This is a genomic window from Streptomyces sp. NBC_01460, from assembly GCF_036227405.1.
In the GTDB taxonomy this organism is placed as follows: domain Bacteria; phylum Actinomycetota; class Actinomycetes; order Streptomycetales; family Streptomycetaceae; genus Streptomyces.
This window is the reverse complement of the sequence record NZ_CP109473.1, coordinates 6,913,550-6,971,220: the sequence shown is the minus strand read 5'-3', so window position 1 is coordinate 6,971,220 and position 57,671 is coordinate 6,913,550. Positions and strand designations below refer to the sequence as shown.

Sequence of the window (57,671 nt, the reverse complement as noted above, 5' to 3'; positions counted from 1 at the left end):
GGCGTGGAGCCGGGTCAGCCACGGGCGTTCGGCGAAGGCGCGCACGACGCGCTCGCGCGCACCCGGGTCGCGCAGGGCGACCCCGAACTTCGAGGTCGCGGTCGCGGTGCTCATCGCCCCGATGGAACCGCCTCCGACCTGGGGGTTGACGCGCAGTCCGACGACCGACGCGCTGTGCGCCGGACGGAGCGCGTCGAAGCGGCGCAGCTCGTCGAGGTTGTCGGCGTTGACCGCGACGCCCCGGGCGAGTGCCTCGCTGATCTCCTGCCGTGTCTTGGCGGGCGAGTCGAGGACGATGCGCGAGGGCTCGACCCCGGCGTCGAGCGCGATGCGCAGCTCCCCCGGGCTCGCCACCTCGCAGCCCATGCCGAGCCCGGCGAGCAGCCGGAGGACGGGGACCAGGGAGGCGGCCTTGACGGCGAAGGTGTGGAGCACGTCGGGGGCGGCGGCGAAGGCGGCGTCGAGGCTCCCGACCGAGGCGCGGATCCCCTCGGTGTCGAGGAAGCCGGCAACCGGCTGTTCCTCCGAGAGGAGTCCGGTGGCGACGGCCCGGCGCAGCACGGCGGAGACACGCTGTGCCGGTGAGAGGTCGGCAGGCTCCGGGGAAGGGTCGGCAGGTTCCGGGGGGAGGTCGCTGGGAGGTGTCACGAGGGCCTTTCCGGTGAGGGCTGCGCCACGGGTGTGCGCGCGGCGTGGCGGTACGGGGAAAGGCTGACCCCCGCACCCCTTGCCCGTCTTCGTCGCCCGGGACAAAGCGGCACCTGCATCTTGGCCGGTCGGACGAGCACTGCCCCGAACCCCCTCAAATCACTCCCGTGAGTCGCACCGCCAGGGTCAGGACCAGCCGGGTGTCGGGGTCGTCGAGGTCGAGGCCGAAGCGCTCACGGACCCTCCGCAGCCGGTACCGGAGGGTGTTCGGGTGCAGCGTCAGGCGCCTGGCGGCCCCCGGGACGTCCCCGGCGGTCTCCAGATAGGCCGCGAGGGAACGCACCAGGTCACCGCCCGTGGCGAGGTCCGCGCGGATCAGCTCGTGCACGGGACCCGCGCCCGCCTCCCACACCGGGCGCACCGCGTCGAGCAGGTGCAGGGCGTCGATCGTCTGCCCGACGTCACCGGGGCCGGCGTGGCGTACGGGGCGGGGGTCGCGCCCTCGGGCCTCCCGCTCGCGCAGTGCGCGGACGACCAGCAGGGCCGTCCCGTACGACAGCGAGGCATCCAGCCCCGACCGTACGGTCTGTCCCACGCCGATCCAGACGGGTGCCGTGTCCGGGATGCCGGCCGCCAGCGCGTCGAGCTCCCGGGCCAGGGCGAGGGCCTCGCGCCGGCCGTCGGTGTCGTCGCCCACGGGCAGCAGCACGGCGACCTGGTCCTGTTCACGCAGAGCACGCGCCGTGGACCGCGACACGGTGGCCTGGACGGCGAGCGCCTCCAGGGTGCGGTCGGCCCCCGCCCCTTCGGCGTCACCGCGTACGGCGACGACGACGGCGCACGGGGTGTCGGGCGGAAGGCCGAGCGACCACAGGTGGGCGCGCCGGTCACCGTCCGCGTGCAGCAGTCCGCGCAGGGCGTACGCCTCGCGCCGCACGGTGCCGCTCTCGCGCAGCCGGTGCCGGAGCAGGTGGGGCACGGCGAGGGCGGCGGCACGGCGCAGCACCTGGGCCGCGTCGGGCGAGAGCCGCCGGCCGTCGGCCGCCGCCCACAACGAGCCCAGCATCTCGCCGCCGCTGCGGACGGCGACGACGAGGCGTTCGGGGCTGTCGCCGTCGGCGGCCCGGTGGATGACGTCCTGGGAGGTCCAGAGGGTGCGCAGCAGTCCGCTGCGGCGCAGTTCGGCGACGCGTCCGTCGGGGACCCGGCCGCCCAGGATCGTGGACCGGCGCACCCCGTCCGCGTCCGGACCTGTCGCGGAGTGGGCCAGCACGCGGAACCGGGTGTCCTCCACCGTGATCGAGCCGCGGAGTTGACGGGCGGTGGCCGAGGCGAGAGCCGGGAGCCCTCCGTCGGCAGCGGAGTCCGCCATGAGGTCGCCGCGGCCCGCCGACGCGAAGGCCGACGCGGACCGCAGCAGCGCGAGGGTGTCGCCCCAGTCCGCCCACGCGGCCCGGGCGAGCAGCGCGATGCCGCACTCCTCGGCCGCCGCGAGGGCCTCGGCCGGTACGGGCACGCCCTCCGCCTCCCGCAGCACGACGGCGGCGGCGCCGCGCCGGGCGGCCTCCCGCACGGCGGCGGGGGCGGCCGTCGGATCCGGCGGGAGCCCCGCCGCCAGCACGATCCGCCCGCCGTGCGGGTGCGCCGCCCCTTCGTCTCCGATGATCACGCCGTGGACCACGGGGTCCTGCCCCGCCGGGGCGAGCAGGAGGCGCAGGACGCCGTCCTCGTCGTGGGCGAGGACCTGGCGGAGCGTGACGTGGTCCGGGCCGCCGCCGATGGTGCCTGACGTCATGCGCCGAGGATACGAGCAGGGAGCGGGCCCGCGGAGTACGGGACCACCTGGGGCAGGCGGCCGGACGCGCGGGTCAGGGGCGGTGCCCGGCCCCCGTGCGGAGCTCACGGTGCATCGCACGCATCCGGTCGGTGAAGGCCGGGACCGGTCCCTGCACCTCCAGGCCCGGCACGACGGACCTGATATCCAGCGGGACCACCGCCGGCGGTGCGACGCCGAGTTCGCCGAGCCACTGGGTGAGCTCTGCCGAGGAATGGGCGTAGACGATCTTCCCGAGGCCCACCCAGCCGTGCGCCGCCGCGCACATCGGGCAGTGCTCACCGGAGGTGTACACCACGCACAGGGGCCGTTCCCGCGGGTCCAGGTGCTCCGCCGCCCAGCGGGCCAGCTCGAACTCCGGGTGCTGGGTCTCGTCACCGGAGGTGCGGACGAGGTTGCGGGCCTCCCGCAGGACCTCCCCCGCGGCGTTCACCAGGACCGAGCCGAAGGGCTCGTCACCGGCGTCGAGGGCTTCCGCGGCCAGGTCCACGGCCCGGGTCATGTGGCGGAGTCCGGCGTCGGTCAGCTGCACGGTCGTCATGCTCGCTCTCTCTCCTCGCGGACGTCCCGCTCGTGGGGGACGCCGGGGCGGGTGCCCGGATCCGGAGCGTTTCAGTCCGTTCTCTCGCTGTCCACGCGGCGTCCCGGACCGGGCTCTACAGCACCGCGATGCCGAGGGGCCGGGCGCCCGCCTCCACGCGCCGCACCTCGCCCGTCGCGACATCGACGACGCTGAGGCCGTTCCAGTACCCGTCCCGGGTGAAGCCGCCCGAGACGTACGCGGTGCGGCCGTCGGCCGAGACGGCGACGTCCTCGTGCGGACCGTCCAGGGGGATGACACGCTCCTCGCCACCGGGCGCGCGGACGGTCAGGGACGGGCCCTCGTCCTCGGCGGGGTCGATGGGGCCCGTCCCGACCACGTACAGGGTCCCGTCCTCGGTGACCACCGCTCCGTGCTGGTGCGTGTCGGCGGTCATGCGCTCGATCCGGACCCGCCCGCTGTCCGGGTCGACCACCGCGAGGCGTTCACCCTCGAAGGGGAGGAGGAGCGCGCCGTCCGAGGGGCGTACGGCCGTGTAGTGCGGCTTCAGCCAGGAACCGAGCCCGCCCTCCGTGCCGTACGGCGCCACCTCGATGCGGCGGCTCCTCCAGGTGCCCGCGTCCACGACCGTCACGCCGAAGGAGTCGTGGTCGGTCGTGTAGACCTGCCGGCCGTCGCGCGAGACATCGACGTCGAAGGGGCGGCGCCCGACCGGGACCGCGGTGACCACCCGCCGCTCCCGGGTGTCGACGACCTCCAGGGTGCCGTTCCCGCCGGGGACGTTCACCCCGACGTACACGTGCGTGCCGTCCGGTGAGAGCGCGATCCCCATGCCGCCGCCCCGGTACTCCCCGGTCGACACGGGGCCGGTGTCGGTCTCGTACGGAATCAGCGCGGTGCGTCGGCGGGTGGCGGTGTCCACCGCGGCCACGCCCTCCGCCGTCGCCACCCATGCGGTGCCGTCGTCGGCGAGCGCGATCCCGTACGGGGCGGTGCCGACCTTCACCGAGCTCCGCCCGGACCCTCCGTCCGGCTCCGAGGGGTCGAGGAAGGTGACGCTGTCCGCCCCGAAGTCGGTGACCAGGAGCATGCCTTCGGACGTACGGACGGGTCCGTCTCCGGTGGGCGCCGGTGCCGACGGCCGTGCGGACGCCTCGGCGGGGGCCGCCCCGTCGTCCCGTGCCTCCGCCGGGCCCGCCCCGCCGTCCGCGCAGCCGTCGAGCACCGCGCCGAGGAGCACCGCCCCCGTGAGGGCCGCCAGCCGTCTCCGGACGACCGGTGTCCGGGTGCCGGGCCCGGTGGAGGGGGCCGGGGTGAGGACGGCGCCGACGGTCCGGGGCACCTCTTCCGCCCTGTGGGTCATCGCGGACAGCTCCTTGTCGCCTCGTGCGGCCCGGGGGTTTCTCCGCCGCTCCCCTCCACCCTCCACCGCGCTCGTGCCGACGCCATCGGCCGGCCGGCCGTCCGTCGGGCGCGCGACGGCTGAGGGCAGGGTCGTCCGATCGGCTGACCCGCACCCCCGCCCCGACCACGCACGACCGCCCCGGCGGGCGGATGCCTGCCGGGGCGGTCGTGCGTACGTGCGCGGTCGTGCGTACCGGTGCGGTACGTGCGCGGTCGTGCGTACCGGTGCGCGGCCGTGGCCCGCTGCCGGAGGGGATCAGCCCAGCGTCGCGATGGCCTTGTTGAAGGTGGCCGACGGACGCATGACGGCCTCCGCCTTCGCCGGGTCGGGCTGGTAGTAGCCGCCGATGTCGGCGGGCTTGCCCTGGACGGCGACGAGCTCGTCGACGATGGTCTGCTCCTGCTCGGACAGCGTCTTGGCGAGCGGTCCGAACGCCTCGGCGAGCGCGGCGTCGGCGGTCTGCCGCGCCAGCTCCTGGGCCCAGTAGAGCGCCAGGTAGAAGTGGCTGCCGCGGTTGTCGATGCCGCCGAGCTTGCGGCTCGGGGACTTGTCCTCGTTGAGGAAGGTGCCCGTGGCCTTGTCCAGGGTGTCGGCGAGCACCTTGGCGCGCGCGTTGTCCGTGGTGGTGGCCAGGTGCTCGAAGCTCACGGCGAGCGCGAGGAACTCACCCAGGCTGTCCCAGCGCAGGTAGTCCTCCTTGACCAGCTGCTGGACGTGCTTGGGGGCGGAGCCGCCGGCGCCCGTCTCGAACAGTCCGCCGCCGTTCATGAGCGGGACGACGGAGAGCATCTTCGCGCTGGTGCCCAGCTCGAGGATGGGGAACAGGTCGGTGAGGTAGTCACGCAGCACGTTGCCGGTGACCGAGATCGTGTCCTCGCCGCGGCGGATGCGCTCCAGGGAGAACGCGGTCGCCTCCTCCGGCGTGCGGATGGAGATGTCCAGACCGTCGGTGTCGTGCTCGGCCAGGTAGGTGTTGACCTTGGCGATGAGGTTGGCGTCGTGCGCGCGGCCCTCGTCGAGCCAGAACACGGCCGGGTTGCCGGTCGCGCGGGCGCGGGTGACGGCGAGCTTGACCCAGTCCTGGATCGGGAGGTCCTTGGTCTGGCACATCCGGAAGATGTCACCGGCGCCGACGGCCTGCTCCAGCACGACGTCGCCCTTGCCGTCGACGACCCGCACCGTACCGGTGGTGGGGATCTCGAAGGTCTTGTCGTGGCTGCCGTACTCCTCGGCCTTCTGCGCCATCAGACCGACGTTGGGTACGGAGCCCATGGTCGACGGGTCGAAGGCGCCGTTGGCGCGGCAGTCGTCGAGGACGACCTGGTAGACGCCCGCGTAGCTGCTGTCCGGCAGGACGGCGAGGGTGTCCGCCTCGTTGCCGTCCGGGCCCCACATGTGACCGGACGTACGGATCATGGCCGGCATGGAGGCGTCGACGATGACGTCGCTCGGCACGTGCAGGTTGGTGATGCCCTTGTCGGAGTCGACCATCGCCAGGGCGGGGCCCTCGGCGAGCTCGGCCTCGAAGGACGCCTTGACCTCGGCGCCGACGTCCGGCAGGGAGTCGAGGCCCTTGAGGATGCCGCCGAGGCCGTCGTTCGGGGTCAGGCCGGCCGACGCGAGCACGTCACCGTACTTGGCGAAGGTGTTCGGGAAGAACGCGCGGACCACGTGGCCGAAGATGATCGGGTCGGAGACCTTCATCATCGTGGCCTTGAGGTGCACGGAGAACAGGATGTCCTCGGCCTTGGCGCGTGCGACCTGCGCGGTGAAGAACTCACGCAGCGCGGCGACGCGCATGACGGCCGCGTCCACGACCTCGCCGGCGAGGACCGGGACGGACTCGCGCAGGACGGTGGTGGTGCCGTCGTCGCCCGCGAGCTCGATGCGCAGCGATCCGGCCGCGTCGATGACGACGGACTTCTCCGTCGAGCGGAAGTCGTCGACGCCCATCGTGGCGACGTTCGTCTTCGAGTCGGCGGTCCAGGCGCCCATGCGGTGCGGGTGCGCCTTGGCGTAGTTCTTGACCGACGCGGGGGCGCGGCGGTCGGAGTTGCCCTCACGCAGGACGGGGTTGACGGCGCTGCCCTTGACCTTGTCGTACCGGGCGCGGACGTCCTTGTCCTCGTCGGTGCGCGGGTCGTCCGGGTAGTCCGGAAGCGCGTAGCCCTGCTCCTGGAGCTCGGCGATCGCGGCCTTGAGCTGCGGGATCGAGGCCGAGATGTTGGGCAGCTTGATGATGTTCGCGCCGGGAGTCCTGGCCAGCTCACCGAGCTCGGCGAGCGCGTCATCGATACGCTGGTCGGCCTTGAGACGCTCCGGGAAGCCGGCGATGATCCGCCCCGCCAGCGAGATGTCACGGCGCTCCACCGTGACACCCGCGGTCGAGGCGTACGCCTCGATGACCGGCAGGAACGAGTACGTCGCCAGGGCAGGGGCCTCGTCGGTGTGCGTATAGATGATGGTCGAGTCAGTCACCGGGTGCTCCGCTCCACGTCTGCAACATTGCTTGACATCAAGATATCTCCTGACCGCCCCCCTCTCCACAGTGGCCCGCGCCCATGGTGGCGGAACCGGTCACTCCCGTCCGCCGGAGCCCGGAGCGCCGGGGGCCTGCGCGCTTCGACCAGCCCGGACTCGTGGGCGAGGACGAGCAGCTGGGCGCGGTCGCGGGCGCCCGGCTGGTCATGGCCCGGCTGATGTGGGTCTTGGCCGTGAACGGGCTGACCACCATGTGGACGGCGATCTCCGCGTCGGTCGGACGCCCTCCGGTCCCGCGAGGCCCCGAGATGTCCTGCGGGGGCCGGGATCCGGGTGGTCAGCGTCCGCCGGCCGCGCTGAGCGCCGGCGGCCGGTGCTCGTACCAGCGGCGGTCGTCCTCCAGCTGGGCGGCGAGGGAGATGAGCCGCGCCTCGCTGCGCGAGGGACCGAGCAATTGGGCGCCGAGGGGCAGGCCGTCGTGGGTGAACCCCGCCGGGACGTTGACGCCGGGCCAGCCGAGGACGTTCCACGGCCAGGCGTACGGGCAGGCGGAGGTCATCGCGAGGTCGGTGCGCCAGGCGCTGAGCCGGTCGAAGGCACCGATCCGCGGCGGCGGGGCGGCCGTGGTCGGGGTGAGCAGCACGTCGTATCCGGGGCCGCCGCGTGCCGGGGCGTCGAAGAAGGCGCCGATCCTCGCGTGCTGGCGCACCTCCCGTGCGCGGGCGGCGCGTACGACCCGGCCGCCGAGGCGGGTCCCGGTGCGCAGGGCACTGCGGGTGCGCGGGTCCAGGAGGCCGGGTTCGGGGTGCAGCGCGGCGAGTTCGGCGATGCCCGCGGTGGCGCGCGGGACGAAGGAGAGGCCGATCAGACCGTAGCGGGGGCGCGCCTCCTCGACGTGGTGGCCGAGCCGGGACAGCGTTTCGGCGACCGCGGTGACGGCGCGCAGGACCTCCGGGTGCGGCACGTTGTGGGTGAGGGTGAGCGGAGGCCGCAGCGCGAGGCCGATGCGGAGCCTGCCGGGGTCGCGGCGTGCCGCGGCGGACGCGTCGACGGCCGGCGGCCGGTGCGGGTCACGGGGGTGCGGACCCGCGGCCGCGTCCAGGAGCAGGGCGGCGTCGGCCACCGTACGGGCGAGGGGGCCGTTGACGGTGAGGCCCTGGAAGGCGTCGCTGCGGGGGTGCACGGAGATCCGGCCGCGCTGCGGCTTGATGCCGACGAGGTGCGTCCAGGCGGCGGGGATGCGGATGGATCCCGCGCCGTCCGAACCGAGCGCCGCGGGGACGAGCCCGGCCGCGACGGCCGCCGCCGAGCCTCCGGACGAACCTCCGGGCGTGTGCGCCGTGCTCCAGGGGTTACGGGTGACGCCGAAGGCGGGCCCCTCGGTGAAGGCCCACTGACCGAGCTCGCAGGAGTTGGTCTTGCCCACGACGACGGCGCCGGCGGCCCGCAGCCTGCGGACGGCCTCGCTGTCGGCGACGGCGGGAGGCAGGACGCCGTCGCAGCCGAAGTAGGTGGGCATGCCCTCGACGTCGGTGTCGTCCTTGACCGCGACCGGGACCCCGAGCAGCGGCAGCCGCTCCCCCGCCGCCAGCCGCCGGTCGGCGTCGGCGGCCTCGGCGAGCGCGGCGTCGACGCGCAGCTGGCGGAAGGCGTTCAGGGTGTGACGGCTCGCCTCGATCCGTGCGAGCGCCGCGGCGACCAGCGCGGTGGAGGTCGTACGGCCCTCGGCCAGGTCCCGCGCGCTCTCCGCGAGCCCGGGCTGGACGGGCGGCTCCGCGGGCCTGATCGGTCCGGTCCGCTCCGTGGGGTCTGCTGAGGACATCGCCACCGCCTCCTCGCGTCCGCCGGAGCACCGGCCCCGGGGTCGCCCGGGGTCCACCCGAGCGGGTCTACTGGAGAGTAACGAGGCGGGAGGCCCCGCTCAAGCACGCCGCACGCGGGTCGGCGCCCGTCTCCTCCCCGCGTGCCCCGGGAGACGACGGGCGCCGACGACGGGACGGCCGGACCGCGGGGCACTACGGCCGTACGTGGATCTCGCCGATGCCCGAACCCGGTCCGGCACGGTGGGCGGTCGACTGCCCGGACTCCCCAGGCCCGAGCGTGACGTGCTCACCGTCCACGTCGGGGGACCAGCCGCAGACCAGGTGGCCCCAGAAGGTCTGCGTGGCCGAGCCGTTGTTCCTGCACAACGTGTATCCGGTGCAGTCGTCGATCGCGTGCTTGCCGGTGTCGCACGACAGTCCGGGCGGAACGGCGACGGGCGCGACGGCCACCGCCGCCGTGGCCGGCACGGCGAGCGCGGCGGCCGTGACGGTGACGGCCGCGCCTCGCGCCGGCGCGGCTGGGTAAGCGGCCGACCGCTTGGCATCGCTCCACAGCGCCGCCGAACTCGGTGAGCGTGGCCGCCACCCCTGGAGGGGATGGGGCCGTGTCACGTCCGTGCGGGACCGGTCCGGCCGTCATCATGAGCCTGCACGGCTGGGCAACCCCGCGGCCTGCGGCCGACCACGCCGGACGCGGCCATTGAGGGGATTGGCAGCGATGGGCAGGCGCGTCGAAGAGCTCGAACCGGATGAACTTGCATGGTGAGGAAAGCTGTCGCATCGAGGCGGCCGCACTCACACACCGCAGGAGAATTCATGTTCAAGCTCGGAAGCGCAGCAGTCCTGACCGCGGCTGCAGGCGCCCTGTTGTTCGCCGGTGCGGGTGTGGCCAGCGCCGACGCCGACGCACAGGGAGTCGCCTACGGCTCCCCGGGTGTCCTGTCCGGCAACGTCGTCCAGGTCCCCATCAACATCCCCATCAACGTATGCGGCAACTCGCTGAACATCATCGGCGCCCTGAACCCCAGCTTCGGGAACACCTGCGTCAACGGCGACTTCGACCGTGACCACCAGGACAGCAAGGGCCACGACGACGGCAAGGGCCACGACGACAGCAAGGGCGATGACTACGGCTACTCCGGGCACGGCGGTAAGTAAGGTCTCTTGAGGCCGCCCTCTTACCTGCCTGAGGTGCTTGGGGGACTCGGTAGGGGTGCTTCCACGGCCTGGAGGTGCGGCTCCTTTTCGCTGTCCCCGGAAAAGGAGCCGCTTTCCACCGCCCGGCGTCTGCCCGGCGCGGACGCCGTCACAGCTCCGCCCTCGCGGGAATGTGGCCCGGCAGCGTTCACCAGCCGACGAGGTCCATGGAACTTCGCGCGAGCCAGTCCGTGAAGGACACCGGCTGACCGTCCAGGTGCAGAGGCAGGATCTGGTCGCAGGTGGCCCTGCCGTCGAACCACAGTGAGCCGTGGAGCGGACCGGTGACGACGAGCAGGGTCGAGAAGCCACAGCCGTTGTCCTGGATGTACACAGCGCCGGACGTCTTGCGCTCCTCGAACACCTCGTATTCGGCATCCCACTGCTCACGCACTGCCTGGTAGGCATGGTGGTCCGGGAAGTCCTCCGCCGGCGGCTCGCGCGCGATCAGCTCGTCCTCGTAGGCGCGGTAGGAGTCAGGATGCGGAAAGGCGGTGGCGAGCAGGGCGTAGTTGGTGTCCGAGTCCCGATGCCAGCCCCAGCCTGCCGCGGAGCGGCACAGGCGCTTCACCGCGTCACCGGCGTCCTGCCGGAACAAGTACGCGCGGTACGGGTCCGGGAACGCGATGCCCAACTCCGCCTCCGCTTCGCAGATCTCCGCTTCGGACAGCGGCGCCGCCGGGCGGGCACCCTGCTGCACGGGGGAAGAGCCGAGCGCGTCAAAGCGCCGCCCCCGGGCAACGCGTCGTGCTTCCGCTATCCAGTCGGTCGTCATACGGATGAGGTTAGACCGAGCGATCCGTCCGGACTCCGCCGTGACGTGGGAACGCTTCGCCAGGTCCTCAAGGTGTGAAGAAGACGCAGGTTCGTGCTGCCGGTCGCATCGTGAGATCGCGCTCGGTCTGCTCGGACTTCGCGATCTCCTGGATCTCGCGACGCTCGGGCAGCGTGAACGTCTTCGGGCAGCCGCCGGAGCGCCGTCCAGCCCTGTGATCGGTCTGGCCCGGCCCACCGTGCAGGTCACCGCTCACTTCTGCCGGTCATCGCACCCCGAGGCCGACCGGACGGAGCCACGGATCGGTGGGACGGGTTCTGTCAGGCGGTCAAGCCGTTCGTAGAGGGCCCGCACGAGACGGGCGCGGTCCTGTGTGCAGCGGGCGGTGCCCTCTATCGGTGCGGTCAGGCGTGCGGTGGCTTCACGGAGGACGATTTCGGCAAGGGCGCCGCGGCCGTCACCCTTCGGCAGGGCGGAGGCTCGGCACTGGATGGCGGCGGCGACCGCCCGTGCGTGACCGGTCAGTTGGAGCACGATCTGTTCGTAGTCGCAGGGGGTGAGGTTCGGTTTCCTCCACGCGAGGACGGCGGTGATGAGGGCCTCGTACGGAGCGCGGTCCGGTGGGGGTTCGGCTGCGGTCGGACCGTGGGGGTCCTGGAGGGCGGCGTGGGTGTCGCTCACCGGTACCTCGCCGCCCTGTCGTGGTCACCGCTGTCGGGGGCTGCCGGGGTGGGAGGCGCGAGGAAGCGGGCGTAGCCGCGGTCGGCGCGTGCCAGCAAGGCCGCGGAGGGTCGGCCGAAGGCGGGAGGCCGGAGGCCGCGTCCTCCCGGTGCGGGTCCGGCGGGTGTGGGTGCGCTCATGGGCTGCCTTCTGTCGCTCGTCACGTCGGTGTGATTCGACGCCGTGGAGAAGGCGGATTGGTCCTGGACGCACATGCGGTTCATCGCGGAGCTGGATGGCGGAGCGGCGGCGTGGCCGTCACGCGCCTCGTCTGCCGTCACACGGTTCGTCCGCGCCGGTGTCGGCGGAGTCTCCGCCGGCACCGGCGCGGTCCTTCTCAGTTCTGGTTCTGGTTCTGGTTCAGCGGGAGTGCGATGTCGACGACCTGGCGGCCGACCGGGAACGAGCCGACGAGGGACGCCCTGCCCTGGAGAACGTTCACCTGGTAGAAGCGCTGCTTCCCGCCGGTGGACAGCGCTGCGAAGCCGCGGTTGGAGCCGTCGGAGGGCTTGTAGTAGATGTCGAACCCGGCCCAGGGTCCGGTGTTCACTCCCAGGTTTCCGGTGGGGGCGAGTGTGCCGGCGTTGGCCGGGGACTGGAGGGAGACCCGGTCGTTGACCGTGTCGATGTCGAACAGGGTGGTGGCGGTGGCCGCGTCGAGGTCGTTGTTGGTGTAGGCGGCCCCCGTGACGCCGAGCGCGGTCGACGGCGGCGTGGTCGGGTTGGTGAGAGTGCCGTCGACGGTGGTGGTGCGCGGTGCGGCCGGGTCGTCGATGTTGTGGCGCAGGTTCTGGCCGGTGTCGCTGATGACACGCAGGCGGTTGGCGGCGGGGTTGAAGTCGACGCCGAAGTTGTTGCCCGCGAGCGCGACGGTGAGCTGGGAGACCTTGACCGCCCGGGCCTCGCTGTTCACGGTGTAGACGCCGCCCCGGTCGCCGACGCCGTAGAGCTTGCCGTTCTGGACCCGGAAGTCGATGCCGACGAGCTTCCTGTCCGCCCTCAGGCCGGAGACCTCGCCGAACGACCAGCTCTCGGCGGGGCGGGTGACCTGGAAGCCGACCAGGCGCTGGTCGGCGGTCAGCCCCACGCTGATGAGGCCCGCCGACGCCGCCCGCCCGCGTGGGCCGAACGGGGTGGGCTCGGTTCCGGCCGATGCGAGAGCGGGAGCCCCGAGGGACAACGCGATGGCGCCGGCGGCGGCGGCCGACAGAAGACGAGTACGCACGGTTGCACTCCGAACGGTAGTCGGCCCGCCCACGGAACGGAGCGGGTCCACCCTTCACTTCGACGCCACCTTCACCCCGGATTGGACGTAAGGCGCAATACACCCCGGACAGCCCACAAAGACGCATCTGCATCCGGCCGCTCAGGGGACCGACAGACTCGACCCGGACAGGTCGCGTCGACGGAGGGCTTCTCCCGGGACATGAGCGCTCTCCCCACCTTCCGTGACCGAGAACAGCGCCAAGCCTCACCCTCCGCACACCCGGCCACCGCGCACGCGACCGTACGCGGGCGTACGCTCGCTGGAAGGGGTCGATCCCCCGCGAATCCGGCTCGCGAAGGTCCTGACCAGGGACGTTTTCCGAGGAGGCGCCGTGACAGGTCAGCGCATCGCCGCACGTGCCGCAGCCTGCGCGGCGGTCGTGGCACTCGCCGTCACCACGGGTACGGCGGCTCACGCCGACGACGACTTCGAGTCGCTCACCGCCCAGCAGATCGCCGACCGCTCCCGCGACGCCCTGCTCGGCGCCCGGTCCCTCCACCTGCGGGCACAGGGCGACCTGGGCGAGGGCCGGACCCCGATGACGATCGACCTGACCCTCGACCGGGCGGGCAACTGCGCGGGCGACATCGAGCTGGGCAAGGGCAAGGGCACCGTCGAGATCGTCAAGCGGGGGGACGACGTCTGGGTCAAGCCGGACGCGGACTTCTGGGAGAACCAGGTCCCGATCGGCGGCGAGACCTTCGAATCCATCCTCGACGGGCGGTACCTGAAGGGCGAGGTATCCGACTCGAGGCTGCGCCCCGCCGTGTCGGCCTGCGACCTGGACACGTACCGCGATCTCGTCTCGGAGAACGCGGACCCGGCCGAGGGGACGTTGACGAAGGGCGAGGTGACGACGGTCGACGGTGTGCGGACGGTCCCGGTCACCAGGAAGGACGGCAGCCGGACGACGACGGCCTACGTGGACACCGAAGGCGCGCACCATCCGGTGCGGATAACCCTGCGGGGCGACAGCGCGGACGCGGCCGTGGACCTCTCACGCTTCGACAGGCCGGTCCCCACGGCCACTCCGTCCCCGGACGAGACGGTGGACGTCAGCACGCTCCTCGGCAAGACCTCGGCACCCACCTGAGGCTCACCGCGCGGGTTCGTCCTCCATGGCCGCGGCGACCTTCTCGCAGAGCTCCGCGAACAGGGCGCCCTCACCCTCGGTCAGCACGGAGGCGGCGAGCCGTCCGATGTCCTGGCGGCCCCGGGCGACCCGGGCGAGAAACGCCTCGCCCTCGGGAGTGAGGGAGGTGCTCAGTTCTCGCCGGTCCTCCCCCGACGCCGTCTGGGTCACCAGGTTCAGGTCCTTGAGCACCCGCAGGGCCTTCGACGTGGACTGCCGGGAGACGTCCAGCGCGGCGCTCAGCTCGGAAGGCCTCATGGCGCCCCGCACGCGCAGCAGCTCCAGGACGTCGTACTGGTGCCAGTTGACGCCCTCGGGGTTGGCGCGTGACCGCCGCGCGACCAGGAGGCACTGAAGGTGGATCAGGGCGGCCTCCAGACCGCTGGGTCCCGAGGGCCAGGGGGACATCGAGCCGTCTCGTTGAGTCATGGGTGCTTTCCGGTACGGAGGATTACCGGTGGGGGACGTTCCACACTATCAAGGGGCCACGCCGATGACAGGGCGGAAGCCCGCGGACCCCGTCGGGCCGGGCTCCGCGCGATCCACCGTGCCGCCGGACGGGCCACAGGTCGGACGTGGTGCCACGCCCGGGTCGGACGCGCGGCCACACCCGTGGCCGAGGGCGGCCGCGAAAAATGGTTGCCCTGAGGACATCATCAGGAGCGTGCGAGTCCGAACCCGGGGTACCGGAGTCCATGGACCGGTCGGGGCCGGCCGACCGCAACGCCCCGAAGGACGAGGCTACTTCCGTACGGGAGCAGTCGCATCGGCCCGGCCCGCACCGGGTCAGGGAAGCCTCGCCTGTCTCTTTTTCTCCTTCGGCAGGGGTCCGTGAGCGGCCCTGATATCCGACCAACCGGCCCCGCACCAAAGGAGTTTGACTTCGATACCGTTCTGTGATTAGCATCGGTTTCCAAGTGGAAACCATATTTTCAGCCACATGCTGAAGAGTTGAATGCCCAGGCTCACGATTTCCCGCAGTACGCCCCGGCGAGATCGCTGAAGCCATTCCTTCGGACAGCACGCCGAGGAGATCAGCGATGACGGAGAACAGTTCCTCCCCTTTATTAACGAGCCCCCCTCTTGTCCTTACCGCTCTGTTCGAAGAAGCGGTGCGGAACAACCGAGAGGCCGTGGCTGTGGCGCACGGCGCGCAACGCGTCACGTACGACCAGCTCAACCGGCGGGCCAATCGCATGGCACGTCTTCTCGCCGGCCAAGGGGTGACGAAGGGCGACCGTGTCGGCGTGCACATGCGCCGGTCCCCGGACCTCTACGCCGTCCTGCTCGCGGCTCTCAAGGCCGGCGGGTGCGTGGTGCCGCTCGACCCCGCGCATCCCACGGAGTTCGTCGGCCGCATCCTCGGTGAGGCCGACACGTCACTGGTGGTCTGCGACGACCCGGACGGCCTCCCCCCCGGCGCCCGTGAGGGCGGTCTCTCCCTGGACGACCTCGTGCGGCGGAGTGAGGGTCTGGACGACGGTGACACGGATCTCGGCATCGGGCCGGAGGACACCGCGTTCCTCATGTACACCTCCGGGTCCACGGGAACACCCAAGGGTGTCCGGATCGCGCACCGCGGACTGGCCCGCCTGGGCCCGCACAGCGGCGCCCTCGCGATCACCCCGCAGGACGGCCTGACCCAGTCGGCCGCCTTCTCCTTCGCCGCCTCGACCATCGAGATCTGGCTCGCCCTGCTGCACGGCGCCACACTGCTGCCGATGCCGCCCGGGCTGCCGTCGCTCCCCGTGCTGCGCGACGCCGTGGAGGAGCGGGGCGCGACCGTGCTCAGTCTTCCGTGCGGCCTGTTCAACGCCCTGGTCGACCACGAGCCGGAGTGCCTGAGGAAGGTCCGGATCGTGCTGCTGAGCGGCGACTTCCCCTCTCCCGCCCACCTGCGCAAGGCCTTGGCCCACACCGACGCGACCCTCTACAACGGCTACGGCTGCACGGAGAACTCCTCGATCACCGCCCTGTACCCGCTGACCTCCGCCGACGAGGTGGACGGCGCGGGCATGGTGCCGATCGGCAGGCCGCTCCCGACGGTCACGCTGGAGGTGTACGGCCCCGAGATGCGCCCCTGCGACACCGACGAGGTGGGGGAACTGTGCGTGGGCGGGACCGGTGTGGCCCAGGGGTACGCGGGCCGACCGGAACTGACCGCCGAGAAGTTCACCGCGGCACCGGACGGCGGGCTGCTCTACCGCACGGGCGACCTCGCACGCAGGAACGCGGACGGCGACGTCGTGCTCGTCGGGCGGTCCGACAGCATGGTGAAGATCCGCGGCTTCCGGGTGGAGACCAGCGCCGTCACCCTGGCGATGCGCTCACTCGAAGGGATCGGGGACGCGGCGGTGAAGGCGTTCGAGGACGACGCCCGGGAGAAACGTCTCGTCGCCTTCTACACCACCCGTGACGGCGCACCCGCCGATCCCTCGGACCTGGTCCGCCGGCTCTCCTCGCAGCTGCCCTCCTACATGGTCCCCTCCACCTTCCGTCACCTCGGGACGATGCCGACCAACGTGAACGGAAAGATCGACCGCACCGCACTCACCCTTCCCGGGCGGTCCGGTGCCCCGGACCGGAAGTCCACCGAAGAGAAAGGCCGAACAGCTATGCAGAATCCTCTCGAAGCAGTCGTCCTGCAGTCCTGGATCGAGATCTCCGGAATGGAGGGCTTCTCGACCACCGACTCCTTCCTCGGCCATGGCGGGAACTCCCTCCATTTCGTGCAACTGGCCTCCCGTCTGCAGAAGATATTCGGGATCGAGATCACCACCGAATCGGTATTCCGGCACGGCACGGTGGAACAGCTGGCCCGTTTCATCGAGGAGAGCCGCAATCAGGAGGCGAGCACCTCGACGTCCGGCGGCTGACGGAGTTCCCGACAGCGGCCGGCACACGCACTGCACGGTCGCGTTACGTCTCCGGAGGGCGACGGAACCGTGAACAATCCCCTTACCTCGGCAATACTAGAATTGGCGCGGAGAACGCTCCGGGCGCCCGGCCTCGGGCCGGATCAGGAATTCTCGGACCACTGCGACGATCCCGGGCGGCTGGACGAACTGGGCGCGGTCCTGCGGACCGTGTTCGCCGTGGATCTGCCGTCCGCCGGCCTCCGCGGTGAGGACACCGCGGCGGCGTTGGCCGAACGCACCGCCCGGGGGCGCCCTGGTCCCCGCGGGCACGAGCTGGAGGCAGGCTCCGCGCCGCGGACCGGCGGCACGACGGAGGCCTCGTTCGGCCAGAGCGGTATCTGGCTCATCGACCAGTACCTCCCCACACCGGAGGCGTACAACGGGCCGTTCCTGGTCCGCCTGCCGTTCCGGCTCGACGGGGAGCGGCTGCGCCGCTCCGTCGCCGGGGTGCTGCGCCGGCAGGAAGTGCTGCGCACCACCTACGCGTTACGCGACGCCCGGCTCCTCCAGGTCGTCTCGGACGACGACACGGCCTTCCACTACCGCGTCGAGCACTACGGCAGCGAGAAGGAACTGGACGCCATCGCCCAGCAGGTGGCGAACGTGCGCTTCGACCTGGAGCACGGGCCGGTGACGGCGGTGGCCTGTGCGCTCGGTCCGGGCGCGGAGAGCGCGATCATCTGCAACATCCACCACATCGCCTCCGACGCCGCCTCGGCCGGTGTCTTCCTGCGCGAACTCCTCGACGCCTACGACCGGATCGGGCGGGGTCTGCCCGTGGAGGCGGTGCCCGGCCGTCCGGACTACGCGGACTTCGCGCACTGGCACCGCGAGCACCTGACGCCGCGGAGGACCGGGGAACTCCTCGACGAGTGGGCCGGCCGGCTGGCCGGGGAACTGCCCGTGCTCGACCTGCCGGCGGACCGCCCGCGGCCCGCCGCGCAGGAGCACCGGGGGGCGACCGTGCCCCTGCGGGTTCCCGCCGGGGTGACCGAGCGGCTGGAGCGGCTGGCGGAACGCGAGGGCGTGACGCTGTTCATGGCGCTGCTCGCCGTGTACGGGGTGTTCCTCAGCAAGCTGACGCGTCAGGAACGCGTGCTCGTCGGCTCCCCGGTCTCGCTGCGCGACGACGCGCAGACCCGGGATCTCATCGGCTACTTCGTCAACATGGTCGTCCTGCGCCAGGACGTCACCGGCTCGATGAGCGTGCGCGAGGTCCTGGCGCGGGCACGCGAGGAGGTCACCGACGCGCTGCGGCTGAAGTGGGCCCCCTTCGACAAGGTGGTCGAGCGTCTGAGGCCCGAGCGCAACAGCGGTCACACACCGGTCGTCCAGACGATGCTCGTGCTGACCGATCCGGGTTCCGCGCAGTGCGCCCACGACGGCACACCGCTGCCGGTCCGGCGCGACATGGCCCACGGCGCGAAGTACGACCTGTCCGTGGTGTTCGCACGCGAGGAGGACGGGCTGCACGGCACGCTCGAGTACGACGCGCACCTCTTCGACGAGTCCACGGCCAGGCTGATGGGCGAGCGTCTGGGCCGGCTGGTGGACCGGCTGGCGGCGGCCGGGCCGGACACCCTCGTCCGCGATCTCGGGCTGCTGTCCGACGAGGAGGAGCGGGACCTGCTGGCCCGTGACGACCTGGTGGACGGGAGCGCGCGCCCCGTGCCGGTGGGCGAGCTGTTCGAGCGGCAGGTGTCGGCCACGCCGGACGCCGTCGCGGTGACGGACGGCTGCCGCTCGTGGACGTACCGGGAACTGGACGAACGGGCCAACCGGCTCGCCCGCGTCCTGCGCGAGGAGGGGGCGGGGCCGGGCCGCCGGGTGGGCATCAGCCTGCCGCGCTCGTCCGACATGGTCGTGGGGCTGCTCGGCGTCGTGAAGTCGGGGGCCTCCTACGTCCCGGTGGACCCGTCCTACCCGCCGGAGCGGGTGGCGTACGTCCTCGACGACTCCGGCGTCTTCCTCGTGCTCACCGACAGCACGGTGGGCGCGGAACTCCCCTCCGGAACGAAGCTGTTCGAGATCGACCGGGAAGCGGACCGGACGGCCGCGGCCGATCCCGCGACACCGGGCAGGACCAGGACCCCCGACGACGAGATCTACATGGTCCACACCTCCGGGTCGACCGGCGCCCCGAAGGGGGTGGTCATCCGGGACCGCACGGTGGGCAATCTGGTCGGCGCCCAGCACCGGATCTCCCCCTGCGGGGCCGAGGGCACCACGCTGCAGTACATGACGCTCTCCTTCGACGTCTCCGTGATGGAGATCCTGGGGACGCTGTGCGCGGGCGGGACGCTCGCCCTGATACCCGAGGAGCTCCAGAAGGACCTGCACCGGCTGGTCGCGTTCGTCGCCGAGCACCGGGTCACGCGCCTGTACCTGCCCTACATCGCGCTCCAGCGGTTCGCCGCGATCGCGGTCGCGGAGGGGCTGCGGTGCGAGGGCCTGCGCGAGGTCACCTCCGTGGGCGAGGCCCTCGTCGTCTCCCCGCAGATCCGGGAGTTCTTCGCGCGGCACCCCCGGGCGCGGCTGCTGAACATGTACGGACCCTCCGAGACCCATCTGGCGACCTGGCACGAGCTGTCCGGCGACCCCGCCGGGTGGCCCGAGGCCCCGGCCATCGGCCGTCCGGTCCAGGGCATGCGGCTGCGCGTCCTCGGACCCGACCGTGAGCTCCTCCCTCCCGGGGTCACGGGCGAGCTCCACATCGGCGGCCCGCACCTCTCGCCCGGCTACCACGCCAGGCCCGAGGAGACGGCGCTGCGCTTCGTCGCCGATCCGTACGGCGGGGCGGGCGACCTGCTCTACCGCACGGGTGACCTCGTGCGGTGGAACGCGCGCGGCGACCTGGAGTACCTGGGCCGCGCCGACGACCAGATCAAGATCCGCGGGTACCGCATCGAACCCACCGAGGTCGAGGCCGCCCTCGACGCACTGGACGGGGTGCGGAGCTCGGCGGTGGTGGCGGTCGAGTTCGGAGCGGGCGACCGGCGGCTCGTCGCCGCGGTCACGGGGGACGGCGCCGCCGCCGACGGGCGGCTGCGGGCCGCTCTGGCCACGCGGCTGCCGGACTACATGCTCCCCGCGCACCTCGTCCGCCTGGACCGGCTCCCCACCTCCCCCAGCGGGAAGATCGACCGCGGCGGACTGGCCGCCAGGCTGGCCGCCGAGCTGCGCGACCACCGCGCGGACGATCGCGGCACAGCGGCGGAGCAGCCGAGGCCGGGCACCGAGCGCGAGATCGCGGACCAGTGGTCGGACGTGCTGGGAGGCGGTTCCACGGGGCGGGACGACGACTTCTTCACGCTGGGCGGCAACAGCATCATCGCCACCGAACTGGTCTACCGTCTCCGGCGGTTGTACGACATCGACATACCGCTGCGGACCCTGTTCGACAACCCCACCGTCGCCGGCATGGCCGCGCGCATCGAGGAGCGGCGCGCCGGTGACACCACGGCGTTCTCGGCTCCCGCGGCGGACCTGAGCGGCGATGTGACCCTGCCGGACACGGTACGTGCCGACGGCCGCGCCACGGTTCCGGTGGCCGACGCGACGGAGCTCCTGCTGACCGGTGCGACCGGATTCCTCGGCAGCTTCCTGCTGCGGGACCTGGCGGCCGTCCCCGGCCGCACGGTCACCTGCCTGGTGCGCGCGGCCGATGCGGGGGCCGCCCTGGAGCGGCTGCGCACGACCGCCGCCGGGTACCGCATCGCGGACGACATCGCCTGGGACCGGGTGCGTGCCGTCCCCGGGGACCTCACCCGCGCGCGCATGGGACTGTCCGACGCGGACCACCGGGAGCTGACCGCTTCGGTGCAGGTGGTCTACCACGCGGCGGCGCACATCAACTTCGTCCTCCCGTACGCCTCGGTGAAGCCGGCCAACGTCGACGGCACGCGGTCCGTGCTGGAGTTCGCCGCCACCGGGCGGCTCAAGCCGGTGCACCACATGTCGACCATCGCGGTGTTCGCCCCCGGCCAGGAAGCCGGTCCGATCACCGAGGAGGCGGTGCCCGGGACGAGCGAGGGACTCGGCATCGGTTACACCCGGAGCAAGTGGGTCGCCGAGGGGATCGTGCGGCTGGCGCGTGAACGCGGCCTGCCCGTGACCGTCTACCGCATCGGCCGGATCTCCGGCGACAGCGTCAGCGGCGCCTGCCAGGCGGACGACTTCCTCTGGCGCCAGATCAAGAGCTTCATCGAGCTCGGTTCGGCGCCGCCCGCCGAGGAGCTGACGACGGATCTGCTGCCGGTGGACTTCGTCAGCAGGGCCGTCGTGGCCCTCTCGGGCGATCCCTCCGCCGACGGCGCGACGTTCCACCTCTTCCACCCGCGCGGCTCGGACTTCACCCCGGTGCACGCCGCCGTGCGCGCGTGCGGCTACGCGCTGGACACGGTGCCGGCCGACGAGTGGCTGACGCGCCTGGAGGAGTCCGCCCGCCGCCCCGGCGGCAACGCGCTCGCCGCGGCCGTCCCGCTGTTCCGCGAAGGCGCGCTGGAACTCGGCGAGAACACGTACGGCAACGACATGACGTCCCGGCTGCTCGGACGTCTGGGGCTGCACTACCCCGACATCGACCGCCGGTCCCTCTCCCGCATGATCCGCTACTTCGGCTCGACGGGTCAGCTGGCCGACCCGCACCACGCGCGGCAGATCGCGTAGGGCAGCCGTTCAGCGGCTCCTCCGTCCCAGACATCCGCAGGCGTCCACCCCACGGGCCGCCTCAGAGCGAAGGCCGACAGCATGCTTCGAAACCCCCTGCCGAGCGCCGAGCACGACCCGTTGATCGCGTCGATGGTGACCGGACTGACGGCTCGTCAACAGCCGCAGTGGCCCGACCGTTCCGTCCTCCCCCAGGTACACGAGCGTCTGGCCGGTGAAGCGCCCCTCGTCTCGTACGACAGCGTCAAGGTCCTCGGCGAGCTGCTCGCCCGGGCCGCCGAGGGCGAGTTCTGCCTGCTCCAGGCCGGCGACTGCGTGGAGCTGACGACCGAGTGCGAACCGCGCGACATCGCCCGCAAGGTGGAGATGCTCGACGTGCTCGGGGACATCATGTGCACGAGCTCCGGGCTTCCCGTCCTGCGCGTCGGACGGATAGCGGGCCAGTTCTCGAAGCCCCGTTCCCAGGACTGGGAGACCGTGTACGAGGACCGGCTCCCGGTGTTCCGGGGCCCGGTCGTCAACGCGCCGGACCCGCATCCGACGGCCCGTACCCCCGATCCCTCCCGCATCCTCTCGGGGCTGAAGGCCGCCCGCTGCGCCGTCACCGCCATCGACGGGCTCGGGCGGGGCGAGGGCTCCCCGCCCGAGGACCGGGTGTGGACCAGTCACGAGGCGCTCCTGCTGGACTACGAACTGCCCCAGGTCCGGCGGCACGGGGAGGGCGGGAGCTACCTGGCCTCCACCCACTGGCCCTGGATCGGTGAGCGCACCCGCGGGGCGGACGACGCGCACGTGCGGCTGATGGCCGAACTGGGCAACCCGGTGGCGTGCAAGATCGGCCCGGAGGCGACGACGGACGAGGTGCTGGCCGTGTGCGCGGTGCTCGACCCGCACCGCACCCCCGGGAGGCTCACCCTCATCGCCCGGTTCGGCGCGGGGCAGGTCGCACGGGTGGCACCGCTTGTGCGGGCGGTGAAGCAGGCCGGGCACCCCGTCCTGTGGATGTGCGACCCCATGCACGGGAACACCGTGAAGACGCCCGACGGGCTCAAGACGCGCAAGCTCGACGCGATCATGTCCGAGATCCGGCAGTGCGTCGACGTGGTGTCGGAGAACTCCGGGCGGTGCGCCGGGCTCCATCTGGAGGCGTCCCCCGACGACATCTCCGAATGCGACGGGGCGGGCAGCTCCCCCGAGCCGGGCCCCGGCTACCGGAGCCTGTGCGACCCCCGGCTCAGCCTCGTCCAGGCGGTGGCCGCCGCGGCTCACTGGCGTCTTCCCGTGGGAGCGGCGGTATGAGCGCGGCCCTCGGGCACGCCGAACCGGCCTGGGCCCCCGACGCGTTGCTGCCGCCGCCGGGCCGGCCGTTCGCGGTGCTGCACCGGCCCGGGGCGGTCCGTGAGGCGCCCGTCGAGATCCTGAGCGGTCCGGTCCGCCGCGCGGACGACCTCGACGCCCTGGACCTGGACCGGCCGGGCCCGGCGGCCCGGGGCGCGGGCGGGGCGAGCACCCTGGTGCTGGCCCCCTACCGGCAGATCCGCGAGCGCGGCTTCGCCCACCCCGACGACCGCGAGCCCCTGCTGGCGATGGAGGTGCGGGAGCAACGGCGGTTACCGCTGGACCGGTTGCTGGACCTCCTGCCGGACCGGGCGCCGCGGGTGGAGGACCCCCGCTTCGACATCGGCGACGACGCGTACGCGGCCGCGGTGGACAGCATCGTGCACCGCGAGATCCACGGCGGCGAGGGCTCCAACTTCGTGCTCGCCCGCAGTCTGCACGGCCGGATCCGTGACGTCGACCGGGTCACCGCGCTGGCGGTGCTCCGCGGGCTGGTGACGGCGGAGACCGGCGCGTACTGGACGTTCCTCGTCTTCACCGGGGAGCGGTACCTGATCGGCTCCACCCCGGAGCAGCAGGTCCGCGTCCGCGGTGACCGGGTGGACATGAACCCGATCAGCGGGACCTACCGGTACCCGCGGACCGGCGCGGATCTGCCGGGAGTCCTGCGCTTCCTGGGGGACCCCAAGGAGACCGACGAGCTCTACATGGTGGTGGACGAAGAGCTCAAGATGATGACGTCCCTGTGCGGCCGGGACGTGCGGGTCTGCGGCCCGTCCCTGAAGTGGATGTCCCGGCTCGCCCACACCGAGTACTACCTCTCGGGACGCTCGGAGCGCCCGCTCGGCGAGATCCTGCGCACCACCATGCCGGCGCCGACCGTGACGGGCAGCCCGGTGGAGAACGCCTGCCGGGTGATCGAGCGGTACGAACCGCAGGGGCGCGGCTACTACAGCGGGGTCATCGCCCTGCTGGGCCACGAGGGCGGGGAGCGCCGGCTGGACGCCGCCATCATGCTGCGCACGGCGGACCTCGGTACGGACGGCGCGGTTCGGCTGACGGCGGGATCCACGGTGGTGCGGGAATCGGTGCCCGCCGAGGAGACGGCGGAGACCACGGCCAAGCTGTCCGGTCTGCTCGACGCGCTGTCCGGCCGGCGTACGGCGGACGCTCCCGTCCCGGTCCCCGCCGCCGGGCTGGCCGACGACCCCGCGGTGCGCGGCGCGCTCGCCGCGCGCAACGACGGGCTCTCGTCCTTCTGGCTCGGCGGCACCGGCGCCCCTCCTGCGGGCGCCTCGGGCGTCGCGGGGACCGCCGTCACGATCGTCGACGCCGAGGACGGTTTCACCTCCATGCTGGCCTACCAGTTGCGGTCGCTCGGGTGCGCGGTGCGCCTCGTGCCGTGGTACCGCGCGGAGGAACCCGCCGGGGCCGGTGGCGCCTCCGGCGCCGCCGGGGCCGGTGGGGCCTCGGGCGCCCGGGGCGTCGTCCTGCTCGGCCCGGGGCCCGGCGATCCGCGGGACTCCGCGAACCCGCGGGTGCGCGCCCTGCGGGCGGTGGCCGCCGAGCGGCTCGCCGGGGGTCTGCCCCTGTCCGCGGTCTGCCTCGGGCACCAGATCGTGTGCACCCTTCTGGGACTCCCCGTCGTCGAGCTGCCCGATCCGGCGCAGGGCAGGCGGCTGCGGGTACCGCTGTGGGGCAGGACGCGCATGGCCGGTTTCTACAACAGCTTCTCGGCGCGCGCCGGCGACGACCGGCTCCGTCCTGCCCTGTCCGGCTCGGCCGTCCAGGTGCAGCGCCTCGGCGACGAGGTCATCGCCCTGCGCGGACCGGCCCTGTCCACCATCCAGTTCCACGCGGAGTCGTTCCTGACCGAGGACGGCCCCGCCATCCTGGCCGGCCTGCTGACCGGTGCGCGGGCACCGGCGGAGGCGGACCGGGTGACCGTCCACGAGAGCAGGGGTACCCATGAACATGCCTGACGGGGGCGTGCGCACCGCGCCCCGGCCGATCGACCCGCGCGCACTGCGCAGTTGCATGGGCCAGTTCGCCACCGGAGTCACCGTGATCACCTGCCGGCGGGGCGACGTCGTCCACGGCACGACGGTCAACGCGTTCACCTCGGTGTCGCTGGACCCGCCCCTGGCCCTGGTGGCCCTGGACCGGCGCAGCCGCGCGGGTGCGCTGCTCCTGGAGGACGGCGGGTACGTCGTCAACATCCTCGACGAGACGCAACGCGATCTCGCCATGCACTTCGCGGGCCGCCCCATGGAGGGGCCGGTCCCGTGGGTGGACGAGAGCGGACCGCATCCGCGCCTGGCCGGCACGGTGGCCCATCTGGTCTGCCGCCCCTTCCAGGTGCACGACGGGGGCGACCACACGCTGCACATAGGCAGTGTCGACGAGTTCGAGAGCCGTCCGGGACGGCCGCTGCTGTTCCATCGCGGCGCCTTTCCCGAGCTGGCGCCCGACGAGACCGGTGAGGCCTGGTCGCAGTGCCTGGACGGCATGGACCCGGTGGAGCACTTCCACGCCCGTGACGAAACCGACGAGACGAGGGACTGACGCACATGACGGAGAAGGACGATGTGACCGGCACGGCGGCGGACTCCGGCGACCGGACGGACGGGGCACCGCGCCGCGTGACCCGGCCGATGACCGGTGACGAGTACCTGGAGAGCATCCGCGACGGCAGGGAGATCTGGGCGTACGGGGAACGGGTCGACGACGTCACGAAGCACCCGGCGTTCCGCAACACCGCGCGGATGACGGCCCGCCTGTACGACGCCCTGCACGACCCCGAGCACCACGACACGCTGACCGCGCCCACCGACACGGGCAGCGACGGCTTCACGCACAAGTTCTTCCGGGTGCCGCGCAGTGTGGAGGACATGGTCGGGGACCGGGACGCCATCGCCGAGTGGGCCCGGCTCACGTACGGCTGGATGGGACGGAGCCCGGACTACAAGGCGAGCTTCCTGGTGACGCTGGGCGCGAACCCGGAGTACTACGGGGAGTTCGCGGACAACGCCCGGCGCTGGTACACCGAGGCGCAGGAGCGGGTGCTGTTCTGGAACCACGCGGTGATCAACCCGCCCGTGGACCGCCACCGGCCGTCGGACGAGGTCGACGACGTGTTCGTGCACGTCGAGAAGGAGTGCGACGACGGCCTCGTCGTCAGCGGGGCGAAGGTGGTGGCCACGGGGTCGGCCCTGACCCACTTCAACTTCGTCGCGCACTACGGGCTGCCGGTGAAGAAGAAGGAGTTCGCCCTGGTGGCCACGTTGCCGATGGCGGCGCCGGGGGTGAAGCTGATCTGCCGTCAGTCCTACGAGCTGGCCGCCAGCCGCATGGGCAGCCCGTTCGACTACCCGCTGTCGAGCCGGCTGGACGAGAACGACACCGTCTTCATCCTGGACAAGGTGAAGATCCCCTGGGAGAACGTCTTCATCTACGGGGACACGGCGAAGGCCGGCACCTTCCTGAACACGTCCGGATTCACCCACCGGCTGACGTTCCACGGTGTCACCCGGCTCGCGGTCAAGCTCGACTTCCTGGCCGGTCTGCTGCTCAAGGGACTGGACGTGACCGGGACGAAGGATTTCCGGGGAATTCAGACCCGGGTCGGCGAGGTGCTCGCCTGGCGCAACATGTTCTGGGGCCTCAGTGACGCCATGGCGCACAATCCTCATGCGTGGCACGGCGACGGGCTCCTGCCGAATCTGGATTACGGTATGGCGTACCGCTGGTTCATGACCATCGGATATCCGCGCGTGCGCGAGATCATTCTGCAGGATCTCAGCAGCGGCCTCATCTATCTGAACTCGCACGCCAAGGATTTCCAGAACCCCGAGCTGCGCCCGCATCTGGACCGGTACATGCGGGGTTCGAACGGCTACGACTCGGTGGAGCGGGTCAAGCTGATGAAGCTGATCTGGGATTCCGTGGGCACGGAGTTCGCGGGGCGGCACGAACTGTACGAGCGGAACTACTCGGGCAACCACGAGAACGTGCGCATCGAGCTCCTGATGGCCCAGACGGCCTCCGGCCAGATCGACGGCTACCGGGGTTTCGCGGAGGAGTGCATGTCCGAGTACGACCTCGACGGCTGGACCGCTCCCGACCTGATCGGGCCCGACCACACATGAGGACCGGGGCGGCGGAACACGTCCGGGGGCGGCCGGCGGCCGGTGTCCGGTCCGCCGCCGCCCCCGGCTCCGCGGTGCGTCAGGGCAGGATCAGCGCCAGGGTGAACCCGTCGTACCCCTTGCTCCCCACCGTCTGGATCGAGGTGGCGCTGACCCGGGGCTCGGCGGCCAGCATCTCGTGGAACCGCCGCATCCCCCGGACGCCTCCGTCCTGGTCGGCGGCCTCGCCCACGGCACCGCCGAGCACGACGTTGTCGACGACGATCACCCCGCCGGGGCGGGAGAGCTCGAGCGCCCAGGTGAAGTACTCCGGTGTGTCGGGCTTGTTGGCGTCGATGAAGACGAGGTCGAACGGCGGGTCTCCGGCCTTCGCGAGGGCGGGCAGGATGTCCAGCGCCCTGCCCACGTGCTGCTCGACGACGTCGGCGACGCCGGCCCGCTCCAGGTGTCCGGCGGCCGCCTCGGCGAACGTGCGCTCCCACTCGATGGTGACCAGCCGCCCGCCCGGGGGCAGCGCCCGGGCGAGCCAGATCGTGCTGTACCCGCCGAAGGTGCCTATCTCGAGAATGCGCCCGGCGCCCTGGATGCGGGCCAGCAGGTGCAGCAGTTTCCCCTGGGACCGGGAGACCCCGATATCAGGAAGGTCGAATGCGATGTGCGCCTGGGCGGCGGCCGCCAGAGCCGGGTCCTCGTCGCCGAGAACCGCGTCGAAGTAGTCGTCCACCGCGCTCCACTGATTCTGTGTCATGGCACCAGTATTCCTCGGAAAGGGGGGCACAAGGCAAGCGTTCGAGGAAATTTTCACAGGAATTGATGACACTTCCCGAATACCTCGGCCCCTTGTTTTGGGCTGCCCTGAAATTGCTTTCCATGACATCTGCACCACCGCATCGGAAAACTTGAGGAATCCCCTTTCGTCACTTGACCTGATTTCCGGGAAATCGCTAGCCTGAATAACGAGAAGAAGAATAATCGATCCCTTCCGGAACGAGAGGAGCGCAGAACCTTGTCCCGAACCCGGACCGCGACCGAGCGCCCGACGGGCCTCGACCTCATACCGGAGCTCCACCACGTGGGAGTGCAGACGGGCGACCTCGACAACTGCCTCGCCTGGTACCAGGAGTTCTTCGGCTGCCGGCCGAACTGGACCCTGGACGCGTTCTCCGACCTCACCCTGAGCCGTCTGCCCGGCATCACCCGGCTGACGGAGCTGGCGGTGGCCGGGCTCCGCTTCCACCTCTTCGAACGCACCGGGCACGACGACGCCGTACCCGGCGGCAACACTCGCCAGTTCCAGCACATCTGCCTGTCCACCGGATCGGCCGAGGAGCTCCGGGCCTGGCGTGACCGCTGGATCCACCTGTACGACTCCGGCCGCTACACCTTCGCCGGCGACGAACAGCCCACCGACATCGTCATCGACGCGGACGGCGTGCAGAGCTGCTACGTCCTGGACGTCAACGGGCTGGAGTTCGAGTTCACCTACGTCCCGCCAGGAGGAGACCGATGAACACGCGCGTCCACCGCACCGTGACCGAACTGCCCGTGCCCGACGGCTGGGACTTCGGGGACTTCCCGTACGGCCTGGAACCGCTGACGCTGCCCGAGCCGCCGACTCCCGAGTCCGGGGACGGCATGCCGGACGTGCTGCCGGCCGACGAGACCCTGGTGGACCGGAGCACGGTCTGCCCGCGGGCGGGAGCGGCCCTCTCCACGACCGACTTCTCCCACCAGCTCTTCTGGTTCCGCTGGATCACGGGCCACCAGGCCACCTTCGCCGTCTGGCAGCTGACCGCACACGCCCTGCACCAGGCCCGCACCCGGTCAGACCCCGCCCCGTCCCTGCGCGCGATGACGGACCTCACCGACGCGTACACCTCGATGCTGCTCTACACCAGCTCGTGCCCGGCCGACGTCTACGGCACGGTCATCCGGCCGAGCATGTACCTGCAGCACCGGAGCTTCAGCGGCACCTGGGCCCCGGACTTCGTGCCCGTACGGGGACTGCTGAGGGGCAGGAAGCCGGAGTGGGAGAACACGCCCGAGAGCGAGAGGCTCCAGCACGCCGTCCGGACCTACCACACGGTGCACGCGGGGGTGGCGGCCAAGCTGGTGCCCGGCGGCCGGTCCCTGCTCCAGGAGTCCGCGGCCGAGACCACGCCGACGCACCCCGAGACGCAGGCGCTGCTCTACGACCACTACTTCCTGACCCTGCGGGCGCCGGTCGGCACGGTGGAGCTGGTCGACCAGTTACGGAGCCGGCTGCGCGCGATCTCGCTCGACGTCGCGACCAACGGGCTCTACCCGGGCCTCACGCCCGAGGAGGACGAGGCCTTCCCCCACGAGCTGCGGAGCACGGAGGTGCGGCGCTACGAGAAGGACTTCGCCCTGGCCCTGAGCCGGATCGACGTCGCCGCCCGGCAGCTCAAGCCGAAGGTGCTGCACACCACGGCCCCCTGACCGGCCGTCACCGCAGGGGGATCCCGACACGGAACGGAGTGAGGACGAGTGCGCCACGGAGTGGTGATCCTGCCCGAACAGCGCTGGTCGCAGGCGCGCGACCAGTGGGTACTGGCCGAGCGCCTCGGTTTCGACCATGCCTGGACCTACGACCAGTTGATGTGGCGCTGGCTGCGTGACGAACCCTGGTTCGCCTGCGTGCCCACCCTGGCCGCCGCCGCAGCCGTCACCTCGCGGATCACGCTGGGCACGATGGTCGCCACCCCCACCTACCGCCATCCGGTGACGCTGGCGAAGGAGCTGATGTCCCTGGAGGACATCGCCGGGGGCAGGTTCGTCTGCGGCCTGGGGGCCGGGGCGGGCGGCCTGGACGACCGGGTGGTGGACCCCGCCGAGCGCACCCCGCGACAACGCGCCGACCGCTTCGCCGAGTTCGTCGAGGCGCTGGACCTGCTGCTCACCGACCGGGTCTCCTCGTACACGGGCACCCACTACGACTTCCGCGACGTGCCCGTGCACCCGGGGTGCCTGACGCGCCCCCGGGTGCCGTTCGCCGTCGCCGCGACCGGGCCGCGCGGCATGCGGCTGGCCGCCCGGCAGGCGGACACGTGGGTCACCGCGGGCCCACCGGGCCGCTTCGACGCCCTGCCCTACGAGAAGGCGCTGCCCGACATCGCACGCCAGCTGGACGGCCTGGACGCCGCCTGCGCCGCGACCGGACGCGACCCGGCCACGCTGAACCGGCTCCTGCTCACCGGCGCCCTCGTCGGCGGGGTGCTCGACTCCGTGGAGTCCTACCGGGACGCGGTGGGCCGGTTCGGCGAGCTGGGCATCACCGACCTGGTCGTGCACTGGCCGCGCCCCTCCTTCCCGTACCAGGGCGATCCGCGCGTGCTGGAGGCCATCGCGGAGGAGGTCCTCCTCCCCCGCGAGCGGATCGGCGGCGCCACCACGGGAGCCCGTCAGGACACCACGGAGCACGACGGCGCGGGAGGCACACGATGATCGGATACGAGATCGTCGACATGTTCACCGACGTCCCGTTCGACGGCTGCGCCCTCGGTGTCGTACCCGACGCGCAGGGCCTCTCGGAGGCGGACATGCTCGCCGTCGCCCGGGAGATCGCCCTGACCGAGACGGCGTTCGTCCTCCCGCCCGGCCTGCCCGGGTCCGCCTACCGGGTGCGGGTGATGACCCCGGGCGGGGAGTCGCCGTACGGGGGCCACAGCGCCGTGGGCACGGCCAGTGTCCTGGTCCGGACCGGACGGCTCGCGCCCGGCGAGGCGGTGCAGGAGTGCGGCGGCCGGCAGCTCACCGTGACGGCCGGGCCGGACGGCTCCGCCCTGACCGTGGGGGGTACCCCCCTGCTGCGGCCCGAGTGGGACCCCGACCCGCTCCTGGCGGCGTGCGGTCTGTCCGGCTCCGACCTCACCGCGACACCCCACCTGACCGGCTTCGGACCGGCCTTCCACTTCCTGCCCGTCTGCGAGGAAGCGCTGGCCGGGGCGTCGGCCGACCTGGCCGACCCGGTCTGGGAGGACTGCCCCGACGCCGTGCTCGTCGCGTACGACCACGAGAACCGGACCGCCCGCGTCCGGGTGTTCGCGCCCGGATACGGCATGCCCGAGGACCCGGCCTGCGCCTCCGCCGCCCTCGGGCTCGGCGCCTGGCTGGCCCGGGAGAAGGGGTTGCCCGGCACGGACGGCCGGCACTCCTACCGGGTGCTCCAGGGCGAGGGGCTGGGCCGGCCGGCCACCCTCACCTGCACCGTCGACCTGCGGGAGGGCCGGGCCACGGCCGCCACGGTCCACGGCAGGGTCACCGCCACCGCGTCCGGCCGGCTGACCGCACCGGGACGGCCCTGAACCGCCTGGCCCGCCTGAACCGCCAGGCCCGCCAGGCCCGTCTGGCCCGCCTGGCGCCCACCGTCCGAGATCCCGTACGAGGAGAAGGGACCTGTCACGTGCTCTTCCGACCGGAACTGCACGGCACCCGCGGTGCCGTGGCGTCCACCCACTGGCTGGCTTCGACCGCTGGAATGTCCATGCTCGACCGGGGCGGCAACGCCTTCGACGCCGCTGCCGCCGCCGCCTTCGTCATCCAGGTGGTGGAACCGCACCTCAACGGGCCGGGCGGCGACGTGCCCATCCTCGCCCACCGTTCCGGGTCCGGTGTGGTCGACGTCGTCTGCGGGCAGGGACCGATGCCCGCGGCGGCGACCGTCGACGCCTTCACCGAGCGGGGCCTGGCCGTGGTCCCCGGTTCCGGACTGCTGCCGGCCGTCGTCCCGGGGGCCTTCGGCGCCTGGCTGCGGCTGCTGAAGGAGTACGGCACGCTGCCCCTGGAGATCGTCCTGGAGCCCGCCGTCGGGTACGCGGAACGGGGCTATCCCCTGCTCCCCAAGGCGGCGGCGATGATCGGCGCGCTGTCGGGACTCTTCCGCGACACCTGGACGGAGTCGGGCCGCACCTACCTGAGGCGGGGCGTCGCCCCGCGGGCCGGGGAGCGGGTCACCAATCCCGTGCTGGCCCGGACCTTCCGGCGCGTCGTCAGCGAGGCGAAGGCATCGGGGCGGGACCGCGAAGGCGTGATCGACGCGGCGACGGAGGTGTTCTACACCGGCTTCGTGGCGGAGGCGATCGACACCTACCTGGCCAAGGCGGAGGAGATGGACTCCACGGGGCGGCGCAACGGCGGGCTGCTGACCGGTGCGGACATGGCCGCGTGGCGGCCGGGGCTGGAGCGGTCGCTGAGCCTGGAGTACCGGGGCCGTACGGTGCACAAGGCAGGCCCGTGGTCGCAGGGCCCGGTCTTCCTCCAGCAGCTGGCGCTGCTGGAGGGCTTCGACCTGGCGGGGATGGGGCCGGGGAGCGCCGCGTACGTGCACACGGTGGTCGAGGCCGCCAAGCTCGCGTTCGCCGACCGTGAGGCGTGGTTCGGCGACCCGGAGCACGCGGATGTGCCGATGGGGGCCCTGCTGGACCCCGCGTACACGGCCGAACGGCGCGCGCTCATCGGGTCCGAGGCGTCGGGGGAGCTGCGGCCCGGCAGGCCCGGCGGACGTGAGCCCCTGCTCCCGCCGCTGCACGACGGGAGCACCGCGCCGGCGGACCCGGCCTGGCTGGGTGAGCTGGAGCAGGGCATTCCGGCCATCATGAAGCTGACCGCCTCCACCGGCGACACCTGCTGCATCACGGCCACCGACGCCGCGGGCAACATGGTGGCGGCGACGCCCAGCGGCGGCTGGCTCAAGAGCTCTCCGGTGATACCGGGGCTGGGCTTCCCCCTCGGCACCCGCGGGCAGATGGCGACGCTGACGCCGGGTCACCCCAACACCCTGGCGCCGGGAAAGCGGCCGCGCACCACGCTCAGCCCGACCATGGTCCTGCGGGACGGGGAGCCGCAGCTGGCCTTCGGCACACCGGGCGGCGACCAGCAGGACCAGTGGACTTTGGGCTTCTTCCTCAACCACGTGGACCACGGCATGGGCCCGCAGGCGGCCGTCGAGGCGCGGGCCTTCCACACCGACCACGTGCCCACGTCGTTCGCCCCGCGCCGGTTCCGCCCCGGGACCGTGGTGCTGGAGAGCGGCTGGCCGGCCGGGGAGCTGGAGCTGCTGCGGCGACGGGGCCACGCGGTGGAGCTCGCGCCCGACTACTCCCTGGGCAAGGTCTGCGCCACCGGCCCGGCCGGCGACGGCCTGGTGCTCGGAGCGGCCAGCCCGCGCGGCGCGCAGGCCTACGCCGTCGCCGGGTAGGAGGAGGGAGCACATGAAATGGTTTCCCCACGGAAACCACCCGTCCAGCTGTGGAAGGGGCTGACATGGCGGCTCACCGGAAGACCGACCCCGAGGACTTCATCGTGCTGGGCGAGGCCCGGCAGAACAATCTCAAGGGCGTCGACCTGCGCATCCCGAAGAGAAAGCTGACCGTCTTCACCGGGGTCTCCGGATCGGGGAAGTCCTCGGTGGTGTTCGACACCCTCGCGGTCGAGTCCCAGCGGCAGCTGAACGAGACCCTGCCCGCCTTCGTCCGCAACCGGATGCCCAAGTACGAGCGGCCGGAAGCCGAGGTGATGGAGAACCTCACCACGGCGATCGTCATCGACCAGCGGCAGGTCGGCGGCAACGCCCGCTCGACGGTCGGCACGATGACCGAGATCCTGCCGATGCTGCGGGTGCTCTTCTCCCGCGCGGGCAGCCCCGGCGCGGGCCCCTCCCACATGTACTCCTTCAACGACCCGCGCGGCATGTGCGAGGCCTGCCAGGGGCTCGGTACGACGGTCCGGCTGGAACTCGACCGGCTGCTCGACGAGAGCAAGAGCCTCAACGAGGGGGCCATCGGCTTCCCGTCGTTCGCCGTCGGCACCTTCCAGTGGCAGCTCTACGGCGAGTCGGGGCTCTTCGACCCGGACCTGCCGTTACGCGACTTCTCCGCGAAGGACCGCGAACTGCTGCTGCACGGCAAGGGGTTCACGGTCGACCGCGCCGGCCGCAACGGCGTGTACAAGAACGAGTACGAGGGGATCGTAGAGCGTTTCACCCGCCGGTACGTCAAACCCGGCCTGGACCACGCGAAGGGCAAAGAGCGCGAGGCCATCGAACGGGTGGTGACCCAGGGCCCCTGCGCCGTGTGCCACGGCGGCCGGCTCAACGAGGCGGCCCTCGCCTCGCGCATCGACGGGGACAACATCGCGGACTTCGCCGCGCTGGAGATCACCGAGCTGATCGAGCGGCTCGCCCGGGTCGACACGCCGGCCGTCAAGCCGGTGGTGGCGGGTGCGCGGGCGGCGCTGGAGCGCATCAGCTCCGTCGGTCTCGGCTATCTGTCGCTCGGGCGGCGGACCACGTCCCTGTCCGGCGGCGAGGCCCAACGGCTCAAGATGGTGCGCCACCTGAGCAGCAGCCTGACGGGGCTCACGTACATCTTCGACGAGCCCAGCGTCGGCCTCCATCCTCGCGACGTGCGCCGCATGAACGAGATCCTGCTCGCGCTGCGCGACAGGGGGAACACCGTGCTGGTCGTGGAGCACGACCGGGACGTCATCGCGATCGCCGACCACGTCGTCGACATGGGCCCCGGGGCCGGCCGCGACGGCGGCGAGGTGACCTTCGAGGGCACCCCGGCGGGACTGCGGCGGTCCCGCACCGTGACCGGCGAGCAGCTGAGGCGCGTCCCCGGGCTCAAGGAGCGGTACCGCTCCCCCACCGGCGCCCTGACGGTGCGCGGCGCCCGTCTGCACAATCTCGACGACGTCACGGTCGACATCCCCACCGGGGTGCTGACGGCGGTGACCGGTGTGGCCGGTTCCGGCAAGAGCACCCTCATCTCCCGGGTGTTCACCGCGCAGCACCCCGGGGCCATCGTGATCGACCAGTCGTCGATCGGCATCTCCCCGCGCTCCAACCCGGCGACGTACACCGACGTCATGGACGTCCTGCGGCGGCGGTTCGCGCGTGCCTCGGGCGAGAAGCCGGGCCTGTTCAGCTTCAACTCGGAGGGCGCCTGCCCGGAGTGCAAGGGCAAGGGCGTCATCGAGACGGACCTGGCCTTCATGGACCCGGTCACCACGGTGTGCGAGCGCTGCGAGGGCCGGCGGTTCAACGACGAGGCCCTGCGCCACACCGTGGACGGCAGAACCGTCGTCGACGTCCTGGACATGACGGTCGAGGAGGCCGCGGGCTTCTTCGACGACGCGCCCGCGCTGCGGAAACTGGCCCTCCTCACCGAGGTGGGGCTCGGCTACCTGACGCTGGGCCAGCCGCTGTCCACCCTCTCCGGCGGTGAGCGGCAACGGCTCAAGCTGGCGCACCGGCTCAAGGAGACGGGCAGCGTCTACCTCTTCGACGAGCCGACCACCGGCCTCCACATGAGCGACATCGACCGGCTGCTGGAGCTCTTCGACCGGCTCGTGGACGGCGACAACACCGTGGTCGTGATCGAGCACGACCTCGACGTCGTCAAGCACGCCGACTGGGTCGTCGATCTCGGTCCGGAGGCCGGCACCCACGGGGGGCGCGTGGTCTTCGAGGGCACGCCCGCCGAGCTGGCCCGGGCGAAGGGCTCGCACACGGGCAGCAGTCTCGCCGCGGACCTGCGCGACCGGGAGAAGGCCTCGTCCTGAAGCACGTCCCGCCACCCGCGGCACGTCCCTGCCGGAAGGAGTTCGCAATGCCTCTCATCCACGTCACCCTGCTGGACGGACGGTCGCCCGAGGAGGTGGCGTCCCTCGGGCGGGCGCTCACCGACGCCGTGCACGAGACGCTCGGCACCCCGGTGGACGCCGTGCGGGTGATCGTGGAGGAGGCGTCACCGGCCCACTGGTTCGTGGGCGGCAGGTCGGTGGCCGAACGGCGCTCCGACTCCTCGTGACCCGCCTCCTCGTGGCCCGGTGCGGCGGAGCACGGGCGTCGGGCCCCCCGGCCGCTCCGGCCGGGGGGCCCGTCGGGACGGCCGCCGGGTCAGCGGGCGGGGGCACCGCGGAGCCGGCCGTCCGCGCGGGCGAAGCGGTCGCGGATCAGCTCGACGCGGTCCGGGGACCAGGAGGGCATGTCCTCCTGGGTGAGCCGCCCGCTGCGGGTGACCAGGTGGGCGTTGAACGCCTCCAGGCCGAGGTCGGTGTACCGGTCCAGCTCCTCGAACCACTCCTGGCTGATCCGCGCGGTCCGCTGCATGGACTCCACGTCCGGCCTGCGCTCCGCCTCGTAGGCGGTGAGGGCGTCGGGCACCGCTCCGTGTGCGTCCACCGCCAGGGCGAGGGACAGCCCGTCCTCCATGGCCAGCCTGGTCCCCGATCCGATGGAGAAGTGCGTGGTGTGGGCGCTGTCGCCGAGGAGGGCGATGTTCCCGAGGCTCCAGCGCCGGTTGCGTACGACGGAGAAGCGCGCCCACCGCGACCGGTTCGTCCGCAGCCGGTGGCCCTCCAGTACGCCGGCGAAGAATCCGGCGATCCGGTCGGCGTCGGCCGTGCCGTCGTCGTCCCGCCCGCCACCACCCGGTGCGTCCCGGTCGGTGAACCCGGCGGCCTCGCGGACGTGGTCGTCGACCTCCGCGATGAACGTGCTGAGCCCGGGGGCGTAGGGATAGGCGTGGGCGTGCATCGGGCCGAACTCCGTCTCGGCGACGGCGAAGGTCAGGGCGGTGAAGGTCCGGTCGGTGCCGAGCCACAGGTACCGCGATCCGCGCGTGCCACCCTCGGTGCCGAATTCCTCGCGGTGGGCCTCACGCGTCGAGGAGTTGACGCCGTCGGCCGCCACCACCAGGTCGTACGTGCCGGCCAGCAGGGCCGCGTCGGGGGCGCGGGTGCCGTACCGGATGGTCACACCCAGGTCCGTGCAGCGGGTGCGCAGCATGCTCAGCAGGACACGGCGGCCGATCGCCGAGAAGCGGTAGCCCCCGTTGCGCATGACCTGGCCGCGGTGGTGGACGTCGATCCTGGACCACTGCGCGCACGCGGCCTCCAGACGGGCGAAGAGCTGGGGGTCCGCGGCCTCGATGCCGCCGAGCGCCCCCTCGGAGAAGACCACGCCGAAACCGAAGGTCTCGTCGGGGGCGCCGGCCTCCCAGACGTCGATCCGGCATCCGGGCCGGAGCCGCTTGACGAGCGCGGCCGTGTAGAGGCCGCCGGGGCCGGCTCCGATGATCGCGATACGCATGACACCTCACTGGGACTCGGTCGAGTGGTTCGGCGGCGCGCGGGGCAGCCGTGGCGTCCGGCCGCGGAATCGTCCCGGCCGGAGCAGGTGGACCTTCCGACGGACGACGTGAAGGCCGTCAGGCCATAACTCCTGTCCGATGAGGACCAGTTGAATCAGACGGACCGGCACATCGCCGCCCGTCGTGCGAGGAGGGAACCGACATGGGACCGAAGGACTCCGGCATGAACGGCGTTCGCGTACTGGAGCGTCTGCACGGCGCGGCTCCGCCGCCCTTCGCCCTGCTGCGCAGGGATCGCGCCGACGGGCACGGCCCGGGCCCGGTGGAGGTCATGTTCGGGGAGATGGAGACGATCGGCTCGCTGGAGGAGGCCGGCCCGGCCGACGCCTCGCGGGGCCCCGGCTCGCTGGTCCTGATGCCCTTCCGGCAGATGGCCGAGCACGGTCTGCGCTGCCACGACGACCACACCCCCTTACGCGTCCTGCGGATCTCCGAGCACCACGTGCTGCCGGAGACGGCGCTCGACGCCTTCGATGGCGGGCCGGTGCGGTGGCAGGACGTGGGTTTCACGACGGACGACGCCCACTACGAGGGACTGGTACGCGAGTTCGCCGCGTCGGACGCGGCCCGTGGGGGGCTGAACGTCCTGCTCCGGCGCGACTGCACCGCCCTGCTGCCCGGCTTCCGCCCCGCGGTGGCGGTCGAGCTGTTCCGGCGGTTGCTGACCGGCGAGGCGGGAGCCTACTGGACGTTCCTCGTGCACACCGGTGGTGAGCGGCCGACCACCCTGGTGGGGGCGACCCCCCAGGGCCATGTGGCCATCGAGGACCAGAGGGTGGTGATGAACCCCCTGTGCGGTACGTACCGCCGCCCGCCGCACGGGCCGCGCACCGGGGAACTGCTCGACTTCCTCGCCGACCGCAAGGAGTCCGAGGAACTGGCGACCACGGTGGACGCCGAGCTCGCGGTGCTGTGCGGGCTGGCCGGCCCGGAGGTCCGGGTGGAGGGGCCGTTCCTGCGGAGGATGGCCCATCTGCTGCACACCCAGTGCCGGATCAGCGGACCCGCGGTGGCGGGTGCCCGCGAGACCCTTGCGCGGGCGATGTTCGCCTCCACCGCGGTGGGAAGCCCCTACGCCGAGGCGTGCGGTGCCATCCGCCGCCACGAGACGACGGGCCGGGGGTACTACGGCGGGCTCCTCGCGCTGATCGGCCGCGACGAGCGGGGCGACGAGGAGCTGGACTCCGCCGCGGTGATACGCACCCTGGACATCGATCATCTGGGCCGCGCGCGGCTGTCGGTGGGGGCGACTGTCGGCAGCCGGTCGTCACCGCCGTCGGAGGCGGCCGAGACGCGGACCAAGGCACGTGCCCTGCTGACGGCCCTCACGACGGCTTCCCCGTCGCACCGGGAGCCGGACGACGCCACACTTACCGCCGCCGACGACGGCCCGGACGACGACGCCCACGGACCCGTGCGGGACGCCCTGGCCCGGCGGCGCGCGGCGCTCTCGTCGTTCTGGACGAGCGGCGAAGGCGCGCCGGCATCGCGCGCCGGCCGGGTGCTCGTGCTCTCCACGGGCGGCGAGGACCTGACCTCCCTGGTCCACATGGTGGCCTCGGTGCACGGACCCGCCGAGGTCGTCCGGTACGAGGATCCCGACGCGGGCGCCACCCTGTCCCGGCACCGGGGGCCCGTGCTGCTGGCCTCCGGGCCTGGCCGGCCCGACGACCCCGACGACCCCCGGATGGAGGCGCTCCGGGAGGTGAGCGCGTCCCTCGTGCGTGGACGGCCGCCGGGCGGCGCCCCGGTGGCCGGGGTGGGGCTCGGCTTCCAGTTGCTCGCCCTCGCCGCCGTACCGGGCGCGCGGGTCACGGCCAGGACCGGCACCGGACTCGGCAGGGACGTCGAGGTCTTCGGCCGGCGGATCACGGCCGCGTTCCGCAACACCTACGCGGTCACGCCCGGCCCGGCCGCCGCGCCCGCGCACCACGGCCCGTCCACCCTGTGCCTGGGCCCGGACGGGCGGGAGCTGATCGCGATGCACGGCGCGGCCGTCCGTGGCGTGCAGTTCCGCCCGGAGTCGGTCATGACCTCCTGCGGGGCCGATGTGCTGGGCTCACTCCTGAGCTGAGTCCGGCCGGACCGCCCTCAGGGGGTGGTGGTCCGGCCGAGCTCCAGGACGGTACGGGCCGCGGACTCCAGGGCGAAGGTCATCGAGCCTCCGTTGGGCTCGAATCCGGCGTGGTCCCCGGCGAAGTGGACGCGCCCCTCGGGCCTGCGGATCACCGGCATGAGGGCGCTGTGTCCGCGCTCGGGAAGGATGTACGCCCCTTCCGCGTACGGCCGTTCGTCCCAGCAGACGGACGTGCCGGTCTCGAAGTGCTCGCGGGCCCCGGGGAGCATCCCTTCGAGTTCGGTGAGCACGAAGTTCTGGCGCTCCTCCTCCGTCATGACCGAGACCGCCCTGGCACGCCACCCCGTCATCAGGCACTCCATGATCTTCCTGGGTCCCGGCAGTTGGGGTGTCGCGTCGCGTATCCAGCGTATGGGGAGGTCGGTCGAGAAGCTCGCGTTGCGCTGCGGCCAGAACTGACGGCGCATCTGGAGGTACACCCGGACCACGGACGAGTACTTCACCCGGCGCATCACGTCGTGCTTCGCGTCGGAGAGGCCCGCGTCGGTGAAGTCGATGTGCCGGATCGCGCTGAACGGGACGGTGACGACGACCCGTTCGGCCTCCACCGTCCGCAGGCTGCCGTGGTCGAGGTACGTCACCCTGGCCCGCTCCTCGTCCTGCTCGACGCGGACCACGGGACTGCGGTAGCGGATCCTGCTCTTGAGCCGTTCCGCGAACGCCTGCGGGAACCGGTCGGTTCCGTCCTTCACCTTCGCCCAGCGGGGGTCGGCGTTGCTGAGCGAGTGCGGGCTCGCCTCGTGGCGCAGCCAGGAGAGCGCGGACGCCGTCTTCAGGTCGCCTCCGCGCATCTCCAGGAACATGGGTTCCATGAGGTCGATGGCCGCCTGGGAGGCGCCGCGGTCCGTGAGGACCTGGTGGACGGACCGCCCGTCGTAGGGGGCGAGCCGTTCGGTGGCCTCCCAGTCGGGGGCGCCGAGGTCGGGCTGGAGGCTGTCGCCGACGGCGGTCACGTACCGCTTGATCATGCCCGAGACGCCCAGTTCCGCCTCGTGCGGGTGGAGTGCCAGCCCCGCCGCCGCCACGTCGTCCGGGTCGGGGGTGAAGAACCGCCCCCGGGCGTAGTAGGAGAAGGTGGTGTCGAAGAGATCGGCGGTCTCTGTCTCCACGCCGAGTTCGCGTAGGTAGTGCATGGCGTAGTGGCAGTGCGGCGTCAGCGTCATCGCCCCCGCCTCCGCGTGCAGCCCGTCGGCGAACGGGGCCCGTAAGGTGTAGGCGCGCCCGCCGGGCCGGGTGTCCGCCTCCAGGACGGTCACCTCGCAGTCCCGCGCCGCGAGTTCATGGGCGACGGCCAGGCCGGCCAGGCCCGCACCGATGACGATCACGGACCGCGGGGGCCGTAGTCCCGGCATGCCGCTGTCGAAGGCGCGGCGTACTTCCGTCTGCGTGGCTTCACGCATGGGCGTTCTCCGTTCCGATCAGCCGAACAACAGTGCTCCTCGTGCTCCTGCCCCGTGTACCGGCTGCCGACCGGTCCGTCTCCGCACGACGCCCCTCCGGTGCCGGTCGTCCGGTCGTCCGGTCGGAGGGGCGGGTGCGGGGCATGGACGGCCGCTGCGGGTGCGGAGGGCGTCAGGCGGACAGTGCGGGGATGACCGTCGAGCCGTAGGCGTCGATGGTCGCCTCCCGCGCGTCGTGCATGTTGTAGACGGCGAACTGGTCCACGCCCAGGCCCCGCAGGACCTGGAGCTTCGCGATGTGGGCCTCGGGGGGTCCCAGCAGACAGAAGCGGTCCACGATCTCGTCGGGGACGAAGGCCGTGTCCGGGTTCCCGGCGCGGCCGTGGTGGCTGTAGTCGTATCCGGAGCGGCCCGCGATGTACGCGGTGAGTGCCTCGGGCACCAGGCCGGAGTGCTCCCCGTACCGGGAGACGAGGTCGGCCACGTGGTTGCCGACCATGCCGCCGAACCAGCGGCACTGCTCCCGCGCGTGCTCCAGGTCCTCGCTCACGTACGCGGGCGCCGCGACGCAGATGGTGACGGAGTCCGGGTCGCGTCCGGCCGCCGCAGCCGCCTCCCGCACCGCTTTGACCATCCATTCGGTGAGGAAGGGGTCGGCCAGCTGGAGGATGAACCCGTCGGCCTTCTCCCCGGCCAGGGCGAGCGCCTTGGGTCCGTACGCCCCCATCCAGACGGGCAGCCTGCCGTCCTTCACCCAGGGGATCCGGACCGGCTGTCCGTCGACGGTGGCCTCGCGGCCCTCGGCGAGGTCCCGGATCACGTCGATGGCCTCACCCAGCCTGGCCAAGGTGTTGGGTTTGCGGCCGGCCACCCGCATCGCGGAGTCCCCGCGTCCGATGCCGCAGACGGTGCGGTTGCCGTACATCTCGTTGAGCGTGGCGAACGTGGAGGCGGTGACCTCCCAGGAGCGGGTGCCCGGGTTCGTCACCATCGGGCCGACGACCAGCCGCTCGGTGTGTTCCAGGATCCGGCTGTAGATGACGAAGGGTTCCTGCCACAGCACGGTCGAGTCGAAGGTCCAGCCGTAGCGGAAGCCGTTCCGTTCCGCGCGGCGCATGAGTCCGACGACGGCCGAGGCGGGTGGGTCGGTCTGGAGGACGAGTCCAAAATCCATGACAGATGCTCCTTGTGGAAGAACTGACACGTGGCGCGCGGGTCGGGAAGCCGTGACCGGACCGGCGGTGAGCCGCCTGCCGGCGTGCGCCGGACGGCCGCCGCGAGCAGGCGGAAGGACCGCGGGCGCCGCTCCCGGAGACGTGTTCCGGCAGAGCCTTCCACATGGAGCCGCGCCTGCCCCGTCGACGCGGCCCCCTCGGAGCGCGAGTCGCGGGGGGACAATCCTGGACCGCTTCCCGGCCTTTGGGAAGGGGGAGTCTACGCGCGGAGCTTTGGCATGCCGGAGGCGTGGGCGGCGGTTCGGACGCCGTCGCGCGGGCTCCCGTCGGGACGGCGACATCTGGGGTCGAAATGAGGGTTTTATCGCAGAAAGGTATCGTTTTGTGGTGGCTGGTCGCACCTGCGGCTTTCTGCCGGGCGGCCCCTGGGCCCGCGCGGCCGGCAGGTCCCCCTCCTCGCACCAGCGACTCAGCGATTCATCGGAAGGATCGACATGGGCACGGTCACCACGAGCGACGGCACGAGCATCTACTACAAGGACTGGGGCCCGCGCGACGCGCAGCCGATCGTGTTCCACCACGGCTGGCCGCTCAGCGCGGACGACTGGGACAACCAGATGCTGTTCTTCCTCGGCCAGGGCTACCGCGTCGTCGCCCACGACAGGCGGGGCCACGGGCGCTCCAGCCAGAGCGCCACCGGGCACGAGATGGACACCTACGCCGCCGATGTGGCGGCGGTGACCGACGCGCTCGACCTGCGGGGAGCGGTGCACATCGGCCACTCCACCGGCGGCGGCGAGGTGGCCAGGTACGTCGCCCGGGCCGAGCCCGGACGGGTCGCCAAGGCCGTGCTCGTCAGCGCGGTACCACCGGTCATGGTGAAGTCGGCGTCCAATCCGGGCGGGCTGCCGATCGAGGTGTTCGACGGCTTCCGCGCCTCCCTCGCCGCCAACCGCGCGCAGTTCTACATCGAGGTGGCCTCGGGCCCCTTCTACGGCTTCAACCGCCCCGGCGCCGAGGTGTCCCAGGGGCTGATCGACAACTGGTGGAGGCAGGGGATGCGGGGCGCGGCCAACGCGCACTACGCGTGCATCAAGGCCTTCTCCGAGACGGATTTCACCGAGGACCTCAAGAAGATCCAGGTGCCGGTCCTCGTCGCCCACGGCACGGACGACCAGGTCGTGCCCTACGAGGACGCGGGCCCCCTGTCGGCGGAACTGCTGACGAACGGCAGGCTCAAGAGCTACGAGGGCTACCCGCACGGCATGCTCTCGACGCACCCGGAGGTCATCAACCCGGACCTCCTGGCCTTCGTGCAGGAGTAGGCCGGCGCAGGACACCCCGGCGGGCGGGGAGCGAACCCCTGTCCCGCCTGAACACCTCGGCCCTGGCCGCACGTCCGACGGCCGGGGCCGGGCACCGGCGCCCTGGGCGGCGACGGGCAGGCGCGACGGCGCTCGTCGCGCCGTGGACCCCGACACCGGGGCTGAACACCTTCGGTCACGCGAGGGATCCGGCAGCGGAGAGAATGCCGGCCCGGCGGGGGTGAAGCACTCCCCCTCCGTTCACCGTCCGGCTCCGCGGCGACGGACGCTCACACGACGCGACGGCATCCCCCGAGGGAGGACCACGGGCCCCCGACGCCGGGGTGAGGCGGGGTGGGAGAGCGAGAACCCTTGACTGTCATCGGACCCGGGGAAAGGATGCCCTCACATCTGACAACGTTGTCACTATGCTGGAGACCGCTCATGCCAAGCGACGCCACCCACCACGACAGGCGCACCTTCCTCCAACTCGCGGGTATCGCGAGCCTTTTGACCGTCGGCCCACTGTCCTTCACAGGTGGTTCCGCAGCCGCCGCATCGCCCTCCGCCACCACCGGACCCCACGCGCCCGACGCCGGCGGGGACAGCGTGGCGGAGACTTACTACCAGGTCCTGCTGACACACACCCGCTGGGCGGAGACGCAGTGGGACTCCGCTCTCGGTCATTACACGGCCAAGGACTTCGGCTTCGCGGTGGTGCTCGGCAACGCCGTACTGCTGACCCAGGGGACGTACGACTCCGAGCGGGCCGGCATCGCCGAGGACGCCCTCCTGGCCCGCACCCTGGCCACCGTCAAGCACTTCGCCGCGTCCAACCGTCTCGTGGGCGGCACGGAGTGGGGGCGGACCCTGTTCTTCGACACGACGTTCCAGCTGTACTTCGTGCTCGCGGCCAAGCTGCTCTGGGAGCGGCTGGACCCCACGACACGGCAGAACGTCGACACGATCGTGGCGGGACAGGCCCAGTACACCGCGTCGCTGGGCAGCGGCAACGACCCCACCTCCGGGAGCTGGACGCCCAACGGGCTCGAGGGCGGCCATGTGGGCGACACGAAGCTGGAGGAGATGGGCGTCTACGCCCAGTCACTCGCGCCCGGCCTCGCCTGGGCCGGCTCCGATCCCCGCCACGCCGACTGGGCGGCGGCCTTCGGCCGGTGGACCAGGAACGAAGCGGGGCTGCCCGCGGCGGACCTGGCCAATCCCGCGCTGGTCGACGGCGTGGCCGTGAGCGCCAACACCGCGACGAACCTGTACGACTCGTTCATCGTCGAGAACCACAACTCTTTCGGCCCCCACTACCAGGCGGAGTTGTGGCGTACCTCCGGCCGCAACGCCGCGCACTTCATCACCGCGGGGCAGCCCATGCCCGAGGTCCTGACCGCTCAGCCGAACGCGTCGCCTCTGTGGCGCACACTCCGGATGGTCATGAGCGACGCGGGCGAGCCGCTGATGCCGATGGTGGCCGACCGCGAGCACCTGTACGGACGCGACGTGATCCCGCTGGCCTTCCTCGCCCAGGTGACCGGCGACCGCGCCGCCGCCTGGGCCGAGGCGGCGCTGGCGGAGCGGCTGGCGCCCTACCAGGCCTACGCCCCGGCCCACCGGCTCGCGAAGTTCTCAGGAGAGGCGAAGTACGAGCCCGAGGCGCGGGCCGAGATCGCCATCAGCTACCTCCTGCACCGGTGGCGCGCGGCACACGGCGGCCCCGTGCGGCCGCTGTCCGACCGGGAGTTCTTCGAGCAGGCCGCGGGAGTGAAGGACTTCGGCGAAGGCCCCGGCCTGGTGGTCCAGCAGACCTCGTCCGCCTGGGCCGCCTCGGTCAGCAAGCCGGGCTTCGTCAAGTTCGCGTGGCAGCCGGCGCATGACGACTGGCTGTTCGCGCTCAGCGGCAGCACTCCGATGTTCCTGCCGTCCACCGGCAGGAAGGTACTGCGGCGGTCGGTCACGACCTACCGGGCGCTACGCGACGGCTTCGACGCGACGGCCACACTGCTCCGGCTCGACTCCGGATTCGCGGGGTTCACCACCCTGCCCTCCGGCGCGGTCGTCTACGCCACCAGCGGCACGGCCGCCGGTGAAGGGCGCCTGCAGCTTCACAACCTGACCATGCCGGGGCTGGCGGGCCTGGACGGCCGGCGCACGTACACCGCGGCCGAGGGGTCGGCCCAGGTGGATTCCGCGGACAGCGGCACCACCCCGGTCGGGCCGGGGCCGCGCGTCGACACCCTGGCACTCCCCCGGAGCTCCCACCGTTTCGTCCGGATGCAGGGGATCTCCGGCCACCCGCAGTACGGGTACTCCCTGTTCACCCTCTCCGTCCGTGACGGCGCCGAGGGCGCGGACCTCGCGCGCGGCCGTGTCGCCACCGCTTCGTCGGCGACGCCCGGCAAGGAGGCGGAACGCGCGGTGGACGGCGACGACACGAGCCGCTGGGCCGTCGCCGTCGGCGAACGGAACCGTCAGGACAGCTGGCTGACCGTGGACCTCGGCAGCGTCACGGCGTTCGACCACCTCACCCTGGCGTGGGAGTCCGCCGCCGCGTCCGCGTACCAGGTGCAGGGCTCCGACGACGGTGAGACCTGGGCCGAGCTGATCCGGTACCCCGAGCCCGACCTCACGAGCCGTGGCGGCTGGCTGTCCGTGGACGGAAGGGCCGGACTGGTGGTCCGGGGCGCGAACAATCCCCTCGCGGTGTACGGCGATGTGGTCGTGCTGTCGGACGGGCCGGCCGAGGCCCTGACCGTGGAGGGCCATCCGTCGGGCGATCCCGCCGCGGTGCGTGCGGCGGCCTCCCAGGAGGCACCGCGCGCCGCGGATCCCGCGGTCCGTGCCAGCACCGTCGGCGGGCACCTGAGCCTGTTCAACCTCTCGCCGGACCCCGTCTCCACCGTGGTGGCCGTGGACCGGGAGGGAGCCGGCCTCCGCCTCTACGCCGGCTCGCAGCTCGTGACCGCCACCGGGACGGACTTCACCGCCGAGCTGGACGGCGCCACGGCGAAGGTCGCCGCGGCTCGGTTCACCCTGCGCTCGGCGACGGGGGCGGCGGTCCCGACGGGGGTCCGGGCGGAGGTGCTCGACGGCTCGACCCTGCGCCTGACCGGGCCGGCGTGCGACCTGGTCGTCACCGCGGTCGACGGCCGACGCGAGAAGGTCCGGCTGCGACGGGGCAGGCCTGTGACCCTGTCGGTGCCGGGCACCGTCGCCCACCCGCTCGCTGACGCCGCGCTCGGCTGCGACACCTTCCCCAACGGCCCGTTCCCCACGGGCATGTCGGATCCCTCGGCCGCGGTCGACGGCAACGCGCACACCTCGTGGACACCGGGGCAGGACCGCGCGCGGATGGTGGTGGATCTGGGGGCGCCGCTCCCCGTCGGGCGCGTTCTCGCGGAGTGGACCCCGGGCAGGGTTCCCGAGGCGAGCGTCGAGTTCAGCGCCGACGGCGTCACCTACCGGTCCGGCGGGCGCCTGCGGGTGCGGGGCGGCACTGGAAGTCTCTCCGCGCGCACCACCGCTCGCTACGTGGCGCTCGACGTGTCGGGCTGGAGCAGCGGGCACGCACGGCTCAGGGCGCTGTCGGTACTCCCCGAGTAGAGCCCCGCCACCCCTCGACCGGGCGCTCTCCACCCGGTCGGGGGGAGGTCCGCCGGCCTGCTGAACCGGGCGGGCCCGGCGCGCTCCCGCTCACAGGTACTGGCACAACCCCCGGGGTACGTACGCCCCGTGTCCCGCGCGCCCCACGTACGCGCCGCCCTCGATGACCGGGACGCCACGCGACAGCACCGTCTCGACCCGCCCGGTGATCCGCCTTCCCTCGTACGCCGAGTAGTCCACGTTCATGTGGTGCGTCGCGGCGGAGATCGTCTGCTCGGCCTCGGGGTCGTACACGACGATGTCCGCGTCCGAGCCGGGCGCGATCGTCCCCTTCCTGGGGTAGAGGCCGAACATCCTCGCCGGAGCGGCACAGGCGATCTCGATCCAGCGGCGGCGGGAGAGGTGCCCGTCCACCACGGCCTGGTGCAGCAGGTCCATCCGGTTCTCCACGCCCGGCATGCCGTTGGGGATCTTCGAGAAGTCGCCGATGCCCATGTCCTTCTGGCCCTTGAAGCAGAACGGGCAGTGGTCCGTGGAGACGACCTGCAGGTCGTCGGTCCGCAGCCCCCGCCACAGGGCCGCCTGGTGCTCCTTCGGCCGGAGCGGTGTCGAGCAGACGTACTTGGCACCCTCGAAGTCCGGCTCGGCCAGGTTGTCGGTGGACAGGAAGAGGTACTGCGGGCAGGTCTCTCCGAAGACCGGCAGGCCCTCGTCACGGGCCCGGGTCAGCTCGGCCAGGGCTTCCCGCGCGGAGACGTGGACGACGTAGACGGGGGAACCGGCGACCTGGCTCAGCCGGATGACGCGGTGGGTGGCCTCGGCCTCCAGGAGGGCCTTCCGGACCTCCCCGTGGTAGCGCGGGTCGCGTTCCCCGCGTGCGAGGGCCTGTTCCACGAGGACGTCGATGGCGATGCCGTTCTCCGCGTGCATCATGATCAGACCGCCGTTGTCGCCGGCCCGCTGCATGGCCCGGAGGATCTGGCCGTCGTCCGAGTAGAACACTCCGGGATACGCGGTGAAGAGCTTGAACGAGGTCACGCCGGCTTCGATCAGCCTGTCCATCTGCTTGAGGGACGACTCGTTCACGTCGGACATGATCATGTGGAAGCCGTAGTCGATGGCGCAGGTGCCGTCGGCCTTCTCGTGCCACGCGTCGAGCCCTTCCCGGAGCGAGCCGCCCTTCGGCTGGATGGCGAAGTCGACGATCGTCGTGGTGCCTCCCCACGCGGCCGCCCGGGTCCCCGTTTCGAAGGTGTCGGCGGACAGGGTGCCGCCGAAGGGCATCTCCATGTGCGTGTGGCCGTCCACCCCGCCCGGGATGACGTATTTCCCCCGGGCGTCGATGACCCGGTCGGCCGTCCACCCGTGACTTCCCGGAGTGGCCAGGGCGACGACCTGGCTCTCGTCGACGAGGACGTCCACGTGGAGTTCGTCGGACGCGGTGATGACCAGACCACCGGTGATCAGCGTGCGTGCCACAGCTCAGCTCCATTCGCTTCGGATCAGGGGTTCCCGGCCGGCGCGGCCCGGTTCAGCTCGCGGCCCGGAGTGCCTCACCCAGGATCTCCGCGCCCTCCTCGGCCTCGGCGACGGTGAGCGAGAGGGGCGGCGCGATCCGCAGGACGCTGGTGTTGTGGCCGCCTCCCTTCCCGATGAGCAGTCCGCCCTCGCGGGCCGCTTCGAGTACGGCCGCGGCGGCGTCAGGGTCGGCGTCGTCGCTGCCGGGCTTCACCAGCTCGATGCCGATCATGAGCCCCCGGCCGCGCACCTCCCGTACGGCCGGAAGACCGGCACCGAGGGCCCGGAGCCGCTCGATGAGCAGCCCGCCGACCCGGCGGGCGTTGCCCTGGAGGTCGTGCTCCAGCAGGTACGAGAGGTTGGCGAGGCCGGCGGCCATGGTGACCGGGGATCCGCCGAACGTCGAGATGGAGTTGGCGTCCAGGCAGTTCATGACCTCGGCGCGGGCGACGACCCCGCCGATGGACATGCCGTTGCCGATGCCCTTGGCGAAGGTCAGGATGTCCGGCGGACCGCTCGAGGCGTGCGCCTGCCAGCCCCAGAAGTGGTCGCCCGTACGCCCCCAGCCGGTCTGCACCTCGTCGGAGATCCAGAGGATGCCGTGCCGGTCGAGGACCTCGCGGAACGCCGCGTACAGCCCGTCGGGCGGCGCGGTGAAGCCTCCGACGCCCTGGACGGGCTCGGCGATGAGCGCCGCCACCCCCCTGGTGTGTCCGAGCAGGTCCTCCAGGTCGGCCACGCACGCCTTGACGAACCGTTCGTCGCTGAGCTCTGCGTACGGTCCCCGGGTGCGGACCCCGCCGTGGACGTACAGCGTCTGCAGCGGGGAGAGGCTCGTCGTCGACCAGGACCGGTTGCCCGTGACGGACACCGCCGAGAACGACCTGCCGTGGTAGCTGTTGCGCATCGCCAGGATCTGGTTCGACCCCCGGTGGGCGGTGGCGAGCAGCAGGGCGGTGTCGTTGGCCTCGGTGCCCGAGGTCGTGAAGAAGACACGGGCGTCCGGGATGCCGGAGAGCGCCGCCACCCGCTCGGCGAGCTCGACCATCGGACGGTTGAGGTAGAGGGTCGAGGAGTGGATGAGACGGCCGGCCTGCTCGGAGACGGCCTTGGTCACCTCGGGCAGGGCGTGCGCGGTCATCGTGGTGAGGATGCCGCCGAAGAAGTCGAGGTAGCGGGTGCCGTCGGCGTCCCAGACGTGGCGGCCTTCGCCGTGGGTGAGCTCCAGGGGGTGCCGGTAGTAGAGCGCCAGCCACTCGGGGCTGACGGCCAGGTGCCGCTCGTGCAGTCCGGTCACGGCTCCACCAGCCCGTCGTACGCGTCCGGCCTGCGGTCCCGGTAGAACGCCCACTGTGTGCGGACCTCCTCGATCAGGCCGAAGTCGAGGTCACGCACGAGGAGTTCCTCCTCCTTGTCGCTCGCGACCTCTCCCACGAACTGACCGCGCGGGTCCACGAAGTAGCTCGTTCCGTAGAAGTCGTTGTCGCCGTACTCCTCCTGGCCGACGCGGTTGATCGCGGCGATGAAGTACTCGTTGGCGACGGCCGACGCGGGCTGTTCGAGCTGCCAGAGGTGGCCGGAGAGCCCTCGGGAGGTGGCGGACGGGTTGTACACCAACTGGGCTCCGTTGAGGCCGAGTTGCCGCCACCCCTCGGGGAAGTGCCGGTCGTAGCAGATGTAGACGCCCACCTTGCCGACGGCGGTGTCGAAGACCGGCCAGCCGACGTTGCCCGGCTTGAAGTAGTACTTCTCCCAGAAGCCCTTGACCTGCGGGATGTGGTGCTTGCGGTACTTCCCGAGGTACGAGCCGTCGGCGTCGATCACCGCCGCGGTGTTGTAGTAGAAGCCGGACCGCTCGACCTCGAAGACCGGCACGACGATCACCATGCCCGTCTCACGGGCCAGGTCCCGCATGCGCCGGACGGTCGGCCCGTCCGGGACGGCTTCGGCCCAGCGGTAGTGCTCGGGCTCCTGGACCTGGCAGAAGTAGGGGGCGTTGAACACCTCCTGGAAGCCGATGATCTTCGCGCCCTGCCGGGCGGCCTGGCGCGCGTGTTCCTCATGTTTGGCGATCATGGATTCGGTGTCGCCGGTCCAGGTCGCCTGGACGAGCGCGGCGCGTACCACGTGGGACATGAGCTGCTCCTTCGACGCGGCGTCAGAGAGCCTCTACGTATCTCTACGCCCGTAGACACGGTGCACAGGAGGAGAACGTAAGCCCCGTCACACAACGGGGCAAGACCATCGCCGTGAACCGGCGGAGTCGATCATGTTTCGCACCCGAGCGGTCCACACCCCTCCGGGGGCCGGGCGTCCAGTGCGTGCAGGGTCCCGTACGCCGCCTGGACGAAGGGGGCGAGCGGGGTGGGCGCCGTGTTCGTCAGGGCGACGAGCCCCGTGCCGGAGACCGGGAGGAACCCCGTGAAGGCGGTGAATCCCCGGGTCCCCCCGGAGTGGTGCAGCAGCGCGCCGTCCGGGCGCGGACGGAGGTTCCAGACGAGGCAGAGCCGCGCCCCGGTCCTCGGCACGCCCAGCCGGGGCCGCTGCACCTCCGTCAGCGCGGTGCGCAGTGCGGGATCCGGTACGGAGTCCGGGTCGAGCAGGGCGCCGACGAGGTGCAGCAGATCGCGGACGCTGGAGCGCACCGCGCCGGCCGCGACCAGCCCCGGCATCCGCAGTGCCGGACGGGGACGGCCGTGCCAGTACCCGGTGATCTGAGGGGTGTCGGCGTCGCAGTCGGTGTGGGACAGACCGAGCGGAGCGGTGATCCGGTCGGCGAGCAGGGCGGGGTAGTCGCCCCCGGTGCCGCCCGCCGCCCTGGCGAGGACGTGGCCCAGCAGTGCGCCGCCGAAGTTGGAGTAGAGCACCCTGGTACCGGGGCGGTGGCGCAGCCGGGTGCGGCGCAGGGAGGCGAGCAGGTCGTCCTCGGAGAACCCCGCGTACGGGTTGCTGAGCCAGCCGCTGCGGACCGCCCGGGACAGCAGCCCGGGAGGCAGTCGGGGCAGGCCGGAGGTGTGGGTGGCCAGGTGGAGCAGGGTGAGCGGCGGCCCGGGCAGCCTGAAGGGGAGGTAGCGGTCGGCACGGTCGCCGTAGCGGACCTCGCCCCGTGCGGCCAGCTCGGCGAGCAGCAGGGCGGTGAAGGTCTTCGTCAGCGAACCGGTCTCGAATCTGCTGTCCTCGCCCACCGGGCCGCGGAAGAGCACCGCGCGCTCGGCGCCGCGCACCGCGGCGACCGCCGCCACCGGGCCCCCGGCGGCCGCCAAGAGAGGGCCCAGGCGGTCGGCCAACGGCGGTCCTGTCACGCCCTCACCCCTGCTCAGCCGCCCGGGCGAGCGCGATGGACCCGGCGACGGCGGCGACGACGACGGTGTGCTGATGGTCCGTGAACCGCTGCTGGGGGTCGTCGTCGACGGGGTCGCTGTCCCGGGGGACGAGTCCGTCCTCGTGCTGGAGCGCCGCGACGGCCTCCCAGTCCTCCGGCCGGCAGTACGGGTCCTCGATCGAGGCCCCGACGACGAGGAGTTCCGTCACGAGGTCCCACTGGCCCACCTCCCGCCATACGTCGATCCACACGGGGAGCCAGGTGCGTACGTAGTCGGCGAGCTCGGGCGGCAGGCCGCCCGGGTTCCCGCCCCAGTCGGTGAGGTGGAAGACCGTGTGGGTCATCGCGTAGGCCGTGATCCAGTTGATGGCCCACGGCTCCGGCCGTGCCCCGAGCCAGGTGGCGGCCGCCAGGGCGTTCATGTCCTCGGTGTGGTCCAGGCCGACGACACGGGCGGCGTTGGCGACGGCGAGCCGCCGGTTCGGCAGCACCTCGACGCTGCCGGCCGACCGCATACGGGAGCGGTGCGCGAGGAGCCGGTCGAGCTCCTCGTGGCGGTAGCCGCTGCGCACGAAGGGGGCGTACATCTCCAGCGGGTCGGTCATCAGCGTGTGGCGCAGCTGGCGTTCGTAGATCATGTCGCCGTGCCGGAACTGCTCCCAGGTGAAGTCCATCAGGCTCTGGGCGGCGGCCAGCCGTCCTGGTCCGGCGACGCCGTCCCGCAGGATGAGGGAGGCCGCGAGTGTGGTCTCCCCCAGGGGTTTGTAGACGCTGTCGGGGTCGGCCATCGTCTCGGTGGTGCCGGGCGGGAGACCGCCCAGGTCGCGATTGGCGTGCAGCCACGAGAGGGCGCGGTCCGCCATGCTGCGGGCCGCCCGGGTGACCGGCTCGGGGATCGTCGTCATGTGCGTGCCGCCTCAGGAGCCGTGCCGGAAGACCGTTCGAGGAAGTGACGTGCGATCGCCAGGTCGAGGGCGGCGCGCGGACCCGCTCCGCCCACCAGGTGCACGTGCTCCACGGCGACGTCCGGGTCCAGGGGCAGGCCGACTCCTTCGTGCCGCAGCCAGGCCAGCCAGCGGACGAGGCGTCCGGCCGTGGGGAAGTCACGGCGCAGGATCGACCGGCTGAATCCCCTGCTCAGCGGGAGGGCTCCGCCACGGGCGGCCGCGTGCACCGGGCCGTCGAGACCGAGCGTGGCCAGGGGGGCGAGTTGGGCCATCCGGACGGACCAGGCGCTCCACTCCCCGGTGGTGGGGAGCACGTCGTCCGCCGGCTCGGGCGCGAGTGCGCGCAGGCTGTCGTCACGGGAGAGCCGGGCGAGCAGGACCGCCGTCGCGTGGTCGCGCCGGGCGACGGTCGCCTCTTCCGTGGTGTCGGACGCGGGAAAGGCGTCGAAGGCCTTGACGACGACGGCCGCGTCCTGCGGCTCGAACGCCTGGCCTGCCAGGAGGTGTGGGCTGAAGACGTCGGCACCCAGCACCCGGACGGCGGCCAGCGCCGCGAGGGTGTCGGGGGCGTCGTCGACGTACCGCGCCGGCTGCACAGCGCCCCCGGTGCCGTCGAGGGCACCGAGGACGTGTACCGCCAGGGCGTCGGCCGCCTCGGCGAATGCGGAGTGGGAACTCACTTGCCCCGGGGCTCCTTCGGCTCCTTGGGAGACAGGAGGAGGAGCGCGAGCAGGAAGCCCGCGGCCTCGGGGGTGTAGAGCGGGGCGTCGCTGACGACCGCCTCGGGCTCCGCCATCAGGGCGCTGAGCGTGGTCGCCTGCGCCGGGGTCGCGGTGAGAGTGATCTCCTGGGTAAGCATGGTGGTGCCTCCACATCACTGGGGGGACATGTACCACTTGTGTGGTTATGCCTCGACCGACCCTAAAGGGTGGGCCGGAAAATCTCTCCGCAAGTCCGTGCGCACTGGCCATGTGCATGGGCCACAGGGCCCGGAGGGCCCCGTCCAGCGCTCGTGGCCCACTCCGCCGAGGACAGGCGCGGGAGCTCGGGACAGCCCACCCGGGGGGCGCACGCCGGCGCAGGATTCCGACGGCTCCGGCCGCCGGGTACCTCCGTGCCCCTCACAGGTGCGTTCCACTCCGGAGTGGACACCCCGCACGCCATCTCCGTACATCAAGTCGACATGGTGCGACGGCAGTTCACATGACAGCCACCACGGCCACCTCGAGATCGGGGAGAGTGGTGGGCATGCGCCGGATCCGCCCGGTCCCGCCGGTGACGGACATCGTCGGCGGGCTTGCCGCGCCCTGGGGTCGCGGTCGGCAGTTGTTCGGTTTGCCGGTCGATCCGACCAATCCGTACAGCTGCCGGCTCCGAACCGGTAGGGGACGGGATCGTTCCGGCGCGGTTGCCGGGCCTCCTCGGCACGGATGCGACGTGGACCCCGGCAATGGAGGGCCCTGCGGGCATGCGGCCCGGCAGGCCGACGAAGTGGAGACGGTACGTGGGCATAGCCAGTGCGCCGGCGGACGAGGTACGGGAACGCCGGAGACAACAGGCCTTAGCGGGCACGGGAGAAGGGGCCGCGGGCGAGGGGAGCGCGGGCGGCGGGAGCACGGGCGATCCCGCCGACGTTCTCCGCGCCGCGGGCTCTCCGGCCGACGGAGACCCGGAGACGGCCACGGACTCCCCGCCGACGTCGGCCGACGAAGGCCCCAGGACAACCACGGTCTCCCCGCCCACACCGGCCGACGAACGCCCGAGGACAGCCACGGACTCCCCGCCGACGTCGGCCGACGGTCGGCCCGCCACCCGCGTCCCAGCCCCGTCCACCGGCCCCGTCTTCCTCGACCTGAGCGGGCGGCGCAGCCGTACCTGGCGTCGGGCGGGCACCATCGCCGCGCTCTGCTGTGTCTGCTACGCCACGACCCTGGTCGCCACGCTGATCGGGAGCGATTCCAGCGCGCCGTTCCTGCGGCTGCCCAGGGCGATGGGCCTGGACCGCGAGACCGGACCGCGTCCGGCCCCGTCCTCGGACAGCAGCCGGTCGGCCTCGCCGTCCCCCGGACCGGCCGACGGGACGACCGGTCCCGGGGTACTCGCCGCCGCCGGGCCGTCCCTGAGCGCCGGGCCCACCGCCCGCGAAGTCCTCCGGGCGTCCCCCGGCCCGTCGGACGTCCCCGTGGTGGACGCCCGGCCGACCGCGCCCCCCAGGGCCTCCGCGTCCGGGCCGCCCGCGCAGGACGCGGGCGGCGGCGGCTCATCGACGGCGGAGCCCTCCACCGGCCCCGGGACCGGCGCCGGATCCGAGACCCCGGCCGGCAACGGTGACGGCGGCCAGGGCTCGGAGCCCGACGACCCGGCCTCGGGCAGCGGCCCCCTCGGAGATCTGGTCGGGGACCTGGTCGGAGGTCTGCTCGGCGGCCTCCTGGGCCGCACCTGACGGGTCACCGCGCGCCCTCACCGACGACGGTGCGCGGCGGGCGGCGCTCCTACGGCGCCGCGATGCCCGCCACCCGGAGCGCGTGGACCAGGTCCCACTCCCGGGCCGCGGACACCTCGCGCGCCGCGGCGAGCAGTTGGGGCACCAGATGGCGGGGCCCGCCCTCGGCGATCCGCGCCGCGTCCTGCGGGGTCCGTACGCGGACGAACGCCCCCAGCAGTGCGCGCGCCTCCGGTTCCAGTCCGGCCCGGTCGAGGGCGACCACGGCATCGGCGATCTCGCCGGCGGGCCGGGCGACCCCTTGGCGGAGCAGCTGCCCGCAGTCGTCCGCGCGGCCCGCGGCGGCCAGCGCACCGGCGGCGGCGGCGAGTCCGGCCGGCGGCAGGGAGGACACCTCCCACAGCAGCGTCGCCCAGTCGGCGGCCAGACCGGCCGCGTGCAGTGCCACGGCGAGGACGGGCAGGTGCTCCGCGGGCCGGCCGGCCGCCTCGCAGAGCACGACGTGCGCCTCGCCGCTGCGGCCCTCCGCGCGCAGCCGCCCGAGCAGCGCGACGGTGTCCTCCGCGGCCCGGCGCGCGACCGGGTCGGGCTCCGCGGATCGTGGGACCCCCGGCGCGCCCTCCTCCGCCCGTACGGCGCCGAAGCGCGCCCCACGCGGCGCGGCGGCGTCCGGCGCGGGGGCCGCCGGTACGGGCCCGCTCGGGGGGACCGGATCGGCTTGCGCGCCGTCCTCGACCTCCAGGCCGGCGAACCGTGCCCCGCGCGGCTTCCCGCGCTTCTTCCCCGTGGCCGGCTCCACCGCGGAGGGGGCGTCCACGCGAGGGGCCCGGGGCTCCTCCGGGCGGCGCGGTCCCGGGACCGCGGGGGCGAGGCCGCGCTCCGGTACGCCCGCGCCGTCGGCCCGCTGCTCCCGGAACCAGGCGTCCGGTGGTGTCCGCTCGACCGCCGCCAGCCGGCTGCGGAGCTCGGAGCAACGGGCCGTGGCGCGGACGTGGTCGTCGCGCGCCCAGGCCAGCGCCTCCGTCTCCCCGCCCCGCGCGCCGGCCTCCTCCGCACCGGCGGCCCGCATCCGGTGCGCCGCGTACGTCTGTTCCTGGAGCATCACGGACAGCCGGTCGGCGAGTGCCTGCCGCCCGCCCGGGCGCCGGTCGTAGGCGGCCGCGGAGGCGGCGCACAGCGCGGCAGCCCGTACCGACTCCCGCGCGGCGAACGCGGTGCCGCGCACCGCGGCAAGGTCCTGGAGCAGCGACTCGACCACGTCCCAGGGCGGCACCTCGGCGCCGTCGAAGCAGGCGCGCATGCCCTCGGGGTCGCGCGCGCGGAAGACCCCGTACCAGCCTCGCCCGGGGTCGAGCAGGGCTGCCAGGTCACCCAGGTACTGTGCGAACGCCCTTACATCCGGCTCATGTTGATCCACTGTCACCGTCGCCCTCACCGGTCGCCCGGGACTGGAGCATTCCAGTCTGCCGGGCATTGGACCGCAGGCGTGTTACGGACGGGCTACGCGAGCTTTTCCGGCGTGGTGCGGCCGGGCGCGACCGGGCCGGGCGCCCGTCAGAGGGTGACGGCGATCCCCGTGTGGGGCCGCTTGCCGAGCCGCGCGACCATGGCGGGCCAGTCCACGAGCCAGAACTTCCACGTGTACTTGCGGGCGAGCACCTTGCGCACCGCGCGGGTCCCGTCGCCGTCGAGCAGCCGGGCCGTCCCCTCGGCGCTCGGCGCACCCTCGGCGATCCGGCCGCGGACGTCGCAGACGGTGACACGGACCCGGCTGTCGTTGCGCAGCCGCTTCACCTTCCAGGAGTCCGACCGGGTCCAGACGTACAGCACCCCGCCGTCGGCCGCGGCCCAGACGGGCGTGGCGACGGGCGTGCCGTCCTTCCGGTAGGTGGTCAGGCTGACGTACTCACTGCGGGCGAAATCCTGGAGAGTCACGGGCGCGACCCTACTCGGCCTGTGCCGTGAGCGGGAGGTCCCCCGGTTCTGACGGCAACGCGGGGACGGGGTCCCGCCGTCGGCCGACCGTCCGTCAGCCGCCTGTCAGTTGCCTGCGACGAACTTCCGGGCGAGTGCCTCGCCCTCCGCGACGGCGGCCGCGTGGTCCTCGATGGGCGACACCTCGGAATTCCGGAAGAGGATGTAGGTGACGCCGGACGCGGTGCCGCCGGTCTTCGGGTCGGGGTCGATCCCGAGCTCCCGGGCCGTCGCGTACGACGCCTCGCCGATGATCCCGGTGGGGCCGGTGTCCCCGACGACGGCGTACCGGACCTTCCCGTCGTGGATGACGGCGGCCACCCCGCCTCCCACGATTCCGGCCCCGGAGTACTTCCAGATCGGCCCGGGGCCCGGGACCACGATGTACGGCAGCGCGGCGGCGTCCAGCGGCTTGCCGGCCGACGTCGTGAACGCCGTCTGCGCCTGGAAGGACGGGTCCGTCTTCTTGTTGCATGCGGTGGTGGTCCTCCCGTCGCAGTCGATGTCCATGTCCGCCTTCCAGAACACGGCTTCCTTCGTCCCGCACACGGGGATGTCCGCCGGGGTGCCCTGGTCCGTCCGGTACATCCCGTGGGAGATCCGGCTGCAGGTCTTCACCCGCGCGAGGAGCTCGGCGGCGCCGACCGTGCCCTCGGCCGGGCCGCCGGCGGAGGATTCGGCCGATGCGGGGAGGGCCGACGCGGCGAGGACGACGGCGCCCGAGGCCGCGGCGAGGGCGAGCATGCGCTTACGCACCGTGGGAGATGCC

The 57,671-nt window shown here is 72.5% G+C and carries 45 protein-coding genes and 1 pseudogene (1 of these 46 cut by a window edge); 19 read left to right on the top strand and 27 right to left on the bottom strand.

The window, feature by feature from the left end; translation table 11 throughout:
• The 8 genes and pseudogenes from OG488_RS31405 to OG488_RS31370 form a co-directional block, all read right to left on the bottom strand.
• A protein-coding gene (locus OG488_RS31405; RefSeq protein ID WP_329235080.1) for a diaminopimelate decarboxylase crosses the window boundary here: on the bottom strand, positions 1–648 show its 5' portion. The gene continues 744 nt to the left of window position 1, outside the view; only the first 648 of its 1,392 coding nucleotides appear in the window; it begins with the start codon at positions 646–648; its stop codon lies beyond the left edge, outside the window.
• A gap of 154 nt (positions 649–802) precedes the next feature.
• The gene (locus OG488_RS31400; protein ID WP_329235077.1) at positions 803–2,443 is read right to left on the bottom strand and encodes a PucR family transcriptional regulator; all 1,641 of its coding nucleotides are present in this window, start codon (positions 2,441–2,443) and stop codon (positions 803–805) included.
• A 73-nt stretch (positions 2,444–2,516) separates the two neighbouring features.
• Positions 2,517–3,023 carry a nucleoside deaminase gene (locus OG488_RS31395; RefSeq protein WP_329235075.1) on the bottom strand — a complete coding sequence of 169 codons (507 nt, stop codon included), beginning with the start codon at positions 3,021–3,023 and terminating at the stop codon, positions 2,517–2,519.
• Positions 3,024–3,138: 115 nt separating this feature from the next.
• A complete protein-coding gene (locus OG488_RS31390) occupies positions 3,139–4,386 on the bottom strand; it encodes a YncE family protein (RefSeq protein WP_329235072.1) in 1,248 nt (415 codons plus the stop codon).
• 297 nt (positions 4,387–4,683) lie between these two features.
• On the bottom strand, positions 4,684–6,906 hold the full coding sequence (locus OG488_RS31385; protein WP_329235069.1) for an NADP-dependent isocitrate dehydrogenase: 2,223 nt from the start codon (positions 6,904–6,906) through the stop codon (positions 4,684–4,686).
• Positions 6,907–7,043: 137 nt separating this feature from the next.
• Positions 7,044–7,177, bottom strand: a pseudogene (locus OG488_RS31380) (DNA-binding response regulator); the annotation flags it as partial.
• A gap of 69 nt (positions 7,178–7,246) precedes the next feature.
• Positions 7,247–8,731 (bottom strand): amidase, encoded by a 1,485-nt coding sequence (locus OG488_RS31375; protein WP_329235066.1) that lies wholly within the window; start codon positions 8,729–8,731, stop codon positions 7,247–7,249.
• A gap of 193 nt (positions 8,732–8,924) precedes the next feature.
• Entirely contained in the window at positions 8,925–9,287 is a 363-nt protein-coding gene (locus OG488_RS31370; RefSeq protein WP_329239137.1) for a hypothetical protein, read from the bottom strand.
• Positions 9,288–9,548: 261 nt separating this feature from the next.
• Between OG488_RS31370 and OG488_RS31365 the strand changes: the two genes are divergently transcribed.
• The gene (locus tag OG488_RS31365; RefSeq protein WP_329235063.1) at positions 9,549–9,890 is read left to right on the top strand and encodes a chaplin; all 342 of its coding nucleotides are present in this window, start codon (positions 9,549–9,551) and stop codon (positions 9,888–9,890) included.
• A 187-nt stretch (positions 9,891–10,077) separates the two neighbouring features.
• On the opposite strand, the gene OG488_RS31360 is transcribed toward OG488_RS31365, so the two are convergent.
• The 4 genes from OG488_RS31360 to OG488_RS31345 all read right to left on the bottom strand — a co-directional run bounded on the left by OG488_RS31360 (position 10,078) and on the right by OG488_RS31345 (position 12,649).
• Positions 10,078–10,704, bottom strand: a complete 627-nt coding sequence (locus OG488_RS31360; protein WP_329235060.1) for an SMI1/KNR4 family protein — start codon at positions 10,702–10,704, stop codon at positions 10,078–10,080.
• A 252-nt stretch (positions 10,705–10,956) separates the two neighbouring features.
• Positions 10,957–11,385 carry a restriction endonuclease gene (locus OG488_RS31355; protein ID WP_329235057.1) on the bottom strand — a complete coding sequence of 143 codons (429 nt, stop codon included), beginning with the start codon at positions 11,383–11,385 and terminating at the stop codon, positions 10,957–10,959.
• Entirely contained in the window at positions 11,382–11,564 is a 183-nt protein-coding gene (locus OG488_RS31350; RefSeq protein ID WP_329235054.1) for a hypothetical protein, read from the bottom strand. Before OG488_RS31350 ends, OG488_RS31355 begins: the two co-directional genes overlap by 4 nt.
• Before the next feature lie 197 nt (positions 11,565–11,761).
• The gene (locus tag OG488_RS31345) at positions 11,762–12,649 is read right to left on the bottom strand and encodes a DUF4394 domain-containing protein (protein ID WP_329235051.1); all 888 of its coding nucleotides are present in this window, start codon (positions 12,647–12,649) and stop codon (positions 11,762–11,764) included.
• Between the two features lie 373 nt (positions 12,650–13,022).
• Between OG488_RS31345 and OG488_RS31340 the strand changes: the two genes are divergently transcribed.
• Complete coding sequence (locus OG488_RS31340; protein WP_329235048.1) at positions 13,023–13,784, top strand: hypothetical protein; 762 nt, start codon at positions 13,023–13,025, stop codon at positions 13,782–13,784.
• A gap of 3 nt (positions 13,785–13,787) precedes the next feature.
• Here the strand turns inward: OG488_RS31340 and OG488_RS31335 are convergent, their stop codons facing one another.
• On the bottom strand, positions 13,788–14,252 hold the full coding sequence (locus OG488_RS31335) for a MarR family winged helix-turn-helix transcriptional regulator (RefSeq protein ID WP_329235045.1): 465 nt from the start codon (positions 14,250–14,252) through the stop codon (positions 13,788–13,790).
• A 683-nt stretch (positions 14,253–14,935) separates the two neighbouring features.
• On the opposite strand from OG488_RS31335, the gene OG488_RS31330 reads away from it, so the two are divergent.
• The 6 genes from OG488_RS31330 (at position 14,936) to OG488_RS31305 (ending at position 26,895) form a co-directional block, all read left to right on the top strand.
• The gene (locus OG488_RS31330) at positions 14,936–16,699 is read left to right on the top strand and encodes a non-ribosomal peptide synthetase (protein WP_329235042.1); all 1,764 of its coding nucleotides are present in this window, start codon (positions 14,936–14,938) and stop codon (positions 16,697–16,699) included.
• A gap of 102 nt (positions 16,700–16,801) precedes the next feature.
• On the top strand, positions 16,802–21,409 hold the full coding sequence (locus tag OG488_RS31325; protein ID WP_329235039.1) for a non-ribosomal peptide synthetase: 4,608 nt from the start codon (positions 16,802–16,804) through the stop codon (positions 21,407–21,409).
• An 81-nt stretch (positions 21,410–21,490) separates the two neighbouring features.
• Entirely contained in the window at positions 21,491–22,708 is a 1,218-nt protein-coding gene (locus OG488_RS31320; protein ID WP_329235037.1) for a 3-deoxy-7-phosphoheptulonate synthase, read from the top strand.
• Positions 22,705–24,729 (top strand): anthranilate synthase family protein, encoded by a 2,025-nt coding sequence (locus tag OG488_RS31315; RefSeq protein WP_329235034.1) that lies wholly within the window; start codon positions 22,705–22,707, stop codon positions 24,727–24,729. The genes OG488_RS31320 and OG488_RS31315 overlap by 4 nt, the downstream gene beginning before the upstream one ends.
• Positions 24,716–25,312, top strand: a complete 597-nt coding sequence (locus OG488_RS31310; protein WP_329235031.1) for a flavin reductase family protein — start codon at positions 24,716–24,718, stop codon at positions 25,310–25,312. The genes OG488_RS31315 and OG488_RS31310 overlap by 14 nt, the downstream gene beginning before the upstream one ends.
• Before the next feature lie 5 nt (positions 25,313–25,317).
• Positions 25,318–26,895: a 4-hydroxyphenylacetate 3-hydroxylase family protein gene (locus OG488_RS31305; protein WP_405691224.1), complete on the top strand. Its 1,578-nt coding sequence runs from the start codon at positions 25,318–25,320 to the stop codon at positions 26,893–26,895.
• A gap of 79 nt (positions 26,896–26,974) precedes the next feature.
• On the opposite strand, the gene OG488_RS31300 is transcribed toward OG488_RS31305, so the two are convergent.
• Entirely contained in the window at positions 26,975–27,643 is a 669-nt protein-coding gene (locus OG488_RS31300; protein WP_329235029.1) for an O-methyltransferase, read from the bottom strand.
• Positions 27,644–27,901: 258 nt separating this feature from the next.
• On the opposite strand from OG488_RS31300, the gene OG488_RS31295 reads away from it, so the two are divergent.
• The 7 genes from OG488_RS31295 to OG488_RS31265 all read left to right on the top strand — a co-directional run bounded on the left by OG488_RS31295 (position 27,902) and on the right by OG488_RS31265 (position 35,726).
• The gene (locus OG488_RS31295) at positions 27,902–28,405 is read left to right on the top strand and encodes a VOC family protein (protein WP_329235025.1); all 504 of its coding nucleotides are present in this window, start codon (positions 27,902–27,904) and stop codon (positions 28,403–28,405) included.
• Positions 28,402–29,355: a hypothetical protein gene (locus tag OG488_RS31290; RefSeq protein WP_329235022.1), complete on the top strand. Its 954-nt coding sequence runs from the start codon at positions 28,402–28,404 to the stop codon at positions 29,353–29,355. The genes OG488_RS31295 and OG488_RS31290 overlap by 4 nt, the downstream gene beginning before the upstream one ends.
• A gap of 48 nt (positions 29,356–29,403) precedes the next feature.
• Positions 29,404–30,360: an LLM class flavin-dependent oxidoreductase gene (locus tag OG488_RS31285; protein ID WP_329235019.1), complete on the top strand. Its 957-nt coding sequence runs from the start codon at positions 29,404–29,406 to the stop codon at positions 30,358–30,360.
• On the top strand, positions 30,357–31,220 hold the full coding sequence (locus OG488_RS31280) for a PhzF family phenazine biosynthesis protein (RefSeq protein WP_329235016.1): 864 nt from the start codon (positions 30,357–30,359) through the stop codon (positions 31,218–31,220). The genes OG488_RS31285 and OG488_RS31280 overlap by 4 nt, the downstream gene beginning before the upstream one ends.
• A 98-nt stretch (positions 31,221–31,318) precedes the next feature.
• Entirely contained in the window at positions 31,319–33,112 is a 1,794-nt protein-coding gene (locus OG488_RS31275; RefSeq protein WP_329235013.1) for a gamma-glutamyltransferase family protein, read from the top strand.
• Between the two features lie 65 nt (positions 33,113–33,177).
• Complete coding sequence (locus OG488_RS31270; protein WP_329235011.1) at positions 33,178–35,478, top strand: excinuclease ABC subunit UvrA; 2,301 nt, start codon at positions 33,178–33,180, stop codon at positions 35,476–35,478.
• Positions 35,479–35,525: 47 nt separating this feature from the next.
• The gene (locus OG488_RS31265) at positions 35,526–35,726 is read left to right on the top strand and encodes a 2-hydroxymuconate tautomerase (RefSeq protein WP_329235008.1); all 201 of its coding nucleotides are present in this window, start codon (positions 35,526–35,528) and stop codon (positions 35,724–35,726) included.
• Positions 35,727–35,815: 89 nt separating this feature from the next.
• On the opposite strand, the gene OG488_RS31260 is transcribed toward OG488_RS31265, so the two are convergent.
• Complete coding sequence (locus OG488_RS31260; RefSeq protein ID WP_329235005.1) at positions 35,816–37,009, bottom strand: FAD-dependent monooxygenase; 1,194 nt, start codon at positions 37,007–37,009, stop codon at positions 35,816–35,818.
• Between the two features lie 203 nt (positions 37,010–37,212).
• Here OG488_RS31260 and OG488_RS31255 point away from each other — a divergent pair, with 203 nt between their 5' ends.
• Positions 37,213–39,144 carry a chorismate-binding protein gene (locus OG488_RS31255; protein ID WP_329235002.1) on the top strand — a complete coding sequence of 644 codons (1,932 nt, stop codon included), beginning with the start codon at positions 37,213–37,215 and terminating at the stop codon, positions 39,142–39,144.
• A 17-nt stretch (positions 39,145–39,161) separates the two neighbouring features.
• Here the strand turns inward: OG488_RS31255 and OG488_RS31250 are convergent, their stop codons facing one another.
• Together OG488_RS31250 and OG488_RS31245 are read right to left on the bottom strand one after the other, a co-directional pair.
• Positions 39,162–40,607 carry a flavin monoamine oxidase family protein gene (locus OG488_RS31250; protein ID WP_329235000.1) on the bottom strand — a complete coding sequence of 482 codons (1,446 nt, stop codon included), beginning with the start codon at positions 40,605–40,607 and terminating at the stop codon, positions 39,162–39,164.
• 172 nt (positions 40,608–40,779) lie between these two features.
• Positions 40,780–41,781 (bottom strand): TIGR03842 family LLM class F420-dependent oxidoreductase, encoded by a 1,002-nt coding sequence (locus OG488_RS31245; RefSeq protein WP_329234997.1) that lies wholly within the window; start codon positions 41,779–41,781, stop codon positions 40,780–40,782.
• 495 nt (positions 41,782–42,276) lie between these two features.
• Between OG488_RS31245 and OG488_RS31240 the strand changes: the two genes are divergently transcribed.
• Both OG488_RS31240 and OG488_RS31235 read left to right on the top strand, forming a co-directional pair.
• Positions 42,277–43,107, top strand: a complete 831-nt coding sequence (locus OG488_RS31240; RefSeq protein ID WP_329234993.1) for an alpha/beta fold hydrolase — start codon at positions 42,277–42,279, stop codon at positions 43,105–43,107.
• 423 nt (positions 43,108–43,530) lie between these two features.
• Positions 43,531–46,698 (top strand): discoidin domain-containing protein, encoded by a 3,168-nt coding sequence (locus OG488_RS31235; protein ID WP_329234991.1) that lies wholly within the window; start codon positions 43,531–43,533, stop codon positions 46,696–46,698.
• A 90-nt stretch (positions 46,699–46,788) separates the two neighbouring features.
• Here OG488_RS31235 and hydA read toward each other — a convergent pair whose 3' ends face one another.
• The 7 genes from hydA to OG488_RS31200 form a co-directional block, all read right to left on the bottom strand.
• Positions 46,789–48,177, bottom strand: coding sequence for a dihydropyrimidinase (gene hydA / locus OG488_RS31230; RefSeq protein WP_329234988.1), 1,389 nt, complete (start codon positions 48,175–48,177; stop codon positions 46,789–46,791).
• 52 nt (positions 48,178–48,229) lie between these two features.
• Entirely contained in the window at positions 48,230–49,513 is a 1,284-nt protein-coding gene (locus OG488_RS31225) for an aspartate aminotransferase family protein (protein WP_329234986.1), read from the bottom strand.
• Positions 49,510–50,352, bottom strand: coding sequence for a nitrilase-related carbon-nitrogen hydrolase (locus tag OG488_RS31220; protein WP_329234983.1), 843 nt, complete (start codon positions 50,350–50,352; stop codon positions 49,510–49,512). The genes OG488_RS31225 and OG488_RS31220 overlap by 4 nt, the downstream gene beginning before the upstream one ends.
• 131 nt (positions 50,353–50,483) lie before the next feature.
• Entirely contained in the window at positions 50,484–51,518 is a 1,035-nt protein-coding gene (locus OG488_RS31215; protein ID WP_329234980.1) for a serine hydrolase domain-containing protein, read from the bottom strand.
• Between the two features lie 4 nt (positions 51,519–51,522).
• Positions 51,523–52,443: a DUF6895 family protein gene (locus OG488_RS31210; RefSeq protein WP_329234977.1), complete on the bottom strand. Its 921-nt coding sequence runs from the start codon at positions 52,441–52,443 to the stop codon at positions 51,523–51,525.
• Positions 52,440–53,165: a hypothetical protein gene (locus OG488_RS31205; RefSeq protein ID WP_329234974.1), complete on the bottom strand. Its 726-nt coding sequence runs from the start codon at positions 53,163–53,165 to the stop codon at positions 52,440–52,442. Before OG488_RS31205 ends, OG488_RS31210 begins: the two co-directional genes overlap by 4 nt.
• A complete protein-coding gene (locus tag OG488_RS31200) occupies positions 53,162–53,344 on the bottom strand; it encodes a hypothetical protein (protein WP_329234971.1) in 183 nt (60 codons plus the stop codon). Before OG488_RS31200 ends, OG488_RS31205 begins: the two co-directional genes overlap by 4 nt.
• Positions 53,345–53,989: 645 nt before the next feature.
• Between OG488_RS31200 and OG488_RS31195 the strand changes: the two genes are divergently transcribed.
• A complete protein-coding gene (locus OG488_RS31195; protein WP_329234969.1) occupies positions 53,990–54,928 on the top strand; it encodes a hypothetical protein in 939 nt (312 codons plus the stop codon).
• A 49-nt stretch (positions 54,929–54,977) separates the two neighbouring features.
• Here the strand turns inward: OG488_RS31195 and OG488_RS31190 are convergent, their stop codons facing one another.
• The 3 genes from OG488_RS31190 to OG488_RS31180 all read right to left on the bottom strand — a co-directional run bounded on the left by OG488_RS31190 (position 54,978) and on the right by OG488_RS31180 (position 57,658).
• Complete coding sequence (locus OG488_RS31190; protein WP_329234966.1) at positions 54,978–56,351, bottom strand: hypothetical protein; 1,374 nt, start codon at positions 56,349–56,351, stop codon at positions 54,978–54,980.
• A gap of 131 nt (positions 56,352–56,482) precedes the next feature.
• On the bottom strand, positions 56,483–56,863 hold the full coding sequence (locus OG488_RS31185; protein WP_329234963.1) for a PPOX class F420-dependent oxidoreductase: 381 nt from the start codon (positions 56,861–56,863) through the stop codon (positions 56,483–56,485).
• A gap of 105 nt (positions 56,864–56,968) precedes the next feature.
• Entirely contained in the window at positions 56,969–57,658 is a 690-nt protein-coding gene (locus tag OG488_RS31180) for a glycoside hydrolase family 75 protein (protein WP_329234960.1), read from the bottom strand.
• Positions 57,659–57,671 lie beyond the last annotated feature (13 nt).

Excerpts from the sequence above, each read along its gene's own strand:
- OG488_RS31200 (WP_329234971.1), bottom strand. The coding sequence starts at position 53,344 with ATGCTTACCCAGGAGATCACTCTCACCGCGACCCCGGCGCAGGCGACC.
- OG488_RS31240 (WP_329234993.1), top strand. The coding sequence starts at position 42,277 with ATGGGCACGGTCACCACGAGCGACGGCACGAGCATCTACTACAAGGAC.
- OG488_RS31390 (WP_329235072.1), bottom strand. The coding sequence starts at position 4,386 with ATGACCCACAGGGCGGAAGAGGTGCCCCGGACCGTCGGCGCCGTCCTC.
- OG488_RS31395 (WP_329235075.1), bottom strand. The coding sequence starts at position 3,023 with ATGACGACCGTGCAGCTGACCGACGCCGGACTCCGCCACATGACCCGG.
- OG488_RS31280 (WP_329235016.1), top strand. The coding sequence starts at position 30,357 with ATGATCGGATACGAGATCGTCGACATGTTCACCGACGTCCCGTTCGAC.
- OG488_RS31270 (WP_329235011.1), top strand. The coding sequence starts at position 33,178 with ATGGCGGCTCACCGGAAGACCGACCCCGAGGACTTCATCGTGCTGGGC.
- OG488_RS31400 (WP_329235077.1), bottom strand. The coding sequence starts at position 2,443 with ATGACGTCAGGCACCATCGGCGGCGGCCCGGACCACGTCACGCTCCGC.
- OG488_RS31365 (WP_329235063.1), top strand. The coding sequence starts at position 9,549 with ATGTTCAAGCTCGGAAGCGCAGCAGTCCTGACCGCGGCTGCAGGCGCC.
- OG488_RS31290 (WP_329235022.1), top strand. The coding sequence starts at position 28,402 with ATGAACACGCGCGTCCACCGCACCGTGACCGAACTGCCCGTGCCCGAC.
- OG488_RS31310 (WP_329235031.1), top strand. The coding sequence starts at position 24,716 with ATGAACATGCCTGACGGGGGCGTGCGCACCGCGCCCCGGCCGATCGAC.
- OG488_RS31220 (WP_329234983.1), bottom strand. The coding sequence starts at position 50,352 with ATGTCCCACGTGGTACGCGCCGCGCTCGTCCAGGCGACCTGGACCGGC.
- OG488_RS31235 (WP_329234991.1), top strand. The coding sequence starts at position 43,531 with ATGCCAAGCGACGCCACCCACCACGACAGGCGCACCTTCCTCCAACTC.
- OG488_RS31350 (WP_329235054.1), bottom strand. The coding sequence starts at position 11,564 with ATGAGCGCACCCACACCCGCCGGACCCGCACCGGGAGGACGCGGCCTC.
- OG488_RS31265 (WP_329235008.1), top strand. The coding sequence starts at position 35,526 with ATGCCTCTCATCCACGTCACCCTGCTGGACGGACGGTCGCCCGAGGAG.
- OG488_RS31210 (WP_329234977.1), bottom strand. The coding sequence starts at position 52,443 with ATGACGACGATCCCCGAGCCGGTCACCCGGGCGGCCCGCAGCATGGCG.
- OG488_RS31375 (WP_329235066.1), bottom strand. The coding sequence starts at position 8,731 with ATGTCCTCAGCAGACCCCACGGAGCGGACCGGACCGATCAGGCCCGCG.
- OG488_RS31300 (WP_329235029.1), bottom strand. The coding sequence starts at position 27,643 with ATGACACAGAATCAGTGGAGCGCGGTGGACGACTACTTCGACGCGGTT.
- OG488_RS31260 (WP_329235005.1), bottom strand. The coding sequence starts at position 37,009 with ATGCGTATCGCGATCATCGGAGCCGGCCCCGGCGGCCTCTACACGGCC.
- OG488_RS31250 (WP_329235000.1), bottom strand. The coding sequence starts at position 40,607 with ATGCGTGAAGCCACGCAGACGGAAGTACGCCGCGCCTTCGACAGCGGC.
- OG488_RS31255 (WP_329235002.1), top strand. The coding sequence starts at position 37,213 with ATGGGACCGAAGGACTCCGGCATGAACGGCGTTCGCGTACTGGAGCGT.
- OG488_RS31335 (WP_329235045.1), bottom strand. The coding sequence starts at position 14,252 with ATGACTCAACGAGACGGCTCGATGTCCCCCTGGCCCTCGGGACCCAGC.
- OG488_RS31305 (WP_405691224.1), top strand. The coding sequence starts at position 25,318 with ATGACGGAGAAGGACGATGTGACCGGCACGGCGGCGGACTCCGGCGAC.
- OG488_RS31360 (WP_329235060.1), bottom strand. The coding sequence starts at position 10,704 with ATGACGACCGACTGGATAGCGGAAGCACGACGCGTTGCCCGGGGGCGG.
- OG488_RS31245 (WP_329234997.1), bottom strand. The coding sequence starts at position 41,781 with ATGGATTTTGGACTCGTCCTCCAGACCGACCCACCCGCCTCGGCCGTC.
- OG488_RS31315 (WP_329235034.1), top strand. The coding sequence starts at position 22,705 with ATGAGCGCGGCCCTCGGGCACGCCGAACCGGCCTGGGCCCCCGACGCG.
- OG488_RS31320 (WP_329235037.1), top strand. The coding sequence starts at position 21,491 with ATGCTTCGAAACCCCCTGCCGAGCGCCGAGCACGACCCGTTGATCGCG.